Source organism: Streptosporangium heterodermiicola (assembly GCF_051390675.1).
GTDB lineage: Bacteria > Actinomycetota > Actinomycetes > Streptosporangiales > Streptosporangiaceae > Streptosporangium.
Genome location: NZ_JBPJSR010000021.1, coordinates 112,970 through 158,031 on the forward strand (window position 1 = coordinate 112,970; position 45,062 = coordinate 158,031).

General features: G+C 71.7%; 35 protein-coding genes (1 of these 35 cut by a window edge). 25 read left to right on the plus strand and 10 right to left on the minus strand.

What is annotated here, in order from left to right:
• The 5 genes from ACSC1Q_RS34350 to ACSC1Q_RS34370 form a co-directional block, all read left to right on the plus strand.
• Positions 1-344: the final stretch of a DUF7824 domain-containing protein gene (locus ACSC1Q_RS34350; protein ID WP_436762875.1), read on the plus strand. It extends 2,290 nt beyond the left edge of the window; only the last 344 of its 2,634 coding nucleotides appear in the window; its start codon lies beyond the left edge, outside the window; it ends in the stop codon at positions 342-344.
• 2 nt (positions 345-346) lie between these two features.
• Positions 347-1,225, plus strand: coding sequence for a hypothetical protein (locus tag ACSC1Q_RS34355; protein ID WP_436762876.1), 879 nt, complete (start codon positions 347-349; stop codon positions 1,223-1,225).
• A gap of 513 nt (positions 1,226-1,738) precedes the next feature.
• Positions 1,739-1,927, plus strand: a complete 189-nt coding sequence (locus ACSC1Q_RS34360; RefSeq protein WP_436762877.1) for a hypothetical protein — start codon at positions 1,739-1,741, stop codon at positions 1,925-1,927.
• Between the two features lie 5 nt (positions 1,928-1,932).
• Positions 1,933-2,832 carry a carbohydrate ABC transporter permease gene (locus ACSC1Q_RS34365; protein ID WP_436762878.1) on the plus strand — a complete coding sequence of 300 codons (900 nt, stop codon included), beginning with the start codon at positions 1,933-1,935 and terminating at the stop codon, positions 2,830-2,832.
• Entirely contained in the window at positions 2,829-3,692 is an 864-nt protein-coding gene (locus ACSC1Q_RS34370; protein WP_436762879.1) for a carbohydrate ABC transporter permease, read from the plus strand. The genes ACSC1Q_RS34365 and ACSC1Q_RS34370 overlap by 4 nt, the downstream gene beginning before the upstream one ends.
• On the opposite strand, the gene ACSC1Q_RS34375 is transcribed toward ACSC1Q_RS34370, so the two are convergent.
• Complete coding sequence (locus ACSC1Q_RS34375; RefSeq protein ID WP_436762880.1) at positions 3,689-4,834, minus strand: XylR family transcriptional regulator; 1,146 nt, start codon at positions 4,832-4,834, stop codon at positions 3,689-3,691. The two genes, ACSC1Q_RS34370 and ACSC1Q_RS34375, sit on opposite strands and share 4 nt — an antisense overlap.
• A gap of 79 nt (positions 4,835-4,913) precedes the next feature.
• Between ACSC1Q_RS34375 and ACSC1Q_RS34380 the strand changes: the two genes are divergently transcribed.
• The 6 genes from ACSC1Q_RS34380 (at position 4,914) to ACSC1Q_RS34405 (ending at position 11,504) form a co-directional block, all read left to right on the plus strand.
• Entirely contained in the window at positions 4,914-6,020 is a 1,107-nt protein-coding gene (locus ACSC1Q_RS34380; protein ID WP_436762881.1) for a Gfo/Idh/MocA family protein, read from the plus strand.
• Positions 6,010-6,849: a DUF6807 family protein gene (locus tag ACSC1Q_RS34385; RefSeq protein WP_436762882.1), complete on the plus strand. Its 840-nt coding sequence runs from the start codon at positions 6,010-6,012 to the stop codon at positions 6,847-6,849. The genes ACSC1Q_RS34380 and ACSC1Q_RS34385 overlap by 11 nt, the downstream gene beginning before the upstream one ends.
• The gene (locus ACSC1Q_RS34390) at positions 6,846-7,811 is read left to right on the plus strand and encodes an NAD(P)-dependent oxidoreductase (protein ID WP_436762883.1); all 966 of its coding nucleotides are present in this window, start codon (positions 6,846-6,848) and stop codon (positions 7,809-7,811) included. The genes ACSC1Q_RS34385 and ACSC1Q_RS34390 overlap by 4 nt, the downstream gene beginning before the upstream one ends.
• Positions 7,808-8,809, plus strand: coding sequence for a Gfo/Idh/MocA family protein (locus ACSC1Q_RS34395; protein WP_436762884.1), 1,002 nt, complete (start codon positions 7,808-7,810; stop codon positions 8,807-8,809). Before ACSC1Q_RS34390 ends, ACSC1Q_RS34395 begins: the two co-directional genes overlap by 4 nt.
• 21 nt (positions 8,810-8,830) lie before the next feature.
• Positions 8,831-10,225: an ABC transporter substrate-binding protein gene (locus ACSC1Q_RS34400; RefSeq protein ID WP_436762885.1), complete on the plus strand. Its 1,395-nt coding sequence runs from the start codon at positions 8,831-8,833 to the stop codon at positions 10,223-10,225.
• Positions 10,226-10,304: 79 nt separating this feature from the next.
• Positions 10,305-11,504 carry an MFS transporter gene (locus tag ACSC1Q_RS34405; RefSeq protein WP_436762886.1) on the plus strand — a complete coding sequence of 400 codons (1,200 nt, stop codon included), beginning with the start codon at positions 10,305-10,307 and terminating at the stop codon, positions 11,502-11,504.
• A 72-nt stretch (positions 11,505-11,576) separates the two neighbouring features.
• Here ACSC1Q_RS34405 and ACSC1Q_RS34410 read toward each other — a convergent pair whose 3' ends face one another.
• The 3 genes from ACSC1Q_RS34410 to ACSC1Q_RS34420 all read right to left on the minus strand — a co-directional run bounded on the left by ACSC1Q_RS34410 (position 11,577) and on the right by ACSC1Q_RS34420 (position 18,404).
• A complete protein-coding gene (locus ACSC1Q_RS34410) occupies positions 11,577-13,877 on the minus strand; it encodes an SDR family NAD(P)-dependent oxidoreductase (RefSeq protein ID WP_436762887.1) in 2,301 nt (766 codons plus the stop codon).
• A gap of 35 nt (positions 13,878-13,912) precedes the next feature.
• The gene (locus ACSC1Q_RS34415; RefSeq protein ID WP_436762888.1) at positions 13,913-14,662 is read right to left on the minus strand and encodes a TetR/AcrR family transcriptional regulator; all 750 of its coding nucleotides are present in this window, start codon (positions 14,660-14,662) and stop codon (positions 13,913-13,915) included.
• Positions 14,663-14,789: 127 nt separating this feature from the next.
• Positions 14,790-18,404: an AfsR/SARP family transcriptional regulator gene (locus ACSC1Q_RS34420; RefSeq protein ID WP_436762889.1), complete on the minus strand. Its 3,615-nt coding sequence runs from the start codon at positions 18,402-18,404 to the stop codon at positions 14,790-14,792.
• A 139-nt stretch (positions 18,405-18,543) separates the two neighbouring features.
• Between ACSC1Q_RS34420 and ACSC1Q_RS34425 the strand changes: the two genes are divergently transcribed.
• From ACSC1Q_RS34425 to ACSC1Q_RS34435, 3 genes are all read left to right on the plus strand, one after another.
• The gene (locus ACSC1Q_RS34425) at positions 18,544-19,131 is read left to right on the plus strand and encodes an NADPH-dependent FMN reductase (protein ID WP_436762890.1); all 588 of its coding nucleotides are present in this window, start codon (positions 18,544-18,546) and stop codon (positions 19,129-19,131) included.
• Between the two features lie 40 nt (positions 19,132-19,171).
• Entirely contained in the window at positions 19,172-19,741 is a 570-nt protein-coding gene (locus ACSC1Q_RS34430) for a dihydrofolate reductase family protein (RefSeq protein ID WP_436762891.1), read from the plus strand.
• A gap of 564 nt (positions 19,742-20,305) precedes the next feature.
• Complete coding sequence (locus tag ACSC1Q_RS34435; RefSeq protein ID WP_436762892.1) at positions 20,306-21,973, plus strand: serine/threonine-protein kinase; 1,668 nt, start codon at positions 20,306-20,308, stop codon at positions 21,971-21,973.
• A 109-nt stretch (positions 21,974-22,082) separates the two neighbouring features.
• Here ACSC1Q_RS34435 and ACSC1Q_RS34440 read toward each other — a convergent pair whose 3' ends face one another.
• Complete coding sequence (locus ACSC1Q_RS34440) at positions 22,083-23,240, minus strand: RICIN domain-containing protein (protein WP_436762893.1); 1,158 nt, start codon at positions 23,238-23,240, stop codon at positions 22,083-22,085.
• Positions 23,241-23,693: 453 nt separating this feature from the next.
• On the opposite strand from ACSC1Q_RS34440, the gene ACSC1Q_RS34445 reads away from it, so the two are divergent.
• Positions 23,694-24,410, plus strand: coding sequence for a maleylpyruvate isomerase family mycothiol-dependent enzyme (locus ACSC1Q_RS34445; RefSeq protein ID WP_436762894.1), 717 nt, complete (start codon positions 23,694-23,696; stop codon positions 24,408-24,410).
• A 209-nt stretch (positions 24,411-24,619) separates the two neighbouring features.
• Here the strand turns inward: ACSC1Q_RS34445 and ACSC1Q_RS34450 are convergent, their stop codons facing one another.
• The 4 genes from ACSC1Q_RS34450 to chvE form a co-directional block, all read right to left on the minus strand.
• Entirely contained in the window at positions 24,620-25,723 is a 1,104-nt protein-coding gene (locus tag ACSC1Q_RS34450; RefSeq protein ID WP_436762895.1) for a TerC family protein, read from the minus strand.
• A gap of 180 nt (positions 25,724-25,903) precedes the next feature.
• Positions 25,904-27,190 (minus strand): multiple monosaccharide ABC transporter permease, encoded by a 1,287-nt coding sequence (mmsB, locus tag ACSC1Q_RS34455; RefSeq protein WP_436762896.1) that lies wholly within the window; start codon positions 27,188-27,190, stop codon positions 25,904-25,906.
• A gap of 8 nt (positions 27,191-27,198) precedes the next feature.
• A complete protein-coding gene (mmsA, locus tag ACSC1Q_RS34460; protein ID WP_436762897.1) occupies positions 27,199-28,728 on the minus strand; it encodes a multiple monosaccharide ABC transporter ATP-binding protein in 1,530 nt (509 codons plus the stop codon).
• Between the two features lie 98 nt (positions 28,729-28,826).
• Positions 28,827-29,963, minus strand: a complete 1,137-nt coding sequence (gene chvE, locus ACSC1Q_RS34465) for a multiple monosaccharide ABC transporter substrate-binding protein (protein WP_436762898.1) — start codon at positions 29,961-29,963, stop codon at positions 28,827-28,829.
• 635 nt (positions 29,964-30,598) lie between these two features.
• On the opposite strand from chvE, the gene ACSC1Q_RS34470 reads away from it, so the two are divergent.
• The 4 genes from ACSC1Q_RS34470 to araA all read left to right on the plus strand — a co-directional run bounded on the left by ACSC1Q_RS34470 (position 30,599) and on the right by araA (position 35,973).
• Positions 30,599-31,588: a LacI family DNA-binding transcriptional regulator gene (locus ACSC1Q_RS34470; protein WP_436762910.1), complete on the plus strand. Its 990-nt coding sequence runs from the start codon at positions 30,599-30,601 to the stop codon at positions 31,586-31,588.
• Between the two features lie 368 nt (positions 31,589-31,956).
• A complete protein-coding gene (gene araB / locus ACSC1Q_RS34475) occupies positions 31,957-33,672 on the plus strand; it encodes a ribulokinase (RefSeq protein WP_436762899.1) in 1,716 nt (571 codons plus the stop codon).
• A 139-nt stretch (positions 33,673-33,811) separates the two neighbouring features.
• A complete protein-coding gene (locus ACSC1Q_RS34480) occupies positions 33,812-34,480 on the plus strand; it encodes an L-ribulose-5-phosphate 4-epimerase (RefSeq protein WP_436762900.1) in 669 nt (222 codons plus the stop codon).
• Complete coding sequence (gene araA / locus ACSC1Q_RS34485; protein WP_436762901.1) at positions 34,477-35,973, plus strand: L-arabinose isomerase; 1,497 nt, start codon at positions 34,477-34,479, stop codon at positions 35,971-35,973. The genes ACSC1Q_RS34480 and araA overlap by 4 nt, the downstream gene beginning before the upstream one ends.
• A 113-nt stretch (positions 35,974-36,086) precedes the next feature.
• On the opposite strand, the gene ACSC1Q_RS34490 is transcribed toward araA, so the two are convergent.
• Positions 36,087-36,272, minus strand: coding sequence for a hypothetical protein (locus ACSC1Q_RS34490; RefSeq protein WP_344743693.1), 186 nt, complete (start codon positions 36,270-36,272; stop codon positions 36,087-36,089).
• 756 nt (positions 36,273-37,028) lie between these two features.
• Between ACSC1Q_RS34490 and ACSC1Q_RS34495 the strand changes: the two genes are divergently transcribed.
• From ACSC1Q_RS34495 to ACSC1Q_RS34520, 6 genes are all read left to right on the plus strand, one after another.
• Positions 37,029-38,708, plus strand: coding sequence for an ABC transporter substrate-binding protein (locus ACSC1Q_RS34495; protein WP_436762902.1), 1,680 nt, complete (start codon positions 37,029-37,031; stop codon positions 38,706-38,708).
• 3 nt (positions 38,709-38,711) lie between these two features.
• Positions 38,712-39,722, plus strand: coding sequence for an ABC transporter permease (locus ACSC1Q_RS34500; protein ID WP_436762903.1), 1,011 nt, complete (start codon positions 38,712-38,714; stop codon positions 39,720-39,722).
• Positions 39,722-40,669 carry an ABC transporter permease gene (locus tag ACSC1Q_RS34505; RefSeq protein WP_436762904.1) on the plus strand — a complete coding sequence of 316 codons (948 nt, stop codon included), beginning with the start codon at positions 39,722-39,724 and terminating at the stop codon, positions 40,667-40,669. Before ACSC1Q_RS34500 ends, ACSC1Q_RS34505 begins: the two co-directional genes overlap by 1 nt.
• A gap of 6 nt (positions 40,670-40,675) precedes the next feature.
• Positions 40,676-42,664 carry an ABC transporter ATP-binding protein gene (locus tag ACSC1Q_RS34510; RefSeq protein WP_436762905.1) on the plus strand — a complete coding sequence of 663 codons (1,989 nt, stop codon included), beginning with the start codon at positions 40,676-40,678 and terminating at the stop codon, positions 42,662-42,664.
• Entirely contained in the window at positions 42,661-44,730 is a 2,070-nt protein-coding gene (locus ACSC1Q_RS34515) for a hydantoinase/oxoprolinase family protein (RefSeq protein ID WP_436762906.1), read from the plus strand. Before ACSC1Q_RS34510 ends, ACSC1Q_RS34515 begins: the two co-directional genes overlap by 4 nt.
• On the plus strand, positions 44,727-45,062 hold a 336-nt coding region (locus tag ACSC1Q_RS34520), incomplete at its 3' end, for a hydantoinase B/oxoprolinase family protein (RefSeq protein ID WP_436762907.1). The genes ACSC1Q_RS34515 and ACSC1Q_RS34520, both read left to right, overlap by 4 nt.

Here is a 45,062-nt window from a genome sequence, read left to right on the forward strand (position 1 = left end):
TGCCGGCCGCCGAACTCGGCGGGCGGGCGGCGGCACTGGTCGGCCACGACCAGATCAAGCTCGTCCACCTGACGGCGGCGCTGGAGTCGGCGGCCCGCCAGGGGGCCCACGGGGAGGTGTGGACGGCGGTCGCCGCGGCGTTGCCGTCGCTCGTGCCCCAGGCCGGTCACCGGCCGCGCCACGGGCTCACCGAGTTCGTGGCGCTGGCCGCGACCTCGGCGGCGTGGTGCGGCGCTCGCGGGGCGATCCCCGAGATCGAGGCCATGGCGGCACGCAAGGGATCGAGCGGCCTGCTCCGTGAGGCGCGCCGCCTGCACGGGCTGTTGACAGTGAAGGAAGGATGACCATGCGCTCGAAGCATGACGAGGAGCGCCGCCTGCGGCTGGCGATCGGCGACCTGGTCCGCGCCGCCGCGCCTCCCGGCTGGAGCGACGCCACGGTCCGCTGCGGCCAGGTGGGGGGATTCACCCGTGTGGTCGTGGAACGCGACGGGGTGGAGCTCGGTGTCCAGGGGCTGGAGGAGCAGGTCCGGCGACTGCGCGAACTGGCTCATCGCGACGGCGAGGGGACCTGGTTCTCCTGCGAGCTGCGCTTCACGCCGGAGAGCAGGTCGTACCGGGGACAGGTGGACGCCGACGGCTTTCCCTTTCCCGAGGGTACGGACATCCCTGACATCGCGCCGCTGGAAGAGCTGACGGTGTTTCCTCGCGACACGGTTCCCGGCTGGCTGGTGGAGGCCCTCCCGACGGCGGTTCCGGTGGGGATCCGCGAGCCCGAGGACCCGTGGCGGCACTCCGCCGAGTCGCCGGACCCCGAGCCGGTGATCTCCGGAGAGGTGGCCTACACGCCGATCGGGCACATGGTCGCCCGCGGGCTCAGAGCCGGGGAGAGGGGCGGCGAACCCCTCGCCGTCCTGGAGGAGAAGGCCGGTGGCGGTGGCGGCCACCTCCTCTTCATCGCCAGGAGAGAGGGGAAGAGGAGGCCCTACCGGGTAGGCCGGAGCGGCAAGCGGGGCACCGAGGACGGCATCATCGCCTGCGTGCTCGACGATCGGCGCCTCGTCCTGCGCTTCACCCCCAAGGCGGCGGACGACATGGAGGCGGAGACCGTTCTCACCGTCGACCTGGACCTGACGCCCGCCGAGACGGAGCGGCTGAGGACCGTTCTCAGCAAGGCGTTCCAGGCCGGTACGTCCGATCGGATGCCTTCGCTCACCGGGTTCTGACCCACCGGCCCGGGTTCTGACCCACCGGCCGGGCAGGAGGGGCCTGGGGCGGCAGCGCGGCGCCCGCTCACCGGGTTCCGACCCACCCGGCCGGCAGGAGCGGCCTGGGGCGGCAGCGCGGCGGTGGCCCCCATGGCCCGCCCACCGGGTTCCGGCCCATCGGCCGATCAGGCCCGGCCCCGGCTCCCGGTTCCGGTCCCAGTCCCAGTCCCGGCTCTCGGTCCCGGCCCCGGCTCCCAGTCCCGGCGCCCGGCCGTGGGGTGAGCGGGCCGGGCCCCCGCCCACCTGGGGCGATCCATCTGGTCCTCCGTCGAAGCACCCGTGTAAGAAATCGAAGGATGCCAGCGGGATTCTGCATGGTCCTGCGGGTGCGGGCTTCGTACGTTGCTCCAACAAAGGACACGCCGCCGATACGGCACCGTAACAGTTTGTGTGTCTTTCCCGTACTTAGCGGGAGCAAAGGTACATATGACGCAACATGGCAGAAATGCCACAAGGAGAAGGGAGCCGGCGATGATCCATCGGTCCCCCGGGAAAACACGGCCGGCCATGCCCCCCGAGGCGGTCGGCGCGGGCGTCGGCGAGGAGTTCGAGGCCGGCGTCGCGGCCAGGCCCATGCCATCGATGCGCCTGATGCCCCCGGTGCCGCCGGTGTCCGAGGCCGGTGTCGCGGCCGGGACCGGTGCGGGTGGTCGAGGGTGACCGCGGTGACCCTGCCGGACGAGGGCCGCCGCCGGCGGCGCAACCGGCGGCTGGTGGCGATCGCCTTCGCCTTCCCGGCGCTGGCGATGAACCTGCTGGTCATCGCCGGTCCGGCGGTGAGCAGCCTCTACTACGCCTGGACCGACTGGAACGGCTTCTCCGCCCCCAGCTTCACCGGCCTGGACAACGCCAGGCGGCTGATCGGGGACGCGACCTTCTGGAACGCCCTCGGCCACAACTTCATCTGGCTGGTGCTGTTCCTGACCGTGCCGATGGCGATGGGCCTGGTCGGGGCGTTCATGCTGTCGCGCGTCCGCCGGGGCGCCTCCCTGTTCCGGGTGATCTTCTTCATCCCGTACGTGATCGCCAGCGTCGTCAACGCGCAGATCTGGAAGAGCCTGCTCGACCCGGCCACCGGGATCGCCGCGCAGCTCGACAAGATCGGTATCACCTGGCTCAACGACGTCTACTTCTTCGGCGACTCGAACCTCTCGCTCTACAGCGTCGCGTTCGTCGACAACTGGCACTTCTGGGGCTTCCTGGTGGTGCTGTTCCTGGCCGCCATGCAGAGCGTCGACCCGTCGTTGTTCGAGGCGGCCCGGATCGACGGGGCCGGTCCGTTCCGCGAGTTCTGGCACGTCACGCTGCCCGGCATCCGGGCGACCCTGATGTTCGCCCTCATGATCATCTCGCTCGGCGCGCTGCTGGCCTTCGACTACTCCTTCGCGCTCACCGCCGGTGGCCCGGCCGGATCCAGCGACCTGGTCTCGCTGCTGGTCAACCGGACCGCGTTCACCGCGCTCGAACCCGGCTACGCCTCGTTCATGGCGCTGGTGATCTCGCTGCTCGGCGGCGTCCTCCTGGTGATCTTCCACTTCATCCGCAGAAACGAGGACACGCGGTGACCTCCAAGACGATCTCCAGAACGACGTCCAGGACGTCGGGCGGGATCCAGCGGACCCCCGTCTCCTACCTCGTGCTGACCCTGCTGGCGCTGTTCGCCGGGCTGCCCCTGCTGATCCTGGTGTTCAACTCGTTCAAGACGAGCCTGGAACTCGGCCAGAACCCGCTGGGCCTGCCCTCCGGCCTGGAGTTCGCCAACTACGTCGAGGCCTGGACGCGGGGCAGCATCGGCCGGGGCATGTGGAACAGCGTCATCCTGGTGGGCGGCACCGTGATCGGCACCTGCGTGTGCGCGGGCGCCTGCGCCTACTCGATGGCACGGCTCGACCTGCCGTTCAAGCGGGGCATGGAGAACTACCTGTTCGTGGTGATCTCGCTGCCGGTGCAGATGTTCATCGTGCCGCTGTTCTTCCTCTGGTCGAACCTCGACCTGATCGACAGCCTGTTCGGGCTGGTCATCATCTACGTGGCGCTGAACACGCCGTTCTCGGTGCTGCTGTTGCGCACGTTCCTGGTCGGCATCCCGAGGGAGCTCGACGAGGCGGCCAGGATCGACGGCGCCAACGAGTGGCAGATCGCCTGGCGCGTCATCCTGCCCCTGGCCAGGCCGGGGCTGCTGACCGTGGGGCTGGTGGCGGGCCTGGGGGCGTACTCGGAGCTGCTCTTCTCGGTCATCTTCGTGACCACGCCGGAGAAGCTGCCGATGGCCACCGCGCTGCTCCAGTACAGCCAGGGGCACACCCAGCTCTTCGGGCTGGTCAACGCGGCGGCGGTCATCATGACGCTGCCCGCCGTGCTGCTCTTCCTGTTCATGCAGCGCAAGTTCATCGCGGGCCTGGCCAGCGGTGGAGTGAAGGGCTAGCGCGCGTGATGCGCGCGGCGGTACTCGCCCGGCGACTTGCCGGTGAACTTCTTGAAGGCCACTCCCATGTACTCGGAGTGGCTGAAGTTCATCCGCCCGGCGAGCTGCGGCAGCGACCAGTCGGTCTGGATCAGCAGGTGGGCGAGACGCTCCATCCGGACCCGGGTGATCTCCTCGTGGACGGTACGGCCCAGCACCCGCGTGAACCGGTAGTCGAGCGAGCGCCGCGAGAGCCCCACGTGGCGCTGCACGGCCTCCACCGGCAGGCCGTCGTCGACGCGGTCGCGGATGAGCCGGAGCGCGCGGGCCACGATCGGGTCGTCGACGGCCAGGATGTCGCTCGACTGCCGGGTGACCACCTGGAGCGGCTCGATCAGGTGCAACCTGGGTGCGAGGGCATGGCCGGACATCATCTGGTCGAGCAGCGAGGCGGCCAGGAAGCCGGTGTGGGTGGTGTCGGGCTGGATGCTCGACAGCGGCGGCGTGGTCAGGTTGCAGATCAGCTCGTCGTTGTCGACGCCCAGCACGGCGACGGTGTCCGGCACCGCCAGACCGGCGATCTTGCAGGCCTCCAGGATCTCCTGCCCGGCGATGTCGTAGCAGGCCAGCACGCCCACCGGCTTGGGCAGCCCGAGCAGCCAGCCGGCCATCGCCTCACGTTCGGCGGCCAGGTCGCGGGTGTGCTCCATCTGGAACCCGTGCGCGGCCAGGTCGTGCCGGGCGGCGTGCGCGACGAACCCGGCGCCGCGTTTCACCGACCAGCCGAACCGGGCGTCGCCGCAGTAGGCGACGTTCCGCAGCCCCCGTACGGCGAAGTGCTCGACGGCGAGCCGGGCGATCACGTCGTCGTCGGTCTCCACGCAGGACAGCTCGGGCGCCAGGTAGGCGGCGCTCAGGTCGACGGCGGGCACCCCGAGGCGGCGCACCTGGCGTGCGGTCTCGGCGTTCTCGATGCGGGCGATCACCCCGTCGCCCCGCCAGCCGCCGAGCCACGACAGGTCGGTCTCCTGGCGGCTGTGCTCGCCCAGGTAGATCGACCATCCGGGGTGGGTGACGAGATATTTCTTGATCCCCACCAGCAGGCCCCTGGCGTACGCGTTGGAGGTCTCGACGAGCAGGGCGACATGTCTGGTTTCCGCCATTTTCACAATGTACTAAATCGAAGGAAGGCTGCGAGAAATTGCATGGTCCCAGTTCAGCGTCGTTCGTACCTTTGACGCCATGACAGAGAAGGTACGGGTCGCCATCGCGGGCCTCGGGTTCGGAGCCGAGTTCATCCCGATCTACCAGGCGCATCCGAACGCCGAGCTGGTCGCCGTGTGCCAGCGGTCGGAGGGACCCCTCAACGAGATCGCCGACCGGTTCGGCATCGAGGGCCGCCACACCGACTACGACGCCATGCTGGAGGACCCGGACATCGACGCGGTGCACATCAACACCCCGATCGGCTCCCACGCCGACCAGGCGGTGGCCGCGCTGAACGCGGGCAAGCACGTGGCGTGCACGGTGCCGATGGCGGTCTCGGTGGAGGACTGCGCCCGGGTGGTCGCCGCCCAGGAGGCGTCGGGCAAGGCGTACATGATGATGGAGACCGCCGTCTACACGCGGGAGTTCCTCTACGCGAAGGAGCTGCTGGACAGCGGCGCGCTGGGCCGGATCCAGTTCCTGCGCGGCGCCCACATGCAGGAGATGGCGGGCTGGCCGGACTACTGGCAGAGCATGGCGCCGATGCACTACGCCACCCACGCGGTGGCGCCGCTGCTGGCGCTGGCCGGGGCGCGGGCGGCCTCGGTGCGCTGCGTGGGATCGGGGCTGGTCGGCGGTCGCGATCCCGGGTCCGGCCTGCACTTCGCCGTGGAGAGCGCGGTGTTCTCGCTGCGCGACTCCGATCTGGCGATGGAGGTCACGAGGTCCCTGTACGACGTCGCCCGCGAGTACATGGAGAGCTTCGACGTGTACGGCTCCCTGCGGAGCTACGAGTGGCAGCAGCTCGAACGGGAGCACCCCGTGATCTTCACCGGCGAGGACGGCGAGCGGAGCGAGGTCCCCGACTTCGCCCACCTGCTCCCCGGGGAGATCCGCCGCTTCACCACCAAGGGCGTCTACGGCGCCGACGGCGACCAGCACCTGTCCTTCACCCAGGGCGGCGGCCACGGCGGCTCCCACCCCCACCTGGCGCACGAGTTCCTGACGGCCGTCATCGAGAACCGCCGCCCCTTCCCCGACGTGTACGCCTCCGCCAACTGGACCAGCGCCGGGATCCGCGCCCACCAGTCGGCCCTGGAAGGCGTCGAACTCGACATCCCGGTGTACGGCAATGACCACTGAACTCACCGTCCTCGCGGACGCCGGCTGGGCCGGGGTCTTCCACGCGGGCTCCCGGACCCCGATCGTGGTGCAGAACGCCACGCCCGGCAGGCGCCCCTTCATCCACCCGATCGTGGTGCCCGGCGGCACCGCGGCGATCACCGAGGACGCGCCCGGCCACCACCCGTGGCAGCACGGCCTCTACGTCGGCCTCAACGACGTCAACGGCGTCGGCTTCTGGCTGGAGGGCCTGCGCCCCGCCCACGCCGCCACCGACGGCACCTTCCACCCCCGCCTCCAGGGCGTCCCCCAGGCGAAGGACAACAGGGCGTGGTGGTCGGTCGGCACCGACTACCACCACCCCGACGGCGGCACGCTCATGCGGGAGACCCAGGACTGGCTGCTCACCGACCACGGCGACCGCTACGACCTGGACGTCGTGCTCACCTTCCAGGCGGAGGTCCCGCTGACGTTCGGCCAGTACCCGTACGGCGGGCTGTTCCTGCGCATGCCGTACCGCGAGGAGACCGGCGGCCACGCGGTCAACAGCGAGGGCGACGAGGACGCGGCCGCCGAAGGACGGCGGGCCCGCTGGGTGGCGGTGCGCATGGCGGTGCCCGGCCACACCGGCGAGGCGCAGGTCGCGGTGATGGACCACCCCGGCAACCTCGAACACCCCGTGCCCTGGCGGGTCGACAACGAGTTCGGCGTCGCGCCCAGCGCCTGCGTCGCCGGGCCGTGGACCCTCGGCGAGGGCGAGAGCCGGGCCTTCCGGCACCGGGTCGCGGTGTTCGCCGAACCCGTCGGCACCGAGACCATCGACGAGATCTGGACGGCGTTCACCACATGAGGACCACGATGAGGACCGCGATCGTCGCCACCCCGGAGTTCGAGTGGCACTGGCCCTTCACGGCCGACCACCTGCTCGGCCTGCTGCCCGGAGCCACCCTGACCCGCCAGGCGACCCTGGAGGACCTCCCCGGGGACGTCGAGCGGCTGATCTCCCTGGGCGCGCTGCCCACGGGGGAGGACCTCGACCGGTTCCCGGCACTGGCCGAGATGTACGCCAGCTCCGGCTACCGGTCCCCGCCCGAGACGGACGAGCTGCTGAGGTCGCGGGGGATCCGGCAGCTCACCCTGCCGTCGGAGGGCTACTGGGGCCAGTCGGTCTCCGAGTTCGCCCTCGGCCTCACGATCGGCGCGCTGCGGCGCATCCCGCAGACGCACCACGAGATCATCCAGAGCCTCGGCCCGTGGGACTACTCCTACGGACAGTACTCCGACAACCCCGGCTTCACCGCGGGCACCGTGGAGGGCACCCGGGTACGGATCGTCGGCGCGGGCAACATCGCGAGCCGCTACGCCTCCTTCACCCACATGCTGGGCGCGGACGTCGCCGCCTGGGACCCGTTCGCCGCCGAGCCGTCCTTCCACCGCTCGGGCGCGCGCCGGGTCCACCACCTGGAGAACCTGCTCGCCGACGCGGAGATCTTCGCCCCGATGGTGCCGCTGCTGCCGGGCACCGAGGGGCTGGTCACCGCCGAGCACATCCGCGCACTGCCCAAGGGCTGCCTGGTCGTGCTGGTGACCCGGGCGGCCGTCGTCGACATGCCGGAACTGCGCCGCAGGGTGCTCGCCGACGAGCTGAGCCTGGCCGCCGACGTGTTCGACGTCGAACCGGTCCCGCTGGACGACCCGCTCCTCGGACGGCACAACGTCGTGCACACCCCGCACAACGCGGGACGCACCCGCGAGTCCAACCTCCGCCTCGCCGAGGCGCTGGCCGCGCTCTTCCCGGAGTCAGGGCGATGATCAAGGTCGCGGTGGCGGGACTGGGGTTCGGACGACAGTTCGTCCCGATCTACCGCGACCATCCCCTGGTGTCGTCCGTGGTGGTGGCCGACCCGATCGAGGGTTCGTCCCTCGACGACGTGCTGGCCGACCCCACGGTCGACGCGGTGCACGTCGTCACCGGGCTGGCCGACCGGGCCGACCACGTCGTGGCCGCCCTGGAGGCGGGAAAGCACGTGGCGAGCACGGTGCCGATGGCCCTGTCGCTCGCGGACGTCGAGCGGGTGCTCGACGCCCGGGAGCGGGCCGGGACGACGTACATGATGATGGAGACCGCGGTCTACACGCGGGCCTTCCTGTACGCCGCCGGCCTCGCCTTCGGGAGGATCAACCACGCCCGGGGCGTGCACACCCAGGACATGACCGGCTGGCCCGGCTACTGGCGCGGCCTGCCGCCCATGCACTACGCCACCCACGCGATCGCGCCGATCCTGCACCTGCTCGACGCCCCCGCCGTGGAGGTCGCCGCCCTCGGGGGCGGCTCGCTCGAACCGGAGAACCGGGGCGGGTACGACAACGGGTTCGCCGTCGAGTCGGCGCTGGTACGGGTGGCGGGCGGGGACACCGTCGTCGAGCTGACCCGCTCGCTCTACCAGGTCGCCCGCCCCTACGCCGAGACCTTCTCCGTCTACGGCGACCGGCTCGGTTTCGAATGGGACCGCGACATGGTCCTCCACACACTCCTGCCTCCGACGGAGGCCAGGGGCCGTCAGGTCACGACCGAACCGGTGATCCCGCCGGACCGGCCCGACCTGTTGCCCGAGGAGATCCGCGCGTACACGAGCGGCGGCCACGACGGTTCGCATCCGCATCTCGTGCACGAATTCGTGTCCGCCGTCGTCGAGGGCCGCCCGCCCGCGATCGACCACACCCGGGCCGCGAACTGGACGGCGACCGGCATCGCCGCCCACACCTCGGCCCTTCGCGGCGGCGTGCCCGTCGCGGTCCCTCCCTTCTGACCGGCAAAAAAGGAGCCAGATATGGTCACACGTCGCCGTGTGCTCGCGTTGGTGGCCGCGCTCACCCTGCTCGGCGGTTGCGCCGCAGAGCCCCCCGCGGTCAAGAACAACACCGTCGTGCCCACCGCCGCCCCCGCGGAGCTCGGCGGCAAGGTCACGATGTGGTACGACCTCGACTCCAACGACGAGAAGTCGGTCAAGGATTTCGAGAAGTGGTACATCGATCCGTACAAGAAGATGTATCCGAAGGTCACGGTCGACGCGATCCCCAGCACCGGCGGCACCCTCGGCCAGAAGGTCAAGACCGCCCTCGCGGCCGGGCGCGGCCCCGACTTCATCGAGACCCCCGGCTCCTCCACCGCCATCCCCTACGCCGAGGCGGGCTACCTCACCGACCTCGGCCCGCTGGCGGAGAAGGAGGGCTGGAAGGAGCGCATCCTGCCCTGGGCCTATGACATGGGCGTCATCGACGGGAAGTTCCTGGCCGTCCCGCTCTACTACGAGACCCTCGCGCTCTTCTACAACAAGACCCTCTTCGACCAGAACGGCTGGACCCCGCCGACCGACCGCGCCTCTCTGGAGAAGCTCGCGGGCGAGATGCAGGCCAAGGGCATCGTGCCCTTCGTCAACGCCAACGCCACCTACCAGGGCGCCACCGACTGGCTGGTCAGCTCGTTCATGAACGGCGTGGCCGGACCCGGCAAGATCCACGACGCGCTCACCGGCAAACTGCCCTTCACCGACCAGTCGTTCGTCGACTCGATCCAGCTCCTGTCCGACTACTTCGGCAAGGGCTACTTCGCGGGCGGCGCCAAGCAGTACTTCTCCCTCCAGGACCCGCAGAAGTACGCCATGCTCGCCGAGGGCAAGGCGGGCATGTACATCTCCGGAAGCTGGGAGTTCGAGGCCATGGACGAGTACTTCAAGGCGGCGGGCTCGGAGTGGGCCGACGCGCCGCTGCCCCCGCTCGCCCCCGGCGTGCCCTCCGACGTCTACCCGCTGTCGGTCGGCGGCACCATGTCGATCAACGCCGCCTCCAAGAACCTCCCGGCCGCCGCCGCCTACCTGAGCTGGATGCTCTCGGACGTCACGACCATGTGGGAGGCCACCGCGGCGAACCTGCGGGTGCCGCTCCCGATCAAGTTCACCCAGGCCGACGTGCCCCCGGGCGTCGACCAGAGGGTCGTCGACCACTATCTGAGGATCAACAACGCCTCGGAGAAGGGCGCCGTCGGGTACACCACCTGGACCTCGTTCGGCGGCAAGGCCGAACAGTACATCCTGGAGAACATCGACAAGGTGGTGAACGGCGACCAGACGGCGGAGGCGTTCTGCGCCGGTATGGACAAGGCGTTCAAGGCCGACCTCACCGCGGGCCTTATCCCGCCCGTCTTCGCCACCACCGCGACGGGCTGACTCCGCGGCGAGCCGGCCGATTCGCCCGGCCGCCGGTCCCCGCTCGGGACCGGCGGCCCCCGCGTGCGAGCATGTCCGGGTGACCGTACAACCCGCACCACCGGCTCCCCAGGTCATGACCGGTGGCCTGACCTTCCTCTTCGCCGTCGCCGGTGGCGCGGCGGTCGGCAACCTCTACTGGGCTCAGCCCCTCCTCGACTTCATCGCCGAGGACCTGCACGCCTCCACCGCCGTCGCCGGATGGCTCGTCACGGCCACCCAGGTCGGCTACGCGATCGGCGTCCTGCTGATCGTCCCGCTGGGCGACGTCCTGGACCGGCGGCGGCTCATTCCCCTGATGCTGCTCGTGTCGGCCGTGACCCTGGTGCTGTGCGCCCTGGCGCCGTCCTTCTGGCTGCTGCTGGCGGCGATCTCACTGCTGGGCGTCACGACCGTGGCCGGGCAGCTGCTGACACCGCTGGCCGGGGACCTGGCCGTGGAGTCCCGGCGCGGCCACGTGGTCGGGACCGTGACGTCGGGAATCCTGACGGGCATCCTGATCTCCCGTACGATCAGCGGCCTGGTCGCCGGGTTCGCGGGCTGGCGGACCATCTTCGCGGCGGCCGCCGTCGTGGCCGTCCTGCTGGCGGCCCTGCTCCACCGGAGGATCCCCGCGCTGGAGCCGAAGACGCGGCTGCCCTACCCCCAGCTGATCGCGTCGGTGTTCGCGGTGGTACGGCGGGAGCGGGCGGTGCGCTGGACGCTGCTGCTGGCCGGGATCGGCTTCGCGATCTTCACCATGTTCTGGACGTCGCTGACCTTCCTGCTGAGCTCGCCGCCCTTCGAGTACCCCGTCCCGGTGATCGGCCTCTTCGGGCTGGCCGGGCTGGCCGGGGCACTGGCCGCGCGGCGGGCCGGACGGCTGCACGACCGTGGCTGGTCCCTGCCCGCCACGGGGGTCGCGTGGGTGCTGGTGCTCGCGTCGTTCGTCGTCGCGATGTTCGCCGGGCGGTCCGTGCTGCTCGTCCTCGCCGTGGTGGTGCTGGTCGACGTGGCGATCCAGGGGCTGAACATCCTCAACCAGACGCGGATCTTCGCGGTGTCCGACGAGGCGCGGAGCCGGTTGAACACGACCTTCGTGACGGGGAACTTCATCGGCGGGGCGATCGGGTCGGCCGCCGCCGTGGTGCTGTGGTCGGTGGGGGAGTGGCACGCGGTGAGCGTCGCGGGCATGGCGCTGTCGGTACTCGCCCTGGCGATCTGGGCGATCGGACGACGTGGAGCACTGGTGGTGTCGTGACCGGCCGCACCCCGGCCGTCCGCCGGGACCGAGGTGCGTTCGCCGGTCGTCGGCGGCGGGGCGGGCGTGTCCCTACCGGCCCCGGCTCCGGTGCCTGCTCACCATCCCGGCCGCGAGGGGGGCGTTCGCGAAGTCACCGGCCGCCACGCGGGCCGCGACGGTGCGGCGCACGAGGCGGTCGGCCAGGGAGGGGGCGTGCCTGCCGACCATCATCTCGACGCGTCCCCTGACGGTGGTCGCCACGTCGCGCGGGGCGCGGCGGGCGGTGACGGCGCGGACGATCGCGTCGACCACGCCCTCCACGGGCTCCGGCCTGGACACCGCGTCCAGCGACAGCCCCGCCTGCCGCGTGCTGTCGTGGATCGGGCTGCGGACCATGCTCGGGTAGACCGTCGTCACGCCGACGTGCGTGCCGACCTCCAGCCGGAGCGCGTCGGCGTAGGCCGCGAGCGCGCGCTTGGAGACGCCGTACGCCGCGGCCAGCGGCAGCGGCAGGACCGCCATCCGCGAGGCGATGAAGACCACCTGCCCGCGCGCGCGTACCAGGTGGGGCAGGACCGTCGCCGTCACGCGCCAGGCGCCGAGGAGGTTCAGCCGCAGCTGCGCCTCGGCCTCCTCGCCGGGGGCGAGCTCGGCCGGGGCGGGCCCGCCGCGCCCGGCGTTGTTGACCAGCAGGTCGATGCCGCCGAGCAGGGCCGCCGCCTCGGCCACCGCGGCGTCGACGGACTCCTGGGAGGTGATGTCGCACGCGATGATCGGGATCTCGGGGTCGCCGATACCGGCTGTGCCCACGATGTCCAGGCCGGCCACGTGCGCGCCCTGGGCGGCGAACCGCGCGCTCATCGCCCTGCCGAACGTGCCCGCCGCGCCGGTGACCAGGATCCGGCGCCCGGCCAGCGCGCGGGACGGGGCGGCGCGCAGCTCGCGGTCCATGACGCGGAGATACTGGTCGACGTCGATCCGCATGTGGGGCCTGCGCCGCCCCCAGCGGTCGCGGGCGGCGTCGAGCTCGGCGGAGGCGACCCTCCGCGCGGTCCCGGGGTCGGGCAGCCGGTGGGTCCCCGCGCGTACGGCGGCCACGAGGCGGCTCTGCGCCTCGACGACGGGCAGCGCCGAGCCGGTCGACTGCATCAGCCCGACGTAGCTGATCGTGTCGTCGCCGATGGGGAAGACGTGCCGGTAGAGCAGCGCGCTCGCCGGGTCGGGCATCGTGGCGGTGTCCAGGAACGGCGTCACGGCCCGGTAGCCGGTGCACCAGACGATGTGGTCGACCTCGTCCACCTGGCCGTCGGCGAAGTGGACCCGCGGGCCGTCCAGGCGCGCGACACCCTGGCGGGCGAGCACCCTGCCCTCCGCGACCAGCCGGGGGACGGAGTCGCTCAGGGTGGGGTGGTCCTGGAGCACGCCCTCGCGGGGCGCGGGCAGGCGCGGCCCGGCGGGCCTCCTGTCGGCGACCCTGAGCACCGCCTGGGAGACCACCTGCCGTACCCGCCAGGGCAGCAGGGCCGCGAGGGCGCCGTTGAGCTGGTCGGAGGGGCGGCCCAGCAGCCGCTTGGGCAGCACCCAGACCCCTCGCCTGGCCGACAGCAGCACGGCGGACGCGTGACCGGCCAGCTCGGCGGCGATGTCCATCGCGGAGTTGCCGGTGCCCACCACGAGCACACGCTTCCCGGCCAGCCCGGCGGGGGTGACGTAGTCGTGCGCGTGCGACTCGGTGCCGGTGAACGTCCCCGGGTACGGAGGCTCGGGGAGCCGGGGCTCGTGGTTGTGGCCGTTCGCCACCACCAGGTGCTCCACCGTCTCGCGGTACGGGCCCTCGGGACCGGTCAGCTCCAGCTCCCAGCCGTCCTCGGTGCGCCGGGCCGATTCGAGCGTCGTACCGAACCTGAAGTGCTCGCCGACCCCGAAGCGGTCGGCGTAGGACCGCAGGTATTCGAGCAGCTGGGCGCGGGTCGGGTAGTCGGGCCAGTCGGCGGGCATCGGGAAGTCGGAGAACTCCGTGCGCGGCTTGCTCGTGTTGAGGCGGAGGCCCTCGTAGGAGGCGGTGTCGGCGTCCAGCCGCCACAGGCCGCCGAGGGAGGCGGCGCGCTCCACGCCGAGGACGGGCAGACCGGCCTCGACGAGGGCCTTGGCCGCGGCGATGCCCGCCGCACCGCCACCGACGACGGCGGTCACCCCGCGACCCGGCGTACCGCCGGTGGCGGTCATGCCCCGGCCCGCGTCGGCGACGGCGGTCGCGCCCCGGTCCGGCGTGCCGACGGCGGCCTCGGTCGCGCCCCGGCCCGCCGGGCTCTCGCGGCCGGCGGCCGTCACCGGGCTCGCCACGCTGTCGCCACCGGCGGCCGCTTCCCCGCCCGGTTCGCTCGCGCCCATCCGTTGCCTCCCATATTCCATCGGATGATGGAATATTAGCCGTCCGGAGCGCCCGCGCCAGGGGTCGCGTAGAGCCGGTCGACGAAGCGGTGGGCGTAGGCGCGGAACTCGCGCCTCTCGCGGTCGGCGACCACGGCGTCGCCGCCGTGGGCGTTCGGGGCGTTCGTGGCGCCCAGGGCGCTCAGCGCGGTCACGTGGCCGTGGGCCGCCCAGACCAGGCCGCGCACGGTGATGTGCGGCGTCGGCTCGACGACGAGCCCCCGGGTGGCCGCCTCCAGCAGGGCGCACTCGATCTCGCCGTAGATCGGCAGCGAGTACGCCTCGTCCAGGGACAGGTGGAGGGTGGGGTCCAGCCAGCGACGCAGCCACAGGAACGTGGTCTGGGGATGCTCGTCGAGGAAGTCGACGAACGCGTCCACCAGGGCGTGCATGGCGCCCACGACGTCGCCCGGGGGGTCCGAGCGCACGGCGGCGAGGAGGGCGCGCACCGGCGGGGTGAGCGTCGCCTGCTCCAGCTCGAAGACGCGCGCGAAGCAGGCGTCGTACAGGGACGCCTTCGAAGGGAAGTGGTGGTGCACGCTGGAGACGTCGATCCCGACCCGGGCGGCGATGTCGCGCATGGAGACGCCGTCGGCCCCGTGCCGGGCGAAGAGGTCCGTCGCCTCGTCGAGGATGCGGTCGGGAGTCGACGGCGCGGACGGCGCCGAACGGTCCCTGGGCGGGCGCCCCCTGCGGCGCGCCCTGGGTGCGGAGACGTCTTCCTCGCTCTCCTCGCTCTTCCTCATGCCGGACAGTCTGCCAGGATCGCCGGGTCTCACAATCCATCATGCGATTGATTCGCGCGTTTCGGTGAGTCGTTCGGATCCGTCCGGGGCGGCGGCCCGGTGCTTTCCTCCGGGTGGGAGAGCGTGGTCAGCCCGGTGAGGGCACGGAGACGTCGGGCAGGACGGTCAGGGACCTGATCCCCTCGGGCGTGAGCGCGGTGCCGCGTCCGTGTTCGGCGGCGAAGCGCTCCTCGCCCAGCGCGTCACGGATCCGCGCGGTGATCCGGTCGACGTCGCCGCGCTCCATCGGGGTGAGGGGGACGGAGTTCGACGCGCGGGCCGCGGCGCCCGCGCCCAGGAGCCGGGCGGCGCGGTCGTGGTGCCCGGCGACGGCGAGGGCCCCGGCCAGGCCGTACACGGCGACCGGCATGTCCCTGGCCCCGTCGAACCTGGCCACGAGGTCGAGGGCCGACAGGTGCAGGGTGAGGGCCGTCGCCGCGTCGCCGCGCTGCTCGGCGACGAAGCCGAGCTCGGTCACGACCATCGGGAGGTACGGCGGCGGCTCCTCGGTGCCGGGCGGGGTACGGTCCAGCACGTCGCGCAGATGGGTCTCCGCGATGTCGAGGCGGCCGTCCCTGCGCGCGGCGAAGGCGAGTCCCATCCGGGCGAAGGTCTGTCCCGCCTGGTGGCCCTGCTCCACGGCGAGCCGCAGCGACCTCTCGCTCCACTGCACCGCCCGCGCGTAGTCGCCGCGCTGCAGCGCGATCCAGCCCAGCCAGCTCAGCCGCCCGGCGAACTCCGTCCACAGCCCGAGCTCCTCGGCCAGGCGCATGCCGTCGCGCTGCAGCCGTTCGGCCCGGTCGAGGTCACCGGTCATCTCGGCCAGCGCGCCGAGCCAGCCGCCCGCCTCCAGCTGCCCCCAGCGTTCCCCGAGCTCGCCGAAGATCCGCGCGCTGCGCTCGCCGTCGCGTGCGAGCCCGTCCAGGTCGCCGCGCACGTGCGCGAGCTTGGCCCGGAGCGCGAGGGCCGCGGCCGTCCCCCACCGGTCGCCGAGCGCCTCGAAGGAGGGGAGCGCCCGCTCCAGCAGGTCCCCGGCGACGGACAGGTCGCCGAGGTCGAGCCCCGCGTAGGCGAGGATCCACCACGCCCTGGCACGCCCGCCGGGATCGCCCGCGTCCTCGTACGCCTCCAGGGCCGCCCGGCGGAGTTCCTCCCGGTCGGCGACGGCCACCTCACCCCGGAGGAACTCGACCGCGGCCTTCCAGGTGAGGGCCCTGGCCCGGAGCGCGGCGAACGAGACGCCCCCGGATCCGTCGGCGGTACCCGGTTCGCGGCCAGAGAAGGGAGCCGGTTCGCGGTTCCGGACGGTGCCGGACTCGCGGTCCCGGGAGGTGGTGGAATCGCGGTCCCGGACGGTGTCGGATTCGCGGTCCCGAGGGACGGCGGCCGGGGGTTCGCCGGGGACGGCGAGGGCCGCCGCGAGGGATCGGCGGGCCTCGGTCAGCCGGCCGCGCAGGAACCAGTACCAGGCCAGCGCGCCGGCGAGGCGCAGCGCGCCGTCCGCGTCGCCGTTCCTGACGGCCGCGTTCAGCGCGGCACGGAGGTTGGCGGCGTCGGCGTCGAGACGCCGCAGCCAGAGCCGCTGATCCGCCTCGTGGAGGCGCGGCGCGGCCCGCTCGGCGAGGCCGGTGTAGTGGCGAAGGTGCCGCAGCCGCACCCTCTCGTACTCCCCGGACCGCTGGAGGCGCTCGACGCAGTACGCCGCCACCGACTCCAGCAACCGGTATCTCGGCCCGTCGGCCCCGTCCACCATGACCACCAACGACCGGTTCACCAGCCGCGCCACCAGGTCGAACACGTCCCCGGCCGGGATGTCGTCCCCCGCGCAGACGGCCTCGGCCGCCTCCATGGCGCAGCCGTCGGCGTGCACGGCGAGGCGGCGCAGGACGGCGCGCTCGGCGTCGGTCAGCAGCTCCCAGCTCCAGTCGATCATCGCGGTCAGGGTCTGCTGGCGCGGCGGGACGCCCCGGTGACCGGTGGCCAGCAGCCGGAACCGGTCGTCCAGGCGGGCGACGAGACCGTGCACCCCGAGGGCGGGCACCCTCGTCGCGGCCAGTTCCAGCGCCAGCGGGATGCCGTCCAGCCTGCGGCACAGGGCCGCGACCGCCGGGGCGGTGTCCGCGTCGAGGACGAACCCCCGGGCCCCCTGGGCCCCCCGGGCCCCCCGGGTCACCGCGGACGCGCGTGCCACGAACAGCCGTACGGAACCCGTCCGCTCCAGCGCGGGGAGGTCGTCGTCGGCCCGGCCGGGGACCTCCAGCGGCGGGACGCTCCAGACCACCTCGCCGGGCAGGGCGAGCGGCTCCTGGCTGGTCGCGAGGATCCGCAGCCCCGGGGCGGCGCGCAGCAGCAGCCCGGCCAGCTCGGCGACCGGCTCGACGACGTGCTCGCAGTTGTCCAGCACCAGCAGCAGCCGCCTGGGGCGCAGCGCCTCGGTGAGCCGGTCGGCGGCGGTCACCGGCCCCGAGCCGCCCGAGCCGCCCGAGCCGCCCGCGGCGTCCTGGACGTCCAGCACCGTCATGATCGTCTCAGCCAGCCGGTGGACCGCGTCCTCGTCGCCGGGACGGTCGAGCGCGGCCAGCTCGACCAGCCAGACGCCGTCACGCACGCTGCCGGAGGAAACGCCGGCGGAGGGGCCCGTGCCGGGAGAGACGCCGGAGGGAGAGAGGGGCGCGGCGCCGGAGAGGGACGAGGTAGGCGAGGAGGGGGAGGTGGGCGAGGTGGGCAAAGGGGACGAGGTAGACGAGGAGGGGGCCGAGGGGGGCACCTCCGGGCCCGTCAGGTGTCTGGCGGTCTCGATCGCCAGGCGGGTCTTGCCCACGCCTCCCGGACCGGTGAGCGTCACCAGCCGCTCGGTCTCCAGCAGGGCGCGGATCCCGGTGACGGCCTCCTCCCTGCCGATCAAGCCGGTGAGGGGCACCGGGAGGTTGCCGCCGGGCCTGCCCGGGGGAACGCCGGGCGCGGCCAGCGCCGGATCCTGGGTGAGGACGGCCCGGTGCAGGGCGACCAGGCCGGCGCCAGGGTCCAGGCCCAGCTCGTCGGCGAGCAGGACGCGCAGTTCCTCGTAGCTGTCCAGTGCCTCGCTCTGCCGCCCGGACCGGTACAGGGCACGCATGTGCGCGGCGCGCAGCCGCTCCCTGAGGGGATGAGCCCCGAGCAGGTCGCGGAGTTCCCCCGCGAGCTGGACGTGCTCGCCCAGCTCCAGCCGTACCTCCGCGTGGTCCTCCCGCGCGGTCAGCCGCTGTTCCTCCAGCCGCGCGATCGCGGGGCGCGCGAACGGCTCGTCGCCGAAGTCGGCGAACGCGGGACCGCGCCACGACGCCAGCGCGTCCGCCAGCAGCGCCGCCCTGACCGGCGGGTCCCCGGCGAGGGCCGCCTCGTCGAGCAGGCGCAGGAAACCGGCCGCGTCGGTGTCGGCCCTCACCACGTAGCCCGCGGGATGGCGGACGACCAGGTCACGGCAGCCGGGTTCGGCGTCCTCCAGCACCCTGCGCAGCTGCGAGACCTTGGCCGACAGGGCGGCGGCCGGGTTGCCCGGCGGGTCGTCGCCCCACAGGTCGTCGATCAGCCGGTCGGCGGGCACCGGGCGTCCCTCGTACGCCAGGAGGTCGGCCAGCAGGGTCCGGACCTTCAGCCCGGGGATCGCCACCGGCTCGCCGGAGGTCGTCCACACGGCCAATGGCCCAAGCACCCCGAAACGCATGAAGGCCACGATAACGCCGCCTTACACCGGATTCTCACGCTCCTCGGCCCGGCCGTAAAACGACGGGAGCTTTTCCGTAAGAGGGGTGCGGCATGGTGGAACACGTCGGACCGGGAACGGGCGCGAGGGAGGTACGGAGATGCCGGAGGACGAGCGGCTGCGGCTGGCGGTCATCATCGGGAGCACCCGCGACGGCCGGTTCGGGCCCACCGTGGCGGGCTGGTTCACCGCCAGGGCCCGCAGGCGCGGCGACCTGGACGTCGACCTGATCGACCTGGCCGAGACCGGCCTGCCGCAGACCCTCGGCGACCAGGACGAGCCCGCTCCCGCCGAGGTGGCCGCCCTGGCGCCGAGGCTGGCGGCCGCCGACGCCTTCGTCGTGGTCACCCCCGAGTACAACCGGAGCTTTCCCGCCCCGCTGAAGACCGCCATCGACTGGTACTACGAGGAGTGGCAGGCCAAGCCCGTCGCCTTCGTCGCCTACGGCAGGGACTCCGGCGGCCTGCACGCGGTCGACCAGCTCCGCCAGGTCTTCACCGAGCTGCACGCCGTGGCCATCCGCGACGCCGTCATCCTTCCCCGCTACTGGGACCTCTTCGCTCCCGACGGGAGCTGGCCCAAGGCCACCGCGGAGTGCAACACCGCGGTGCGGACCACGCTCGACCGGCTGGCCTGGTGGGCCCGCGCCCTGCGCGACGCCCGTTCCAGGAGCCCGTACGTCATCTGAACGCTTTCTCTCACCTAACGTGAACCACACGGAGGAAACCATGCGCAAGGTCATCGCCAAGACCCACACCACCCTCGACGGCTTCATCGACAACCCCCACCTGTGGTCCATGCCGTACGCGAACGAGGAGGTGCAGAAGTACTCCATGAACCTCGTGCTCGGCAGCGACACCCTGCTGCTGGGACGGGTCACCTACGAGGGCATGGCCCAGGCCTGGCCCGGCAGGAGCAACCCCTACGCCGACCACGTGAACGGCATCGAGAAGTACGTGGTCTCCTCGACCCTGGAGAAGGCCGACTGGGAGCCCTCGACCATCGTCCACGGCGACGACCTCGTCGCCACGGTGACCGAGCTGAAGAAGCGGCCCGGCGGGAACATCATGATCTGGGGCTGTGGACAGCTCACGGACACGCTCATGGAGCACGGCCTGCTCGACGAGTACCGGCTCCTGGTCTCGCCGGTCGTCGTCGGCCAGGGGCAGCGGCTGTTCCGGGGGGAGAACGTCACGGCGACCCTGGAACTCGTGGACAGCACGACGTTCGACACCGGCCTCATCGCCCTCGCCTACCGCCCGGTGAACGCGGCGGGCGAGCAGGCGAACGCCGGCTGAGCCACCCGGCCGAAGTCCCGGCGGCCCGCAACCTGTTCCGGCGATTCGCGTTGAGCGGAGCAGGCCGTTATGCGCGGTGTAGCGTTCCCCTAGACGAAAAGCCTCCGTCCTGATTTTCGCGGGCGGGGGCTTTTCGCTGTTCCTGTCATCTTGTTCCTCGCCGGGTGGCGAGTCATCCGTTCAGTGGCCTCCGTCCTCATCCCTGTACGAGGACATCAACCCGGGCAACAGCGTGAAGGGCGTCGTGCTGTTCGGCCTGGCGAAGTCCGTGAAGCCGGTCTCCGTGGAACTGCGCGACTCGCTCTTCTCCGAGGGAGTGAAGGTCGAACTGAGGTGGCGGACGCGGGCGTGGCATCCTCACGGAGAGGTGAGGGTGCCACCTGTTCCGCGCTGGTGTGACTCCGCCCCGAGGCCGACGGCGTTTTGCGATCACCTCAAGTCGCCTCACGCGGTGGGATTTCCTGAGACCCAACGGCATTTGATAAAAGAAGAAACCCCAGCTCATAAGGACTTTTGTGTGTATGTCGGTATGTCGGAGAGTCGCCTCGTATAGTTGTGGGCCAATTGTCGGTCTCGGAATCGGTGGCGGGGGTCGTGGGGGTTTGGGAGGGGAAGGCGGCCGTGCTCGCCGGGCGGTACCGGCTGGACGAGCTGATCGGCCGTGGCGGCACGGGCGAGGTCTGGCGCGGGTACGACCTGCGGCCGGGCTGGGCGGTGGCGGTCAAGATCCTGTCACCTGCGGTGGCCGACGCCACGACGCGTGAGAGGTTCGCCCGGGAGGCCAGGACCGCCGCGCGCGTCGTCCATCCCAACGTGGTGACGGTGCTCGACGTGGGCGAGCACGAGGATCGGCCGTACCTGGTGATGGAGTTGCTGACCGGCCGGGACCTCGCCGCCGAGCTGGCCGGGCGGGGGCCGCTGAGCGTGTCCGAGACGTGCCACCTGGCCGGGCAGGCCGCGCTCGGGCTGGACGCCGCGCACCGGGCCGGGGTCGTGCACCGCGACGTCAAGCCCGCGAACCTGCACCTGGGCGCGAACGGCGCGCTCAAGGTCGTCGACTTCGGTACCGCCAGGGTCGCGACCGAGGCCGCGACGCGGCTGACCTCGGCGGGAAGCGTCATCGGCACGGCCGCCTACCTGTCTCCCGAACAGATCCTCGGCGAGCCGGGAGACGCGGCCTCCGACCTGTACGCGCTCGGCTGCGTCTGTTACGAGCTGCTGTGCGGGCGGCCCCCGTTCGCCGGCCCGGCCACAGAGATGATCTACCGGCATGTCCACGACCGGCCGGACCCGCTCAGGCGGTACCGGCCCGATGTCCCGGTGGAACTGGAGAGGCTCGTCCTGGCCCTGCTGGAGAAGGATCCCGGCGCGCGGCCGGCCGGGGGAGAGGTGGTCCGCCTGCTCGCCGGAACGGCCGGTCACGCGTCGGCCACCCGCGACATCGCACCACCGACGCCGACAGCAACGCCGACGCCGGCCTCCGCGTACGGCACCGTGTCGCCGAGGGCCACGCCGGGACCGACGCCGACGTACGACACCGTGTCGCCGACGGTCGCGCCGGGAGCGGGGCCCACGCCGGTGCCCGGGGCCGGCGTTCTCTCCGCGCTCACGCGGGGGCGGTCGCCCGGACGGTCCGTCGCGATCGCGCTGGGCGTGGTGGCCGTGCTGGCCGTGCTGGTGGCGACGGCTCTCTGGGCGCTGGTGCCGTCGGATCCGGTGGGGCGGGCCGGTACGGCGGCGCCGACCGCGATCGGGGCGGCGACGCCGTCCGGGACGCGGTCCCCGGCACGGCCGGTGTCGTCGTCCCCCACGCCGTCACCCACACCGGCCGTCTCGCGGAGCGCGTCCCCGGCACCGGTGCGGTCGTCGGCGGCGCGGGGATGGCCGGAGCTCCTGCCGGCCTTCCACCGGGCGGTCACCGACCAGGAACGTCAGGGGAAGATCGACCGCAGGGTGGCCCGCGAGATCCGCGAGAGGATCGTCAAAACGGCCCGGGCCCTCCAGAGGGGCGAGAACGAGAAGGCACGCGACGAGCTGCGCAAGCTCGGCCGGGACCTGTCCGAGGCGCGGCGGCGGGGCAGGCTCGCTTCTGACGGGCCGCTCATCGCCTTCCTGCGCGACTCCGGCTTCGTCTTCCAGGCAGACAGCCGGGATCGGGGACCCGGTCGTCACCACTCCAAGGGAGACGACGAGAACGAGGACGAGGACGACGACAGCGGCGACGAGGACTGACCGGCGCGCGAACCGGTCGTGTCATGGCACGGGGCCGGTCTGACCTCGGGCTTCCCGGACGTCGGAGCGCTGTGGAGGCGCCCGCGAGCAGGCGCCTCCACAGCGGTGGTCATCGCACGGACCAGCGCTGCGCCCCGGTGCCGTTGCAGTCCCACAGCTGCACCAGCGTCCCGTTCACGGTCCCGCTCGCCGCCACGTCGAGGCACTTGCCCGACCCGGCGCCCACGATGGTGCCGTTCGCGGTGAAGGCGAACCTCTGCGCGGTCCCGCCGTTGCACGTCCAGATCTGCACCTTCGTGCCGTTGGCCGTGCCGTTGCCGTTCACGTCCAGGCAGCGGTTGCCGTAGACGCGCAGCTCGTCGGACGCGGTGCGGGTCCAGCGCTGGTTGGTCCCGCCGTGGCAGTCCCAGATGTGTATCTGCGCGCCGGGGGTGGTGCTGACGCCGGAGACGTCCAGGCAGCGGTTCGACTGCGGGTTGGACAGTGAGACGGCGGTGCCGACCGGCGGCACGGCCGTCTGGACGAGGCTGCCGGGTACCGCCTGCAGGGCGGCGAACCAGCGTTCCGCCATCTTGGCGTAGCCGCCCGCGTTCGGGTGCAGGCCGTCGGCGAGGTCGGCGGTGGTGAATCCGGTGTGCATGTCGACCAGGTGGGTCATCGGCCCCTTCTGCGCGACGATGCCGGGGACGGCGGCGTTGAAGGCCTGGATCCGCGCCTCCACCGTGGGGTCGGCGGACGGTGTGATTCGCGCGACGAAGAGCTCGACCGCCGGCGCGTTGGCGCGGATCTTGTCGATGAGCGCGGACAACCGGGCCGGCGCGGCCGCGACGTTGTAGTTCTGGGTCATGTCGTTGGTGCCGATGTGCAGCAGGATGGTGCGGGGGGCGAAGGTCTGCAGCCAGCCGACGATGTTCGTGTCTATCTGGTCGATCCGCCACCCCGAGTGACCCTCGTGGTCGTGGTCGCCGAGGGTGGACGGCCCGTTGAACCCGGACCCGACGAAGTCGACCGTGTACTGCCCGGTGACCAGCCGCTGCCACAGGTTGACGCGGTAGCCGCCGGGCACGTTGAACCCGTCGGTGATGGAGTCGCCGAGCGGCATGACCCGCACGCCGCCGTTCGACTCGGCCTGTGTTGACCCGGCCTGCGCTGATCCGGTCCGTGCTGATCCGGCCTGCGCCGGCGCGGCCGTCGTCATCGTCAACCCGGCCGCGGCGAGGGCGAACCCGAGCACGGCGGCCCAGAACCGCCTGGAGTTCCGTCGCATAGCTGATCCTTTCGTCCGCACCGTCCCGGGGCAGGACCTCGACAGGCCGTGGCGGGGGAGGGCGCGTGGTTCAGGGGGGTGGAAAGGTCCGCTGCCGGCCGGTGCCGTCCGTGCGGTCCGCGATCAGGGGCGGGTGCCGTGACTCATGTGGTGTCCCGGATCGCCGGGACACCTCCCGGAGGGCGGGGCGCCAGGGCGCCGGGGGTGCCGTTCGACGGTGCCCGTCGGCCGGTGCGGCGTGTGATGGTCAGGGGAAGACGCCATCGTGCCATTACTGCGACTCCAGGATTGGAACTGGTTGCCGGACCAGACCAAACAAAGTGCGGCATAGTCATCAAAGATGAACGGATCTTCCCTGTCAACGTTGTCAGGGAGGCGAGTAAAGGCTTCGGTGACCGCCGCCGGTCAGTGGCCGCCGGGGGATGCCCGCCGTTCCCGGGGTACGGCTGAGGCATGACCAACGACCCGAAGGGCCCCCTGGCGGGCCTCGATCCTTTCGACCTCTTCGACGCCGAGGCGGAACGTCTCGACCGCTACTTCCGGGAACTCGGCGCGGAGGGCTGGGACCGCCCCTCGCGAGCGGCCGGCTGGTCGGTCCGGGACGTGCTCGGACACCTGGCGGGAGAGGAACTGTACAACCACGCCTGCCTGGACGACGACATCGACGGGTTCACCGCGATGCTCCGCCGCGAGGGGGTGGACGGTGGTTTCGACGGTTTCAACGAGTGGTGCGTGGAGAAGCGCCGTGGCGTTCCTGTCGAGGCGGTGCTCCAGGAGTGGCGGCGCGAGAACGGGGACACGCGCGAGCGGATGCGCGCGCTCGGCCACGAGGCCCCGCTGCCGACCTTCGCCGGGCCGTACCCGGTGGGGCTGCAGGCCTTCCACTACGCCTCCGAGTACGCCACCCACGCCGACGACGCCGGCGCGCCGGTCACGGAGGGCGAGGCGGGGGAGCGGGCCTGGTGGCGGGCCCGGGTGGGTGCGTTCGTGCTCGCCGAGCGGGACTCGAAGGTCCAGGTCGAGCTGACCGCCGACGGGGTCCGGGTGTCCGCGGACGGGACGAGCGAGCTGCTGCCGGCCCCGGTGTTCGTGGAGGCGACGGTCGGCCGCCTGCCCGACGACCATCCTCTCGACCGCGGTCTCAAGACCGCCCTGCGCTGCCTGGCCTGAACCTGCTCCGAGTCCAGGGCTGAGGCCGGGTCCGGGTCCGGCTCCGGGTCCGGGTCCGGGTCCGGTTTGAGCCTGCCCTATGGCTGGGGCTCAGGATGGCTGGGGCTCAGGGCTCTGGTCTGAGCCCTGAGTCTGGCCTGAACGGGCGGGTGGCCTGCCCGTTCAGGCGTCTCTCCGCCGTCGGCCCGCTCGCACGGGATCCGCCCCGCTCAGTCGCCGGTGGATCCCCGCCCGCCGGAACGGCCCTCCCGGCCCTCGCCCTGGCCCTGCCCCTCACTCTGTCCCTCACCCTGACCCTCACCCTCGCTCTGGCCCTTCATCCCGTCCTTACGGCGCATCCGGTGCAGGGTGCCCGCGTGCGCGCGCTCCTCCGGGTGGCTGCGTACCCTCCGCAGGCTGGCGATGACGGTGACCAGCAGTACCAGGAAGATCACTCCGAGGGAGACCGGGGTCGGGACCTCGGGGAAGGACTTCGAGATGTCCTCGTGCAGGAACGACAGGATGAGCTTGAGGCCGATGAAGCCGAGGATGACCGCCAGGCCGATCGACAGGTAGACCAGGCGTTCGAGCAGGCCCTCGATCAGGAAGTACAGGGCGCGCAGCCCCAGCAGCGCGAAGGCGTTGGCGGCGAAGACGATGAGCGGATGCTTGGTGACGCCGAAGACGGCGGGGATGGAGTCGAGGGCGAACAGCAGGTCGGTACTCCCGATGGCGAGGAAGACCACGAACAGCGGGGTGACCACCCGCTTGCCGTCCTCGCGGGCGACGAGCTTGCCGCCGTGCATGTCGTCGCTGACCGGCAGCACCTTGCCCGCGCGCCGGATCAGCGGGTTGTTCTCGACGTCGGGGTCCTGGTTGCGGTGCCGTACGAGCTGGATCGCCGTCCAGATCAGCAGCAGGCCGAAGATCAGGAACGTGAAGGAGAAGAGGGCGATCGCCGCCGCGCCGACCGCGATGAGGATGGCGCGCAGCACCAAGGCGGTGGCGATGCCGAAGAGCAGCACCTTCTGCTGGTGCTCCTCGGGCACCGAGAACCGCGCCATGATGATGACGAAGACGAAGAGGTTGTCGACGGAGAGGCTCTTCTCCACCATCCATCCGGCGAAGTACTCCGTCGCCAGTCCCGACCCGGCCAGCCACCACAGGACCAGGCCGAAGGCGATGGCCACACCGATGTAGAAGACCGTCCAGGCGGTGGCCTCGCGCATGCCCACGGCGTGCGGCCGGCGCGCCGCCACCACGAAGTCGAGGACGAGCAGCACCACCACCAGCGCGATGACCGCGATCCACATGCCCACCGAGTCGATCGCCATCCGTGTCCCCTCTTACCGGCCGAGATCACTCGCTTTACCCGGGGTGGGGACCTCCACACCCCGTGACCACCGGCGGAACCCCGCGGCCGTTGACCCGCGGCCGTCGACGGGTCCGCCCCCTGCGCGCCGGGGCGTCCGGCGGGCAGGGGGCGGAGGGGAACGAGACCGGGGGAGGACGGGTCAGCGGGCCGCGCCCGCGCGGCGCTTGGTCCACACGTCGAGGGCCACCGCGGCGAGCAGGACCAGGCCCTTGAAGAGCAGGACCCGCTCGCTGGGCGCGCCGATCAGGGACATGCCGTTGTTGATCACGGCCATGATGAGACCGCCGGTGAGCGCGCCGACCACCTTGCCCACGCCGCCCTGGACGGCGGCGCCGCCGATGAACGCGGCCGCGATGGCGTCCAGCTCGAAGCTGTTGCCCGCGGTCGGGCCCGCCTGGTTCAGCCGTCCGGCGAAGATGACGCCGGCGAGCGCGGCGAGCACGCCCATGTTGACGAAGATCCAGAACGTGACGGACTTGACCTTGATGCCCGACAGGCTCGCCGCGTTCAGGTTGCCGCCGATGGCGTAGATGTGGCGGCCGAAGACGGCGCGGTTGGTCATGAGCGTGTAGCCCAGGACGAGGATCGCGAGGAGCACAAGCACCCAGGGCAGGTTCTTGAACCTGGCCAGCTGCACGATGACGACCATCACCACCGCGGAGGCGGCGCCGATCTTCAGGAAGAACAGCGGCAGCGCGTCGACCTTCTGCCGGTAGCCCAGCCGCGCCTGCCGGGCCCGCCACTGTGTGCCGACGATCCCGGCCACCGCGGCCAGGCCGACGAGCAGCGTCAGCACGTCGGCGCCGCCGAGCGGGCCGAGGCCGATGTTGCCGAAGAAGCCGGGCACGAAGCCGTTGGCGAGGGTACGCACCTCGTCGGGAAAGGGGCCGATGCCCTGGTTGCCGAGCACGGTCAGGGTGAGCGCCCTGAAGATCAGCATTCCGGCCAGGGTGACGATGAACGCCGGGATGCCGAAGTAGGCGATCCAGTAACCCTGCCAGGCCCCGATCAGCGCGCCGACGATCAGCGTGATGAGGAGGGCCAGCGGCCACGCCACGTCCATGTCGACCATCAGCACGGCCGCTATCGCGCCCGTGACCGCGACCACCGAGCCCACCGACAGGTCGATGTGCCCGGCGATGATGATCAGGATCATGCCGATCGCGAGGATCAGGATGTAGGAGTTCTGCACCATGATGTTCGAGATGTTCTGCGGGCTGAGCAGCTCACCGTCGGTCAGGATGGAGAACAGCACGATGACCAGCGCGAAGGCGATGTAGATGCCGCTCTGCCGCAGGTTGACGGAGAACCGGCCTCCCGGTGCCTTCGCGGGCACCGCCAGAAGGTCGCCGCCGCCCGGTGGCGGTGCTCCGGTCTTTCCCGCGGGTTCGGCGACTCCGTGCGCCGGGACCTGGCCGCTGCTCATCGTGCTCCCTACTCCTTTTCCTTGGTCATGAACTGCATGAGCCGCTCCGGAGTGGCCTCCGCCCGGGGGACCTCACCGGTGATGCGACCGGCCGACATGGCGTAGACGCGGTCGCAGACGCCGAGCAGCTCGGGAAGCTCCGAGGAGATGACCAGGATGGCCTTGCCCTGGTCGGCGAGCTGGTTGATGATCGAGTAGATCTCGTACTTGGCACCCACGTCGATGCCCCGGGTGGGCTCGTCGAGGATCAGCACGTCGGCGTCGGTGAAGATCCATTTCGACAGCACCACCTTCTGCTGGTTGCCGCCGCTGAGCTTCCCGGTGACCGACAGCACGCTGGGAGCCTTGATGTTCATGCTCTCGCGGAAGCCGTCGGCGACTTGATACTCCTTGTTGTCGTCGACCCAGCCGCGCCTCGCCAGCTTCCCCAGGGCCGCGGCCGAGACGTTCCGCTTGATGTCCTCGATCAGGTTGAGCCCGTACCGCTTGCGGTCCTCGGTGGCGTACGCGAGCCCGTGGCCGATCGCCTCGCCGACCGTGCGGAGCTGGATCTCCCGGCCGTCCTTGTAGACGCGGCCGGAGATGCCGGTCCCGTAGCTGCGGCCGAACACGCTCATCGCCAGCTCGGTGCGCCCGGCGCCCATCAGCCCGGCCAGGCCGACGATCTCGCCGCGGCGCAGCGTCAGGTTGGCGCCGGAGACGACGACGCGGCCGTGCTGGCTGGGGCTGTGCACGGTCCAGTCCTCGATCCGCAGCGCCTCCTCGCCGATCCTCGGCTCGTGCGGCGGGAAGCGGTGTTCGAGGTCGCGGCCGACCATGCCCGAGATGATGCGGTCCTCGGTGACCCGGTCGTTCCTCATGTCCAGGGTCTCGATCGTCCGGCCGTCGCGCAGGATCGTGGTCGAGTCGGCGATGGCCTGGATCTCGTTCAGCTTGTGGGAGATGATCACCGAGGTGATGCCCTCCTCGCGCAGCCCGCGCAGCAGGTCGAGCAGGTGCGCGGAGTCCTCGTCGTTGAGCGACGCGGTCGGCTCGTCGAGGATGAGCAGCCTGACCTTCTTGGAGAGCGCCTTCGCGATCTCCACCAGCTGCTGCTTGCCCACCCCGATGTCCATCGCGGCCGTCACCGGGTTCTCCCGCAGCCCGACCCGCTCCAGCAGCTCGGCGGCCTCGGCGTTCGTCCGGTTCCAGTCGATCAGGCCGCGGCTGGTCCGCTCGTTGCCGAGGAAGATGTTCTCGGCGATCGACAGGTGCGGGCTGAGCGCCAGCTCCTGGTGAATGATCACGATGCCGCGCTTCTCGCTGTCCCTGATGTCGGAGAAGCGGCACGGCTCGCCGTCGAAGAGGATCTCGCCCTCGTACGAGCCGTGCGGGTACACGCCGGACAGGACCTTCATCAGCGTCGACTTCCCGGCGCCGTTCTCCCCGCAGATCGCGTGTATCTCGCCTCGCCGTACCACCAGGTTGACGTCCTGCAGGGCTTTGACGCCCGGGAACGTCTTGGTGATGCCGCGCATCCGAAGTATGTCGTCGGTCATGCCGTCCGCCTCCGCACTGCCTTCCCGCTCACGGGCACCCGGCCGGCGCCGGGTGGGGCGCCGCCGGCCGGGTGCCGTCCGTCATGGCACCGGCACCGCTACTTGAGCTGGTCCTCGGTGTAGTAACCGGAGTCGACGAGGACCTTCTTGTAGTTGTCCTTGTAGACGATCACGGGGTCGAGCAGGTTGGAAGGGACGACCTTGTTGCCGTTGTCGTAGTCCTCGGTGTTGTTCACCTCGGGCTTGCCGCCCTTGAGCACGGCGTCGGCCATCTCAACGGTGACGGCGGCGAGCTCGCGGGTGTCCTTGTAGATCGTCGCGTACTGCTCGCCCGCGATGATCGACTTCACCGAGGCGACCTCGCCGTCCTGGCCGGTGACGACCGGGTAGGGCTGGTCCGCGGTGCCGTAGCCGCTGCTCTTCAGCGCCGACAGGATGCCGATGGACAGGCCGTCGTACGGGGAGAGCACGCCCTGGACCTCGGTGCCGCCGGAGTAGGACTTGGTGATCAGGTCCTCCATGCGCTTCTGCGCGGTGGCCGGGTCCCAGCGCAGGATCGCGACGGTCTTGAAGTCGGTCTGGCCGCTCTTGACGACGAGGGTGCCCTTGTCGATGTAAGGCTTCAGGGTGTCCATCGCGCCGTTGTAGAAGAAGGTGGCGTTGTTGTCGTCCGGGGAACCGGCGAAGATCTCGATGTTGAACGGGCCCTTGGCGTCGCCGTCGGAGCCGTCCTCCTTCTTCAGCTTCAGGCCGACCAGCAGCGAGGTCGCCTGCTGCACGCCCACCTTGTAGTTGTCGAAGGTGGCGTAGTAGTCGACGTTCGGCGAGTTGCGGATGAGCCGGTCGTAGGCGATGACCGGGATCTTCTTGTCGGCCGCCTGCTGGAGCTGCGTGGTGATGGCGGTGCCGTCGATCGAGGCGATGATCAGCAGCTTGGCGCCCCTGGTGATCTGGTTCTCGATCTGGTTGACCTGGGTGGGGATGTCGTTCTCCGCGTACTGCAGGTCGACCTTGTAGCCCAGCTTCTCCAGCGCGCTCTTGACGTTGTCGCCGTCGTGGATCCAGCGTTCGGAGGACTTGGTGGGCATGGTGACGCCGACGAGGGTGTCGGCGGGCGCCGCGGAGGCCGCTCCGGACGCGCCCTGGTCGACGGTCTTGACGCTGGAGCCACAGGCCGTCACTCCCATGGCGAGAGCCAGGCTCACCGCGGCGGTGGCCAGCTTCGCGAACTTCATCGAATACCTCCTGTGTGGGAGCCCGTCCCGGCCCAGGGGCGGGCCGGGACAGCGGTGGGACGCGGTGCGTCCCGGGAGTAGCGGGTGCCGTGGCGGCGCGCCCCGGCCTCCGGCGTGCCGTCGCCGGGGCGCGTCCTTTCCGAGCCGCGCCCACGGCGACACCGGGTCGAGCCGGGACGCGACCCGCCCCGGTGTGCGTGACCGTCGTGGTGAAGGGGTCCGTAACCGTTGTGGTGAACAGGTCCGTGGGCGTTTTCACGGACGTCGTCGTGAGCCTTGTCGAGAGCCTCGTTGAGAGCGCTCACATCGGCGGCGTCGGACCACGCGGTGGTCCGTCCGGCTGTGTGACGAGCTATCAAAAGCCCGGCCCGGCCGACTGTCAACCCCCGGGCGGTCAGGAGTTCTCGCACCATGGAGACCTTCCCGCAGGAGATGTGAGCGCTAACAAGAGAGTATGCGCCAGTTAAGGGCGTGATGACGGCAACGTCAAGTAGGCGTTAACAGATGATCTCTGAGTAATCAGACCGTAATGTCGGGAGTGCTTGACGAGAGGCGTTGTTAGCGCTCACAGTCTGTCCCAAGCCATCCTGAAGGAGTCGACCGTGAGCCCGAGTCTCGAACGACGCCCGCCGGTGATGGCGGACGTCGCCACGAGGGCCGGTGTGTCGCACCAGACGGTCTCTCGCGTGCTCAACGATCACCCCAACGTCCGCGCCGAGACCCGGGCCCGGGTGCTGGAGGCGATCAACGAGCTCGGCTATCGGCGCAACATGGTCGCCCGCGCCCTGGTCACGAGACACACGCGCACCCTCGGGGTGGTCAGCTTCGACACGACCCTGTACGGGCCCGCGAGCACGGTCTACGGGATCGAGCAGGCGGCCAGGGCGGCAGGATACTTCGTCAGCATGGTCAGCCTCAAGACCATCGACACCGCGGGCGTGCGCGACGCGCTCGGCTATCTGGCCGAGCAGGCCGTCGACGGCATAGTGGTGGTCGCGCCGCAGCGTTCGGCCGCCCCCGCGCTGGCCGACGTGCCCACCGACATCCCCGTCGTGGCCGTCGAGGGCAGCCACTCGGGCGACGTGTCGGTGGTCAGCGTCGACCAGGTCGAGGGCGCACGCCTGGCCACCCGGCACCTGCTCGACCTCGGCCACGAGACCGTGTGGCACGTCGCCGGTCCGTCCGACTGGCTGGAGGCCGACGGGCGGATCGAGGGCTGGCGCGAGGTGCTGACCGACGCGGACCGCCCGGTCCCCGAGCTGCTTTCCGGCGACTGGAGCCCGCGCTCCGGCTACGAGGCCGGGCTGCGCCTGGCGGCGACACCGGGCGTCACCGCGGTGTTCGTCGCCAACGACCAGATGGCGCTCGGCGCGCTGCGGGCCTTCGCCGAGCGGGGCGTGCGGGTGCCCGAGCGGCTCAGCATCGTGGGGTTCGACGACATCCCCGAGTCCGAGTTCTTCACCCCGCCGCTCACCACGATCAGGCAGGACTTCGGGGCGGTCGGGAAACACAGCATCGAGGTCCTGCTCAGGCAGATGGAGGCGGGAGCGGAATGGTCCCACGAGCGACACGTCGTCCCGCCGCGGTTCGTGGCCAGGGCCAGCACCGCGCCGTTCCGCGCCTAGGGCCGCGCGCTGTGATCCCGCGCGCTGTGATCCCGCGCGCTGTGGTCCCGCGCGCTGTGGTCCCGCGCGCCGTGATCCCACTTGGCGTGGTTCCGCGTACGGTGACCTCGCATAGCTTGGTCCCGCGTGCCGTGGTCCAGCGCACGGGGCCGCGTACCGTGGTGTCGTGCCCGAGGTCGCGGCCGGGTCCGGGTCCGGGCGCCGTTCCCGGCTCGGGTCCGCGACGTCCCGGCGCGCCGCACCGCGCCTGAACCCCGCGGGTCCCGCGCGGTCGCCCGCGCCGGACCCCCGTACAAGCCCGCACCAAGCCCGTACCGAGCCTGTGTCGAAGTCCCGAAGTTCCGAAGTCCCGACGTGCTGGAGATGATGTGAACGCTAACAACGATCGTTACGTGGTCGGTGTCGACTTCGGTACGCTGTCGGGCCGCGCCGTGGTGGTGAGGGTGGGCGACGGTGCCGAGGTGGGCGCCGCCGTGCACGAGTACGCCCACCGGGTGATCGAGGACCGGCTGCCGGGCACCGGGGCGCGCCTGGGCCCCGACTGGGCGCTGCAGTCGCCGGAGGACTGGCGGGAGGTGCTGCGCCAGGCGGTGCCCAAGGCGGTGGCCGCGGCCGGGATCTCCCCGTCGCAGGTCATCGGCCTGGGGACCGACTTCACCGCCTGCACCGTGCTGCCCGCCACCGCCGACGGCGTCCCGCTGTGCGAGGTCGACGGGCTCACCGGCCGCCCGCACGCGTGGCCGAAGCTGTGGAAGCACCACGCGGCGCAGTCGCACGCCGACCGGATCAACGCCGTCGCCGCCCGCAGGGGAGAGACGTGGCTGCCCCGCTACGGCGGGAAGATCTCCTCGGAGTGGGCGTTCGCCAAGGGCCTCCAGGTGCTGGAGGAGGACCCGGAGGTCTACGACCGCGCGGAACGCTGGATCGAGGCCGCCGACTGGATCGTCTGGCAGCTCACCGGCGTGGAGACGCGCAACGTGTGCACGGCCGGGTACAAGGCCATCCGCCAGGACGGCGGCTACCCCTCCGCCGAGTTCCTCGCCGAGCTCAACCCCGCCTTCACCGGCTTCACCGGCAAGCTCGGCGGGGAGCCGTCCCCCCTGGGCGGCCTCGCCGGGCGGCTGGACGCCCGCGCGGCCGGGTGGACGAAGCTGCCCGAGGGCATCGCGATCTCGGTCGGCAACGTCGACGCCCACGTCACGGCCGCCGCCGCCGACGCCGTGCGGCCCGGCCAGATGGTCGCGATCATGGGCACCTCCACCTGTCACGTGATGTCCTCCGACGCCCTGGCCGAGGTGCCCGGCATGTGCGGCGTGGTGCGCGACGGCATCGTGCCCGGCCTGTGGGGGTACGAGGCGGGCCAGTCGGGCGTCGGCGACATCTTCGGATGGTTCGTCGAGACCTCGGTCCCCGGCTCCTACGAGCGCGAGGCGGAGGAGCGCGGGCTCACCGTGCACGAGCTCCTCACCGAGCTCGCCGCCGCGCAGCGGGCCGGGCAGCACGGCCTGGTGGCGCTCGACTGGCACAACGGCAACCGCTCGGTGCTGGTCGACCACAACCTCTCCGCCGTGGTCGTCGGCCAGACGCTCGCGACGCGGCCCGAGGACACCTACCGGGCGCTGATCGAGGCCACCGCGTTCGGCGCCCGCACGATCGTGGAGACCTTCGAGGGCTCCGGGGTGCCGGTGACCGAGTTCGTCGCCGCCGGGGGCCTGATCAGGAACCGCTTCCTGATGCAGGTCTACGCCGACGTGCTGCGCCGCCCCATCTCGGTGATCGGCTCCGAGCAGGGCTGCGCCCTGGGGTCGGCCGTCCACGCCGCGGTCGCCGCCGGGGCCTACCCCGACGTCACCTCGGCCTCGGCCGCGATGGGCCGGCGCGACGAGGCCGTCCACGTCCCCGACGCCGGGCGCGCGGACACCTACGACCGGCTGTACGCCGAGTACCGCCGCCTGCACGACCACTTCGCCGGCGGGGAGATGCTGCACGGCCTGCGAGCCCTGCGCAACGAGGCCGTCGCACCGGCCGGCGAGGACGGGAAGAGCACGTCGACGAACCAGAACCAGAACGAGGAGGACGCGTGACCGGGCGCGAGGAACACCTGACCGGGCGAGCGCTGCCCCCGCCTCCGTGTGCGGCAGGGCGTCCGCTCCCGCGTGCGGCCGGACATCCGTCCCCGCGTACGGCAGGGCGACCGGCCCCGCGCGGAACGGGGGCGGCCGGATGAGCGCCGCCGTCAGGAGGCTGCGGGAGACGGTGTCCGCGCTCCACCGGGAACTGGTCCGCTACGACCTCGTCGCCTGGACCGCCGGGAACGTCTCCGGCCGGGTCCCCGGCGAGGACCTCTTCGTCATCAAGCCGTCCGGGGTGATGTACGAGGACCTCACCCCGGAGTCGATCGTGGTGTGCGACCTGGACGGCGAGCTGGTCGAGGGCGAGCTGGCCCCGTCCAGCGACACCGCCGCGCACGCGTACGTCTACCGGATGATGCCGAGGGTGGGCGGCGTGGTGCACACCCACTCCACGTACGCCTCGGCCTGGGCGGCGCGGGGCGAGGCCATCCCGTGCGTGCTGACGGCGATGGCCGACGAGTTCGGCGGCGAGATCCCGGTGGGGCCGTTCGCGCTGATCGGCGGGGACGACATCGGCAAGGGGATCGTCGCCACCCTGGAGGGCCACCGCTCCCCGGCGGTCCTGATGCGCAACCACGGCGTCTTCACCATCGGCGCGGACGCCCGCGCGGCCGTCAAGGCGGCGGTGATGTGCGAGGACGTCGCCCGCACCGTGCACGCGTCCCGCCTGCTGGGCGAGCCGGTGCCCATCGAGCAGTCCGACATCGACAGTTTGTACAACCGCTACCAGAACGTCTACGGGCAAAGGAGTCCGCGGTGACCCTCCACGAGCGCGAGATCTGGTTCCTCACCGGAAGCCAGGGCCTGTACGGCGAGGACACGCTGGCCCAGGTGGCGGAGCAGTCCCGGCGGATCGCCGGGCAGCTCGACGAGACGCTGGCGTTCCGGGTGGTGTGGAAGCCCGTGCTCACCGACGCCGGGGCGATCCGCCGGGTCTGCCTGGAGGCGAACGCCTCGGACGCCTGCGTCGGGGTGATCGCCTGGATGCACACGTTCTCCCCGGCCAAGATGTGGATCGCCGGGCTGGACGCGCTGCGCACGCCGCTGCTGCACCTGCACACCCAGGCCAACGTGGCGCTGCCGTGGAGCTCCATCGACATGGACTTCATGAACCTCAACCAGGCCGCGCACGGCGACCGAGAGTTCGGCTACATCCAGGCCCGGCTGGGCGTCGCGCGCAAGACCGTCGCCGGGCACGTGAGCGACCCGGCGGTGGCGGCGCGCGTCGGCGCGTGGGCGCGGGCCGCGGCCGGGCGCGCGGAGGTGGGCTCGCTGCGGCTGGCCCGCTTCGGCGACAACATGCGGGACGTGGCGGTCACCGAGGGCGACAAGGTGGAGGCGCAGCTGCGCTTCGGCGTCTCGGTCAACACCTACGGGGTCAACGAACTGGTCGCCGCCGTCGACGCCGCGGCGGACGCCGACGTGGACGTCCTGACCTCCGAGTACGAGGACACCTACAAGGTCGCCCCCGAGCTGCGCACCGGAGGCGAGCGCCACGACTCGCTGCGCTACGCGGCCCGCGTCGAGCTGGGGCTGCGCCGCTTCCTCACCGAGGGGGGCTTCGGCGCGTTCACCACCAACTTCGAGGACCTCGGCGGGCTGCGGCAGCTGCCCGGGCTCGCGGTGCAGCGGCTGATGGCCGACGGCTACGGCTTCGGCGGCGAGGGCGACTGGAAGACCTCGGTGATGGTCCGCACCCTGAAGGTGATGGCGGCCGGTCTCCCCGGCGGCACCTCCTTCATGGAGGACTACACCTACCACCTCACCCCCGGGCAGGAGGTCATCCTGGGCGCGCACATGCTGGAGGTCTGCCCGACGATCGCCGCCGGGGTGCCCTCGTGCGAGATCCACCCGCTGAGCATCGGCGGGCGCGAGGATCCCGTCCGGCTCGTCTTCGACGCGGAGCCCGGCCCCGCCGTGGTGGTCGGACTGTCCGACATGGGGGACCGGTTCAGGCTGGTGGCGAACGAGATCGACGTGGTCACCCCCGCCGAGCCGCTGCCCAGCCTGCCCGTCGCCCGCGCGGTGTGGAGGCCCCGCCCGAACCTGAGCACCTCCGCCGAGGCGTGGCTCACCGCCGGAGGCCCGCACCACACCGTCCTGTCGTCGGCCCTCACCACCGAGGAGCTCACCGACCTGTCCGAGATGCTCGGGGTCGAGCTCCTGGTCATCGACGCGGACACCACTCCCCGCCAGTTCGCCAAGGAGATCCGCTGGAACCAGGCGTACTACCATCTGGCCCGCGGTTTCTGACCCGCCGGATCCCGCTCGCCCGTCACCCGTTCCCGCCGTTGGAGACCCGCTGTACGCGATCGTCGGTCGCACGCGGCCTTCAGCCGTACGCGGGAAGGGTGGTGACGGTGGCGCTACGGGCGGAGCCGGTGGCCGTCGTCCAGCAGGCGGGAGAGCACGCTGAGGGTGGCCGCGCCCGCCGCGACGCCGCTGAGCAGGGAGAGTGGCCAGGCGGACCCGGCCACCAGGGCGAGCGCGCAGGCCAGCGTCGCGATCACGGCCGTGGCGGCCACGACGAGCAGTCCAGGTACGGAGAACATCGGCTCACTCCCGCAGGGTGCGCCGCCGGGGTTCCGGCGGCACCGTGGTCGAGGACCGGATCCGGTCGGACCCGTACTCGCCCCGCTATGTTCTGCCCATCCTAGGCGCGGTAATCATGAACCGGACGAACTCGTACTCGTCCTGATACATCCCGCCCGTCCTGGGCGCGGTGATCACGAACCGGGGGTGCCGCGACCTGCGGCGGGGCCGGGGGAGCGGGTGGAGCGTGGACGCGGTGTTTCCCATGAGCCGCCGGGACCGCGCGATCCGGGACCGCGCGGTCCCGACGGATCATGAAATCCCCTGTTTACCGTTTCCTCGCCACCCGCCGGGTCACCCGGCGCCCCTGCCGAACCTACGGCAGAGGGTGTGAGGCGCGGTTGCCCGTCCGTGCCCGATGCTTGCCTGTCCGCGCACGATCGGCCCGGCACCGGTTTACCCCGCCGCTCGCGCGGGTCGCCGTCCGGCCGTCCAGGGGTGGTGCCCGGTGTGCCCGGCCCTGCCGACAGGGTAGGAAGCACTGGTCACATCTGGGCGTCATTCGTGTGAAATTCAGTGAACATGGCCACTCGGTGTGATCTTTCGTGCCTGCCTTTTCCGCTCTGAGCATTGCTTTTGTGTGTGAACAAGTACCGGTCTCTTGTTCACCAAACTCAGGTCTGATAGAACAAACGGCACATGTAGGTCGGGTGGGCCGTCAGTGCGGCGATCCGCTCACCTCGCGGCCTATCCCTCATGGCCCCTGGAGGACTGCGATGCCCGGTTTCCCTCACGCCCACGGTCCGGTGTCCGCCGCGCTGTCCCGTCGTTCGATCCTGCAACTCGGGGGTGGGGTCGCCCTCCTCCTCGCGACCGGGTGCGCCGCCGGGACCAAGGCGGGCGGCTCGGACACCCCGGCGGCGAGCGCGGCCCCCGGCGGGAGCGGCGCCCCGGCCGCCTCGGCGCTGCGGATCGCGGTGGGCAGCTACCTGAGCAGCTGGGACCAGGACTTCGTCGGGTTCGACCTGACCGCGCTGATGCTCTACAAGAACGTCTTCCCCTACATGGTCGACTACGGGGTCACCCCGGTCGGCGACGGCCAGATCCTCGACACCGAGGCGATCGCCCCCACCTTCGCCGAGTCCTTCGAGCCCGACGCCGACAACAAGGTCTGGACCCTCAAGCTGCGCAAGGGCGTGAAGTTCGCCAGCGGCAACGAGATGACCGCCAAGGACGTCAAGTGGTCCAAGGACCGCGCCTTCGCCGCGAAGGCCAACGTCGCCGGGATCTACCGGCTCATCGGGCTCACCGAGGCCGACCAGGTCAAGGTGGTCGACGACCACACCGTGACGTTCACCCAGGCCTTCCCCAGCGCCCTCACCCGGCAGATCCAGGCCATCTCGCTGTACGTCTTCGACTCGGAGGAGGCCAAGAAGCACGCCACCGCCGACGACCCGTGGGCCAAGGAGTGGTTCGCCAAGAACCCCCCGAGCGGCGGCTACTTCAACGTGGGCAAGGCGGTCCAGGGCCAGGAGATCGTGCTCACCGCCAACACCGGCTATCCCGGCCCCGACGGCGCCAAGACCCCCGAGATCAGGCTCTCCGTGGTGCCCGCCGCCGCCAACCAGCGCCTCCAGCTGCAGAACGGCGACATCGACATCGCCTTCGGGATCGGCCAGCGCGACATCAAGGACCTCAAGACCACCCCGGGCATCAAGGTCATCTCCGCGCCGAGCAACAACCAGGTCGCCATCCAGATGTCGGTGACCACCGCGCCCTTCGACGACCCCGCCGTCCGCAAGGCGCTCGCCCACGCCGTCCCGTACGAGCAGATCATCGCCAACGTCTACGGCGGCGACGCGCGGCCCGCGAGGAGCGTCGTCCCGCTGGACATGCCCGGCTACTCCGAGACCGGCTACCCCTACGCCTACGACGTCGCCAGGGCCAAGGAGACGCTGGCCGGGGCGGGCAAGACCTCGGTCGCCTCCGAGCTGGTCTTCCAGACAGACAGCGAGGAGCAGCAGCAGATCGCCGTACTGGTGCAGAGCGAGGCCAGGAAGGCGGGCATCGAGCTCAAGCTCACCCCGCTCGACCCCGCCACGCTCGCCGAGCGCAGGGAGAAGAAGAACATCCCGCTGCAGGTCACCGTGGGCCAGCTCTGGGTCAACGACGTGGAGTACATGCTCGGGACCAGCTTCACCAAGGGCGCCAGCCTCAACTACTCCAACTACGTCAACGACGAGATCGAGAAGATCTTCGAGGACTCCCACACCGTCGTCGACGAGGCCGAGCGCGCCAAGCTCTGGCTGCGCGTGCAGGAGATCCTGGCCGGGGACGTGCCGTGGGTCGTCGTCTGCCAGCCCAACTTCAACCTCCCCGTCAGGGAGGAGGTCGCGGGCTGGGTCCAGCCGATGGACGGCCTGGCCCGGCTGCGCTACCTGAGCGTCTCGAAGTAGTCCGTGCGCGTCCTCCGGTTCCTCCTCGGACGGCTGCTCCAGCTCGTCCCGGTGCTCCTCGGGGTGGTCGTCCTGACCTTCCTCCTCGTCAGGGTCCTGCCGGGCGACCCGATCCGCACCATTCTCGGCCCCAACGCCACGGAGGCCGACGCCGCCGCCGCGCGGGCCAGGTTCGGGCTGGACCAGCCGCTGTGGCGGCAGTTCCTCGACTACGCCGGGGGACTGTTCACCGGTGACTTCGGCACCTCCATCCAGAGCGGCGCCTCCGTGGGCTCGGAGATGGCCGTACGGATCGGGCCGACGATGGAGCTCGTGGTGATCGCGCTGATCGTGGCGCTGGTGCTGGCGACGGTGCTAGGCATCTGGTCGGCGCGGAACGCGGGCCGGTTCGGCGACCATACCGTCCGCGTCGCGGCGCTCGTCGGCAACTCGGTGCCGGAGTTCTGGCTCGGCCTGGTGCTGGTCCTCGTCGGCTACAGCGTCCTGGGCTGGTTCCCGGCGCCCAGCGGCCGGGTGGACCCCGACACCGACCTCAGCCTGATCACCGGCGCCGACCTGCTCGACGCGGCGCTGACGGCCAACGGTCCCGCGTTCGTCTCGGCGCTGGAGCACCTCGTGCTGCCGGTGGCCACGCTGGTGATCGTCATCGTCGCGCCGCTGCTGCGCAGCGTCCGGGCCTCCGCGCTGGAGGTCCTCGCCTCCGAGGCGTACGCGGCCGCCGCCGCGCACGGGCTCAGGGACCGGCTGCTGCTGCGCGGCTACCTGGTACGGGCCACGCTGGTGCGCCTCCCCGCGCTGGCGGCCCTGGTGTTCGGCTTCTCCATCGGCTCGACGGTCCTCGTGGAGTACGTCTTCTCCTGGCAGGGCTTCGGGCAGTGGGCGCTGCGCGGCCTGCTCTACCGGGACTACCCGGTGGTGCAGGCGTCGGTGCTCGTGATCGCGCTGTTCTACGTGGTGGTGTTCCTCGTCGCCGACGTCGTCCACGCGGTCCTCGACCCGAGAGTGAGGATCTGATGCCGGACGCCGAACACGCCCCCGAGACCGGACGCGTTCCCGAGGCCGAGCACGTCCCCGAGGCCGGCCGCGTACGGAGGCCCGGTGAGGCGCGCCCCCCGAGGGCGAAGCGCGTCCGGGAGGCCGGTGGGGACCGGCGCTTCGCGTCGTCCCTGATCACGGCCGGTTCCGCGATCCTGCTCCTGGTCGCCGTGGCGGTCGTGTTCGCGCCGCTGCTGACCGCGTGGGGCCCCGAGGAGATCGACCCCCTCGCGTCCCTCGCCCCGCCGGGCGGCGCCCACCCGCTGGGCACCGACCTCAACGGCATGGACGTGTGGAGCCGGGTCCTGTACGCCGCCAGGCTCGACGTCGGCATCGCGGTCGCCGCGGTCGCCCTCGCCGTGGTCGCGGGCAGTCTCGTCGGCCTGGTCGCCGGATACCGGGGCGGCTGGCCGGACGACGTGCTGATGCGGGTGCTCGACGTCTTCCAGGCGTTCCCCACCTTCATCCTGGCCCTCGCGGTGGCCGCGCTGCTCGGCGGCGGGACCGCCAACCTGGTCGCGGTGATCGCGCTGGTGAACGCGCCCGCGTACGCCCGGCTGGTGCGGGCCGAGGTGCGCTCGATCAGGGAACTGCCCTTCGTGGAGGCGTCCCGCACCTCCGGCTCCTCCTTCTGGGGGGTGCTCTGGCGGCACGTACTGCCCAACAGCCTCACGCCGGTGCGCGTCATCGCCCCGCTGAACTGCGGCTGGGCGATGCTCACGCTGGCCGGGCTGTCCTTCCTCGGGCTCGGCGTGCCGGTGCCCACCGCCGAATGGGGCGCGATGATCAGTCTCGGCACCGGGGACGTCGTCGCCGGCCGGTGGTGGACCTCGGTGCCTCCCGGCCTCTTCCTGCTGATCTGCGTCCTGGGCTTCAGCCTCCTCGGTGAGGGCCTGCAGGAACGCGCCGACTCCACGAGGAGGTGACGGACGATGACCCTCCTGTCGATCGAGGACCTCTCCGTCGTGATCCACCGTCCGGGACGCCGGGTCGCCGCGCTGAGCGGGGTGAACCTGAGCGTCGAGCCCGGCGAGGTGGTCGGCCTGGTCGGTGAGAGCGGCGGCGGCAAGAGCATGGTGGCCCGCTCGATCGTGGGCCTGCTGCCCGGCGGCTCCCGTACGACCGGGCGGGTCGTGTTCGACGGCGCCGACGTGCTGACGATGGGCGCCGCCGAGCTGGAGTCCTTCAGGGGGCACGGCGCCGCGATCTGCTTTCAGAACCCGCGCGGCGCGCTCAGCCCCACCAGGACCGTGGGCCGCCAGCTCGTCGACCGGCTGGTCACCCACCGGGACCTGGCCCCCGCCCCCGCCAGGGAGGTCGCCGCCGAGCTGTTCGAGTCGGTCGGCATCCGCAGCCCGAGGCGCCGCCTGGACGCCTACCCGCACGAGCTCTCCGGCGGCATGGCGCAGCGCGTGATGATCTCGCTGGCCACCGGGTGCGCCCCCGGCCTGCTGATCGCCGACGAGCCCACCACCGGGCTGGACGTGACCCTCACCAGGGAGATCCTCAACCGCTTCCGGCTCGCCGCGAACGCCGAGCGGCGCGGCGTCCTGCTCATCTCCCACGACCTCGCCTCCATCGCGGAGGTCTGCGACCGCGTCGTGGTGCTCTACGCGGGGACGGTGGTGGAGAGCGGCCCCGGCCCGCAGGTGCTCGACGAGCCCGCCCACCCCTACACGCGGGCGCTGCTGCGCTCGGTGCCCGACATCGACGGGCGCCCGGTGACCGCCACCCCCGGCGCGATGCCGCTGCCGGAGGAGGCGCCGTCCTCCTGCCCGTTCGCGCCGCGCTGCGCGCACGCGACGGAGGTGTGCGCGACGGAGCTGCCGCGCGCCGAGGCCCTCGCCTCCGACTGGAGCGCCGCCTGCTTCCACCCCCGCTCCGGCCCCCTCACCGATCTCGCGGACATTCCCGATCTCGCGGAGCCGCCTGCCCGTACGGCGGCGGGCGGGGAGGTGCTGCGGGTCGAGGACGCGCACGTCCTCTACCGGGCCCGCTTCGGCGGCGGGGGCCACCACGCCCTGCGCGGGGTGAGTCTCGGTGTCGCCGCGGGCGAGACCCTGGGCATCGTCGGGGAGAGCGGCTGCGGCAAGAGCACGCTCGCCAGGCTGATGCTCGGCCTGGTGGCGCCCTCCCGGGGGAGGGTCGAGGTGGCCGGGCGGGTCCTCTCCGAGCTGCGCGGCCGGGAGCTGCGCCGCCTGCGTACCCGGGCCCAGCTGGTCTTCCAGGACCCCGTGGGGTCGCTCAGCCCCCGGCGTACCGTGGCGGACGCGATCGGCGAGCCGCTGCGCGCCGCCGGGGTGCCCGCCGCCGAGCGGGCCTCGCGCGTCGCCCGCGTCCTGGAACGCATGGAGCTGGACCCGTCGATCCTGGGACGGCGCCCGCACGAGCTGTCCGGCGGGCAGGCGCAGCGCGTCGGCATCGCCCGCGCGCTCGTCGGCGACCCCGACCTGATCGTCTTCGACGAGCCGACCTCGGCGCTCGACGTCACCGTGCAGGCGCAGATCCTGAAGGTGATCGCCGAGGTGAGCGGCGACCGCTCGCGCGGCACGGTCTTCATCTCCCACGACCTGGCCACCGTCCGGGGGTTCTGCGACCGCGTCGCGGTCCTCTACCTGGGGCGGATCGTCGAGGAGGGGCCGGTGGAGGAGGTCTTCGGCAACCCGCTGCACCCGTACACCCGGGCGCTGCTGGCCGGTGCCCCCAGCCTCGGCGCCGGGTACGGCGGCCCGCGGGTCGAGCTGACCAAGGACCTGGAGGAGGCGGACGCCGCCGGGGGCTGCGCCCTCGCGCCGCGCTGCCCCTTCGCGACCGGCGAGTGCCGGGAACAGGAGCAGGAACTCCGCCCGTACGACGCGAGCCTGGTCGCCTGCCGCCGCGCCGCCGAGATCCCCGCGCTGATCGAAAGGTTCGAAAGGTGACACCCGCGATGCCCGACCCCAAGCACCTCCGGCTCGCCGTCGACATCGGCGGCACCTTCGTCGACGCGATGGAGCTGGACACGCGCACCCACGAGGTGCGCTTCAGGAAGGCCTCGACCACCCCGGCCCGCCCCTGGGAGGGCGTGCTCGACGCGGTCGCCGCGCTCGGCACCGACCTGTCGCGGGTGGAGCTGTTCATCCACGGCACCACCCTCGGCCTCAACGCCGTCCTGGAGCGGCGCGGCGAGCCCACCGGGATCGTCACCAACGACGGCTTCCGCGACATCTTCCTGATCGGCAGGGGCAACGTGCCCTCCGACCACATGTACGACTTCCAGTACGAGCGGCCCGAGAGCCTCGTGCAGCGGCGCCACACCGCCGGGGTGCGGGGGCGCCTCGACCACCGGGGCCGGGTGGTCGAGGAGCTCGACGCCGCCGGGGTGCGGGAGGCCGCCCGCGTCCTCGTCGAGGAGCGGGGCGTGGTGTCGATCGCCGTCTGCTTCCTGCACTCCTTCCTCGACCCCTCCCACGAGCGGGAGGCCGCCCGGATCATCCGCGAGGCGTACCCGGAGGTGACGGTCTCGGTCTCCACCGACATCGTCAGGGAGTACCGCGAGTACGAGCGGACCAGCACGACCGTCCTCGACGCCTACATCCGGCCGATCTTCGAGAGGTACGTGGACCGGCTGGAGCGCGGGCTCGCCGAGCGCGGGTTCGACGGGCGATTCCTGATCATGCGGTCCGGCGGCGGTTCCATGACGTCGGCCGTGGCCAAGACCTCCCCGACGCACACCGTGCTGTCGGGCCCGGCGGGCGGCATCGTGGGCGCGGCGCACATCGCCGCCGCCCTCGGTCGCCGGGACCTTCTCACCTTCGACATCGGCGGTACGTCGCTGGACGCGTGCGTGATCGAGCACGGGTCCCCGGTGGCCGCCTACGAGGCGCAGCTGGAGCACTTCCCGCTGCTGATCCCCACGTACGACATCCGCACGATCGGCGCCGGAGGGGGCTCGATCGCGTGGCTGGAGCGGGGATTGCTGAAGGTGGGGCCGCAGAGCGCGGGTGCCGACCCCGGCCCGGTGTGTTACGGCCGGGGCGGCACCCGCCCCACTGTCACGGACGCGGCGGTCGTCCTCGGCTACGTGGACCCGGACCGCTTCCTGGCCGGGGCGATGGAGCTGCGGGCCGACGCCGCCCGCGCGGCGCTCGACGAGCAGGTGGCCGGGCCGCTCGGGCTCGGCCCCGAGGCCGCGGCGGCGGGCGTCTTCGACGTGCTGCTCGCCAGGACCGTCGGCGCGGTCCGGCAGATCACGGTCGAGCGGGGCCACGACCCCCGAGGCTTCTCGCTGCTCGCGTTCGGCGGGGCCGGGCCGCTGCTCGCCCCGCTGCTCGCGGCGGAGATGGGCATCGGCGAGGTCATCGTGCCGTTCGCCCCGTCGGGCTTCTCCGCCTGGGGCATGCTCAGCGCCGACATCGTCGACGACTTCTCCCGTACGGTGATGGCCACCCTCGACGACGCCGACCTCGACGCGCTGGAGACGGTGTTCAAGGGCGTCGAGGCCGAGGCGGTCGCCTCCCTGGAGGCGCAGCGGGTCCCGGCCGGGCGCATGGTCCTTGAGCGCCAGTTCGAGCTGCGCTACCTGGGACAGGAGCACTCGCTCATCGTCACCGCCGGTCGCGACCTCGACCGGGACGCGATCAGGCGGGCGTTCGAGGAGACCCACGCGGCGCGGTACGGGCACGCGATGGACAACCGGGTGCAGATCCTCAACCTGCGGGTGCGGGGCGTCGGCCGCACCGACAGGCCGGAGCTGGTGACGCGCCCGCCGGGCGACGGCGACGCGGGCCGGGCGCTGCTCGCCCGCAGGGACGCCTACGACTTCGGCACCCGCGCCACGGCGTCGTTCGCCGTCTACGACCGCGCGCTGCTGGAGCCGGGCGACGCGTTCGACGGGCCCGCCCTGATCGACGAGGGCACCTCGACCACCGTGGTCCCCTCGGGCCAGCGGGTCGAGGTCGAGGAGCACGGCTACCTGCTGGTACGGCTTGTGGAGGCGGCGTCATGACGGATCGGCTGGACGGCGGGAACTCGGCCGGTGAGCGGTTGGACGGGGCGACCGCCGAGGTGGTGCGCAGTTACCTGCTCGCGGCGGCGGAGGAGATGCGGGCCACGCTGATCCGCACGTCGTTCAACCCGGTCATCTACGAGGTCCACGACTTCGGCATGTCGATGTACGACGCGGACCTGCGTCTGATCGCCGAGGCCACCGGGCTCACCTTCTTCCTCGGCGCCAACGACTTCTCGCTGCGCAAGGGTGTGGAGTATGTGGGGCGGGAGAATCTTCATCCGGGTGATGTGGTGTTGTTGAATTATCCGTACTGGAACGCGGCGCATTCT

What these genes read in the sequence shown, in the direction of transcription:
- ACSC1Q_RS34355 (WP_436762876.1), top strand. Translation starts at nt 347, where the DNA reads ATGCGCTCGAAGCATGACGAGGAGCGCCGCCTGCGGCTGGCGATCGGC.
- ACSC1Q_RS34360 (WP_436762877.1), top strand. Translation starts at nt 1,739, where the DNA reads ATGATCCATCGGTCCCCCGGGAAAACACGGCCGGCCATGCCCCCCGAG.
- ACSC1Q_RS34375 (WP_436762880.1), bottom strand. Translation starts at nt 4,834, where the DNA reads ATGGCGGAAACCAGACATGTCGCCCTGCTCGTCGAGACCTCCAACGCG.
- ACSC1Q_RS34380 (WP_436762881.1), top strand. Translation starts at nt 4,914, where the DNA reads ATGACAGAGAAGGTACGGGTCGCCATCGCGGGCCTCGGGTTCGGAGCC.
- ACSC1Q_RS34385 (WP_436762882.1), top strand. Translation starts at nt 6,010, where the DNA reads ATGACCACTGAACTCACCGTCCTCGCGGACGCCGGCTGGGCCGGGGTC.
- ACSC1Q_RS34390 (WP_436762883.1), top strand. Translation starts at nt 6,846, where the DNA reads ATGAGGACCACGATGAGGACCGCGATCGTCGCCACCCCGGAGTTCGAG.
- ACSC1Q_RS34395 (WP_436762884.1), top strand. Translation starts at nt 7,808, where the DNA reads ATGATCAAGGTCGCGGTGGCGGGACTGGGGTTCGGACGACAGTTCGTC.
- ACSC1Q_RS34400 (WP_436762885.1), top strand. Translation starts at nt 8,831, where the DNA reads ATGGTCACACGTCGCCGTGTGCTCGCGTTGGTGGCCGCGCTCACCCTG.
- ACSC1Q_RS34410 (WP_436762887.1), bottom strand. Translation starts at nt 13,877, where the DNA reads ATGGGCGCGAGCGAACCGGGCGGGGAAGCGGCCGCCGGTGGCGACAGC.
- ACSC1Q_RS34415 (WP_436762888.1), bottom strand. Translation starts at nt 14,662, where the DNA reads ATGAGGAAGAGCGAGGAGAGCGAGGAAGACGTCTCCGCACCCAGGGCG.
- ACSC1Q_RS34420 (WP_436762889.1), bottom strand. Translation starts at nt 18,404, where the DNA reads ATGCGTTTCGGGGTGCTTGGGCCATTGGCCGTGTGGACGACCTCCGGC.
- ACSC1Q_RS34425 (WP_436762890.1), top strand. Translation starts at nt 18,544, where the DNA reads ATGCCGGAGGACGAGCGGCTGCGGCTGGCGGTCATCATCGGGAGCACC.
- ACSC1Q_RS34430 (WP_436762891.1), top strand. Translation starts at nt 19,172, where the DNA reads ATGCGCAAGGTCATCGCCAAGACCCACACCACCCTCGACGGCTTCATC.
- ACSC1Q_RS34440 (WP_436762893.1), bottom strand. Translation starts at nt 23,240, where the DNA reads ATGCGACGGAACTCCAGGCGGTTCTGGGCCGCCGTGCTCGGGTTCGCC.
- ACSC1Q_RS34445 (WP_436762894.1), top strand. Translation starts at nt 23,694, where the DNA reads ATGACCAACGACCCGAAGGGCCCCCTGGCGGGCCTCGATCCTTTCGAC.
- ACSC1Q_RS34450 (WP_436762895.1), bottom strand. Translation starts at nt 25,723, where the DNA reads ATGGCGATCGACTCGGTGGGCATGTGGATCGCGGTCATCGCGCTGGTG.
- mmsB (WP_436762896.1), bottom strand. Translation starts at nt 27,190, where the DNA reads ATGAGCAGCGGCCAGGTCCCGGCGCACGGAGTCGCCGAACCCGCGGGA.
- mmsA (WP_436762897.1), bottom strand. Translation starts at nt 28,728, where the DNA reads ATGACCGACGACATACTTCGGATGCGCGGCATCACCAAGACGTTCCCG.
- chvE (WP_436762898.1), bottom strand. Translation starts at nt 29,963, where the DNA reads ATGAAGTTCGCGAAGCTGGCCACCGCCGCGGTGAGCCTGGCTCTCGCC.
- ACSC1Q_RS34470 (WP_436762910.1), top strand. Translation starts at nt 30,599, where the DNA reads ATGGCGGACGTCGCCACGAGGGCCGGTGTGTCGCACCAGACGGTCTCT.
- ACSC1Q_RS34480 (WP_436762900.1), top strand. Translation starts at nt 33,812, where the DNA reads ATGAGCGCCGCCGTCAGGAGGCTGCGGGAGACGGTGTCCGCGCTCCAC.
- ACSC1Q_RS34490 (WP_344743693.1), bottom strand. Translation starts at nt 36,272, where the DNA reads ATGTTCTCCGTACCTGGACTGCTCGTCGTGGCCGCCACGGCCGTGATC.
- ACSC1Q_RS34495 (WP_436762902.1), top strand. Translation starts at nt 37,029, where the DNA reads ATGCCCGGTTTCCCTCACGCCCACGGTCCGGTGTCCGCCGCGCTGTCC.
- ACSC1Q_RS34505 (WP_436762904.1), top strand. Translation starts at nt 39,722, where the DNA reads ATGCCGGACGCCGAACACGCCCCCGAGACCGGACGCGTTCCCGAGGCC.
- ACSC1Q_RS34510 (WP_436762905.1), top strand. Translation starts at nt 40,676, where the DNA reads ATGACCCTCCTGTCGATCGAGGACCTCTCCGTCGTGATCCACCGTCCG.